Annotated in this window: 41 protein-coding genes and 4 pseudogenes (1 of these 45 running past the window's edge); 19 read left to right on the plus strand and 26 right to left on the minus strand. The window is 68.5% G+C overall.

All coding sequences use genetic code 11. The annotated features are described in order from the left end of the window. Positions 1-954: 954 nt before the first annotated feature. Both C4U44_RS34405 and C4U44_RS34410 read right to left on the minus strand, forming a co-directional pair. Positions 955-1,158 (minus strand): hypothetical protein, encoded by a 204-nt coding sequence (locus C4U44_RS34405; RefSeq protein WP_103888993.1) that lies wholly within the window; start codon positions 1,156-1,158, stop codon positions 955-957. Positions 1,159-1,432: 274 nt separating this feature from the next. Next, the gene (locus C4U44_RS34410; protein ID WP_103888994.1) at positions 1,433-2,083 is read right to left on the minus strand and encodes a DCL family protein; all 651 of its coding nucleotides are present in this window, start codon (positions 2,081-2,083) and stop codon (positions 1,433-1,435) included. A 570-nt stretch (positions 2,084-2,653) separates the two neighbouring features. On the opposite strand from C4U44_RS34410, the gene C4U44_RS42955 reads away from it, so the two are divergent. Further along, the gene (locus C4U44_RS42955; RefSeq protein WP_235032448.1) at positions 2,654-2,944 is read left to right on the plus strand and encodes a GNAT family N-acetyltransferase; all 291 of its coding nucleotides are present in this window, start codon (positions 2,654-2,656) and stop codon (positions 2,942-2,944) included. Here C4U44_RS42955 and C4U44_RS34420 read toward each other — a convergent pair. Both C4U44_RS34420 and C4U44_RS34425 read right to left on the minus strand, forming a co-directional pair. Further along, positions 2,836-3,114, minus strand: a pseudogene (locus C4U44_RS34420) (WhiB family transcriptional regulator); the annotation flags it as partial. The gene C4U44_RS42955 and the pseudogene C4U44_RS34420 sit on opposite strands and share 109 nt — an antisense overlap. A 207-nt stretch (positions 3,115-3,321) precedes the next feature. Then, the gene (locus C4U44_RS34425; RefSeq protein WP_146088364.1) at positions 3,322-4,491 is read right to left on the minus strand and encodes an SEC-C domain-containing protein; all 1,170 of its coding nucleotides are present in this window, start codon (positions 4,489-4,491) and stop codon (positions 3,322-3,324) included. Positions 4,492-4,947: 456 nt separating this feature from the next. On the opposite strand from C4U44_RS34425, the gene C4U44_RS34430 reads away from it, so the two are divergent. After that, complete coding sequence (locus C4U44_RS34430) at positions 4,948-5,586, plus strand: NYN domain-containing protein (RefSeq protein ID WP_103888997.1); 639 nt, start codon at positions 4,948-4,950, stop codon at positions 5,584-5,586. A gap of 861 nt (positions 5,587-6,447) precedes the next feature. On the opposite strand, the pseudogene C4U44_RS34435 reads toward C4U44_RS34430, so the two are convergent. After that, positions 6,448-6,747: pseudogene (locus C4U44_RS34435) on the minus strand (hypothetical protein); the annotation flags it as partial. A gap of 514 nt (positions 6,748-7,261) precedes the next feature. On the opposite strand from C4U44_RS34435, the gene C4U44_RS34440 reads away from it, so the two are divergent. Further along, positions 7,262-11,056, plus strand: coding sequence for an NB-ARC domain-containing protein (locus C4U44_RS34440; protein WP_103888998.1), 3,795 nt, complete (start codon positions 7,262-7,264; stop codon positions 11,054-11,056). A gap of 172 nt (positions 11,057-11,228) precedes the next feature. Here the strand turns inward: C4U44_RS34440 and C4U44_RS34445 are convergent, their stop codons facing one another. From C4U44_RS34445 to C4U44_RS34455, 4 genes and pseudogenes are all read right to left on the minus strand, one after another. Then, positions 11,229-11,849: a hypothetical protein gene (locus tag C4U44_RS34445; protein WP_103888999.1), complete on the minus strand. Its 621-nt coding sequence runs from the start codon at positions 11,847-11,849 to the stop codon at positions 11,229-11,231. Between the two features lies 1 nt (position 11,850). Then, positions 11,851-13,875 (minus strand): DnaB-like helicase C-terminal domain-containing protein, encoded by a 2,025-nt coding sequence (locus C4U44_RS34450; RefSeq protein ID WP_235032449.1) that lies wholly within the window; start codon positions 13,873-13,875, stop codon positions 11,851-11,853. Between the two features lie 327 nt (positions 13,876-14,202). After that, a pseudogene (locus tag C4U44_RS43720) lies at positions 14,203-15,081 on the minus strand (hypothetical protein); the annotation flags it as partial. 445 nt (positions 15,082-15,526) lie between these two features. Beyond that, on the minus strand, positions 15,527-16,507 hold the full coding sequence (locus tag C4U44_RS34455) for a hypothetical protein (RefSeq protein ID WP_146088366.1): 981 nt from the start codon (positions 16,505-16,507) through the stop codon (positions 15,527-15,529). 373 nt (positions 16,508-16,880) lie between these two features. Here C4U44_RS34455 and C4U44_RS34460 point away from each other — a divergent pair, with 373 nt between their 5' ends. The 4 genes from C4U44_RS34460 (at position 16,881) to C4U44_RS43725 (ending at position 24,876) form a co-directional block, all read left to right on the plus strand. Continuing rightward, the gene (locus C4U44_RS34460) at positions 16,881-18,005 is read left to right on the plus strand and encodes a restriction endonuclease-related protein (protein WP_103889002.1); all 1,125 of its coding nucleotides are present in this window, start codon (positions 16,881-16,883) and stop codon (positions 18,003-18,005) included. Next, positions 18,002-21,364 (plus strand): DEAD/DEAH box helicase family protein, encoded by a 3,363-nt coding sequence (locus C4U44_RS34465; protein WP_103889003.1) that lies wholly within the window; start codon positions 18,002-18,004, stop codon positions 21,362-21,364. The genes C4U44_RS34460 and C4U44_RS34465 overlap by 4 nt, the downstream gene beginning before the upstream one ends. Continuing rightward, positions 21,358-24,036 (plus strand): RNaseH domain-containing protein, encoded by a 2,679-nt coding sequence (locus C4U44_RS34470; RefSeq protein ID WP_103889004.1) that lies wholly within the window; start codon positions 21,358-21,360, stop codon positions 24,034-24,036. Before C4U44_RS34465 ends, C4U44_RS34470 begins: the two co-directional genes overlap by 7 nt. Before the next feature lie 342 nt (positions 24,037-24,378). Next, on the plus strand, positions 24,379-24,876 hold the full coding sequence (locus C4U44_RS43725; protein WP_407642907.1) for a TIGR02391 family protein: 498 nt from the start codon (positions 24,379-24,381) through the stop codon (positions 24,874-24,876). 363 nt (positions 24,877-25,239) lie between these two features. On the opposite strand, the pseudogene C4U44_RS42965 reads toward C4U44_RS43725, so the two are convergent. Further along, positions 25,240-25,500, minus strand: a pseudogene (locus tag C4U44_RS42965) (helix-turn-helix domain-containing protein); the annotation flags it as partial. Then, the gene (locus C4U44_RS34485; protein ID WP_103889007.1) at positions 25,497-25,892 is read right to left on the minus strand and encodes a type II toxin-antitoxin system RelE/ParE family toxin; all 396 of its coding nucleotides are present in this window, start codon (positions 25,890-25,892) and stop codon (positions 25,497-25,499) included. The pseudogene C4U44_RS42965 and the gene C4U44_RS34485, both read right to left, overlap by 4 nt. 757 nt (positions 25,893-26,649) lie before the next feature. Between C4U44_RS34485 and C4U44_RS34490 the strand changes: the two genes are divergently transcribed. The 6 genes from C4U44_RS34490 (at position 26,650) to C4U44_RS34515 (ending at position 36,880) form a co-directional block, all read left to right on the plus strand. Further along, positions 26,650-27,825 (plus strand): helix-turn-helix domain-containing protein, encoded by a 1,176-nt coding sequence (locus tag C4U44_RS34490; protein WP_103889008.1) that lies wholly within the window; start codon positions 26,650-26,652, stop codon positions 27,823-27,825. 47 nt (positions 27,826-27,872) lie between these two features. Continuing rightward, a complete protein-coding gene (locus C4U44_RS34495; RefSeq protein ID WP_235032424.1) occupies positions 27,873-28,361 on the plus strand; it encodes a hypothetical protein in 489 nt (162 codons plus the stop codon). A gap of 140 nt (positions 28,362-28,501) precedes the next feature. Continuing rightward, positions 28,502-30,082 (plus strand): DUF2397 domain-containing protein, encoded by a 1,581-nt coding sequence (locus tag C4U44_RS34500; RefSeq protein WP_146088368.1) that lies wholly within the window; start codon positions 28,502-28,504, stop codon positions 30,080-30,082. Next, positions 30,079-31,356, plus strand: coding sequence for a TIGR02678 family protein (locus C4U44_RS34505; RefSeq protein ID WP_200823444.1), 1,278 nt, complete (start codon positions 30,079-30,081; stop codon positions 31,354-31,356). The genes C4U44_RS34500 and C4U44_RS34505 overlap by 4 nt, the downstream gene beginning before the upstream one ends. After that, positions 31,353-35,561 carry a TIGR02680 family protein gene (locus tag C4U44_RS34510; protein WP_146088369.1) on the plus strand — a complete coding sequence of 1,403 codons (4,209 nt, stop codon included), beginning with the start codon at positions 31,353-31,355 and terminating at the stop codon, positions 35,559-35,561. Before C4U44_RS34505 ends, C4U44_RS34510 begins: the two co-directional genes overlap by 4 nt. Further along, positions 35,558-36,880, plus strand: coding sequence for a TIGR02679 family protein (locus C4U44_RS34515; RefSeq protein ID WP_103889012.1), 1,323 nt, complete (start codon positions 35,558-35,560; stop codon positions 36,878-36,880). The genes C4U44_RS34510 and C4U44_RS34515 overlap by 4 nt, the downstream gene beginning before the upstream one ends. On the opposite strand, the gene C4U44_RS34520 is transcribed toward C4U44_RS34515, so the two are convergent. After that, a complete protein-coding gene (locus C4U44_RS34520; RefSeq protein WP_107503996.1) occupies positions 36,827-37,516 on the minus strand; it encodes a helix-turn-helix domain-containing protein in 690 nt (229 codons plus the stop codon). The genes C4U44_RS34515 and C4U44_RS34520 overlap by 54 nt on opposite strands. A gap of 538 nt (positions 37,517-38,054) precedes the next feature. On the opposite strand from C4U44_RS34520, the gene C4U44_RS34530 reads away from it, so the two are divergent. Together C4U44_RS34530 and C4U44_RS34535 are read left to right on the plus strand one after the other, a co-directional pair. Further along, positions 38,055-39,092, plus strand: a complete 1,038-nt coding sequence (locus tag C4U44_RS34530; protein ID WP_235032426.1) for an SGNH/GDSL hydrolase family protein — start codon at positions 38,055-38,057, stop codon at positions 39,090-39,092. Positions 39,093-39,381: 289 nt separating this feature from the next. After that, entirely contained in the window at positions 39,382-39,510 is a 129-nt protein-coding gene (locus C4U44_RS34535) for a hypothetical protein (RefSeq protein ID WP_456053126.1), read from the plus strand. Between the two features lie 96 nt (positions 39,511-39,606). On the opposite strand, the gene C4U44_RS34540 is transcribed toward C4U44_RS34535, so the two are convergent. Next, the gene (locus C4U44_RS34540; RefSeq protein ID WP_103889014.1) at positions 39,607-40,791 is read right to left on the minus strand and encodes an endonuclease domain-containing protein; all 1,185 of its coding nucleotides are present in this window, start codon (positions 40,789-40,791) and stop codon (positions 39,607-39,609) included. A 671-nt stretch (positions 40,792-41,462) separates the two neighbouring features. Then, positions 41,463-42,392, minus strand: a complete 930-nt coding sequence (locus C4U44_RS34545) for a LysR family transcriptional regulator (RefSeq protein ID WP_103889015.1) — start codon at positions 42,390-42,392, stop codon at positions 41,463-41,465. A 197-nt stretch (positions 42,393-42,589) separates the two neighbouring features. Between C4U44_RS34545 and C4U44_RS34550 the strand changes: the two genes are divergently transcribed. After that, complete coding sequence (locus tag C4U44_RS34550) at positions 42,590-43,057, plus strand: ester cyclase (RefSeq protein WP_103889120.1); 468 nt, start codon at positions 42,590-42,592, stop codon at positions 43,055-43,057. Between the two features lie 4 nt (positions 43,058-43,061). Here C4U44_RS34550 and C4U44_RS43530 read toward each other — a convergent pair whose 3' ends face one another. Continuing rightward, positions 43,062-43,304 (minus strand): hypothetical protein, encoded by a 243-nt coding sequence (locus C4U44_RS43530; RefSeq protein ID WP_200823445.1) that lies wholly within the window; start codon positions 43,302-43,304, stop codon positions 43,062-43,064. Positions 43,305-44,343: 1,039 nt separating this feature from the next. Between C4U44_RS43530 and C4U44_RS34560 the strand changes: the two genes are divergently transcribed. Then, positions 44,344-44,709, plus strand: coding sequence for a hypothetical protein (locus tag C4U44_RS34560; protein ID WP_103889016.1), 366 nt, complete (start codon positions 44,344-44,346; stop codon positions 44,707-44,709). Between the two features lie 393 nt (positions 44,710-45,102). On the opposite strand, the gene C4U44_RS34565 is transcribed toward C4U44_RS34560, so the two are convergent. From C4U44_RS34565 to C4U44_RS34580, 4 genes are all read right to left on the minus strand, one after another. Beyond that, complete coding sequence (locus tag C4U44_RS34565) at positions 45,103-45,990, minus strand: replication-relaxation family protein (protein ID WP_103889017.1); 888 nt, start codon at positions 45,988-45,990, stop codon at positions 45,103-45,105. A 614-nt stretch (positions 45,991-46,604) separates the two neighbouring features. After that, positions 46,605-47,234 (minus strand): hypothetical protein, encoded by a 630-nt coding sequence (locus C4U44_RS34570; RefSeq protein ID WP_103889018.1) that lies wholly within the window; start codon positions 47,232-47,234, stop codon positions 46,605-46,607. A gap of 43 nt (positions 47,235-47,277) precedes the next feature. Next, the gene (gene mobF / locus C4U44_RS34575) at positions 47,278-48,141 is read right to left on the minus strand and encodes a MobF family relaxase (protein ID WP_103889019.1); all 864 of its coding nucleotides are present in this window, start codon (positions 48,139-48,141) and stop codon (positions 47,278-47,280) included. A gap of 115 nt (positions 48,142-48,256) precedes the next feature. Continuing rightward, positions 48,257-48,721: a DUF5709 domain-containing protein gene (locus tag C4U44_RS34580; protein ID WP_103890038.1), complete on the minus strand. Its 465-nt coding sequence runs from the start codon at positions 48,719-48,721 to the stop codon at positions 48,257-48,259. Between the two features lie 805 nt (positions 48,722-49,526). Here C4U44_RS34580 and C4U44_RS43350 point away from each other — a divergent pair. After that, positions 49,527-49,649 carry a hypothetical protein gene (locus C4U44_RS43350; protein ID WP_265737358.1) on the plus strand — a complete coding sequence of 41 codons (123 nt, stop codon included), beginning with the start codon at positions 49,527-49,529 and terminating at the stop codon, positions 49,647-49,649. An 82-nt stretch (positions 49,650-49,731) separates the two neighbouring features. Here the strand turns inward: C4U44_RS43350 and C4U44_RS34585 are convergent, their stop codons facing one another. From C4U44_RS34585 to C4U44_RS34600, 4 genes are all read right to left on the minus strand, one after another. After that, complete coding sequence (locus C4U44_RS34585) at positions 49,732-50,868, minus strand: barstar family protein (RefSeq protein WP_235032583.1); 1,137 nt, start codon at positions 50,866-50,868, stop codon at positions 49,732-49,734. 884 nt (positions 50,869-51,752) lie between these two features. Continuing rightward, positions 51,753-52,463 carry a hypothetical protein gene (locus C4U44_RS34590; protein ID WP_235032584.1) on the minus strand — a complete coding sequence of 237 codons (711 nt, stop codon included), beginning with the start codon at positions 52,461-52,463 and terminating at the stop codon, positions 51,753-51,755. A 249-nt stretch (positions 52,464-52,712) separates the two neighbouring features. Further along, positions 52,713-53,216 (minus strand): hypothetical protein, encoded by a 504-nt coding sequence (locus C4U44_RS34595; RefSeq protein ID WP_103890040.1) that lies wholly within the window; start codon positions 53,214-53,216, stop codon positions 52,713-52,715. A gap of 665 nt (positions 53,217-53,881) precedes the next feature. Next, positions 53,882-54,562, minus strand: coding sequence for a class I SAM-dependent methyltransferase (locus C4U44_RS34600; RefSeq protein WP_103890041.1), 681 nt, complete (start codon positions 54,560-54,562; stop codon positions 53,882-53,884). 475 nt (positions 54,563-55,037) lie between these two features. Between C4U44_RS34600 and C4U44_RS34605 the strand changes: the two genes are divergently transcribed. Continuing rightward, a complete protein-coding gene (locus C4U44_RS34605) occupies positions 55,038-55,469 on the plus strand; it encodes a peptidase inhibitor family I36 protein (protein WP_146088413.1) in 432 nt (143 codons plus the stop codon). Positions 55,470-55,973: 504 nt separating this feature from the next. On the opposite strand, the gene C4U44_RS34610 is transcribed toward C4U44_RS34605, so the two are convergent. The 3 genes from C4U44_RS34610 to C4U44_RS34620 form a co-directional block, all read right to left on the minus strand. After that, positions 55,974-56,351 carry a hypothetical protein gene (locus C4U44_RS34610; protein ID WP_146088414.1) on the minus strand — a complete coding sequence of 126 codons (378 nt, stop codon included), beginning with the start codon at positions 56,349-56,351 and terminating at the stop codon, positions 55,974-55,976. Between the two features lie 567 nt (positions 56,352-56,918). Continuing rightward, on the minus strand, positions 56,919-57,302 hold the full coding sequence (locus tag C4U44_RS34615; RefSeq protein WP_103890044.1) for a DoxX family protein: 384 nt from the start codon (positions 57,300-57,302) through the stop codon (positions 56,919-56,921). A 142-nt stretch (positions 57,303-57,444) separates the two neighbouring features. Next, positions 57,445-57,671, minus strand: the 3' portion of a protein-coding gene (locus C4U44_RS34620) for a DoxX family protein (protein WP_103890045.1). Its footprint extends 127 nt past the window's final position; 227 of the gene's 354 nt are visible here — the last part of the coding sequence; its start codon lies beyond the right edge, outside the window; it ends in the stop codon at positions 57,445-57,447.

Consider the following 57,671-nt stretch of genomic DNA (forward strand, 5'->3'; position numbering starts at 1 on the left):
GACATGACGCGCCGTCACTACGTGACGGAGTGTTGTAACGTCGCTCCGCGACATTCACAGCGCTGGCTAGAGGAGGGAGGGGTGCCGGCCGAGTAGGTCGTTACATATTCGGAGAGGTGGGGCGAAGCGGGAGGAGGGTCTGCGCGGGTGGTCTATACGGGTCAACGTGGCGCTCTGATCTGCTATTTGATGCTCTGTCTCTTGAGCTGTGCTGTCCGGGAGGGCCGGGCGGTGGGGCTGGTCTGCTCTGAGCGCCCGTCAGGGACAGTCTCGTCCGGGGCGGGTTGTGTACCTGAGTATGTCACGTAATTGTGTACCGCTCAAGTCTGTAACCGTGACACCTTGTGATGTTGTGTACCCGCCGTAGTGGTCTGAACCAGTTAATGAATTGTAGCGAATTTGAAATGGTGGATAAAGGGGATTGGCAGTCCCGTTCTCTTCGGGTTGATATCCGCCACGGTTTCTGTCCTGCGTTACTGTATGGAGCTGCTCATGAAATGATTTCTGTACAGCTCTCTACCCGACTGGATATTACTCCCCCGGGAATTGGTGGGTCTCATCGGAGGGGCAGTGTTCCGTAAGAAGGCGCGCGCTCCTCGTGGCGGGGTGGGTTTCTTCCCGCTGCGCCTGAGGACGCACTCATCGGCGCGGCAGCGAGCAAGAGCCGTAGACGGCCCCGGCCGCGTCGGCGCAGGGCGGCCGCGTTGAACACCGCCGGGACGTCAGACACAGCCGCCACGAGTCCTCCAACTCGACCGCGTGCGGGCCCGGCACAGCGCGCCCGCACGCCCGCCTCGCCCTGCGCCTTGAGCGCCACCCGCCAGGGCCCCGTCGACCACCAACAACCCAAGCGGAGCCAGTTGGGCGCGGCCCGGACCGGCGGGCGCGGCGCGGCAGCCACAACATCACCGACATCGACCAGCGCCCCCCTCAACCCCCACCACAGGCAACAATTCAACCCCGAGGCACAACGACCGCGGCGGCCAGCAGGGCGCGGGCGTGCCGCAGCACGGCCACGTCCGTCCAGGTCCCGGGCGCGTGAGCGACCAACACCATGGCGAGCAACAGGGCGTCCTGGCTGCCGGGGTGGGTGGAGGCGCGGGCGGCGACGCGCTCGGCGTGCTTCAGATCCGGGGAGTACTCGGCGCTGGAGCGCATCAGCTCCAGCTACACCGGGTCGTCGACGCCCGCCTCGGCGAACGCGTCCGCCCCGGCCCGGCGGCGCGCGGCGAACGGGGCCACGGCGAACGGACGGCGGCCGCGAGGGCGCGGGCCGCGGCGGACGGGGGCGCGGCACCGTCGGACGGGCCGGCGCGCCTTGACGCGGCAGCCGGGGTGGGCGCGGCCGGACTCGCAGCGGCCGCGCGGCACGGCCAGGCGGCAGCGGCGCCCGGCGGACGCGCGGGGCCGCCGCTGGCTGGCGTGCGGCCTGCTACCGGCGGGGCCGCCGCTGGTTCTCCTTCTTGGACAGTAGACCCAGCACCGCCCGCTCCTGGTGGTGGTCCTTCCACCGCTCGGCCAGCTCGCGGTCCGCGATCCGGCCCAGTCCAGGTTCCGTCGAGGGCGTCATCGGGATGGAGTCCCAGCCGTCGACCATGGCAGCGAACTCCTCCGCGATGTCCACAAACGCCGGGCCTCGAAAGTAGGACACCGCCACATCTGAGCTGTCGAGCTGCTGGCCGGATTGGTCGGAAACCAGCCTCCCGGCTTCCTTGCGCGCCTCGAAGTAGCCGTTGGCCTGCGGCTGCACTTCGGATCGCATGATGTTCAGGACCTGCTGTCGCACCGTCGGCGGCTTCATGCAGGTCTTGTACGAGAAGTCGATCCTGGAGCCGTCGACGCGGACGACCTCGAACCCGGGGGACGAGCCGATCTGCGGAGGTGCGATGGCGAACGCTTCGATGCCGGGGCCGATCTTTTCTGCAGCCTCATGGTGCATGTCGAGTAGGTCCACCAGGAGCAGGTGGTCCTCCTCGGCATCGACGGTCTCCCCCAACTGGTAGCGGTAGAGCACTGCCCGCACGGCCTCTTCGGCGGTGCCTTTCGTTCGGTACTTCCGAGGACCGATCCAGAACTCAGCCACGATCATTCCTTCTGTCGGCGGCTCTCCAGCCTCCCTGACTGGCGCTCAGCCGGACGTCTGAACTTATCGCGCTGTGACGGGCGCGCCTTGGTCGTTGCACGGTCCACAACCTGTGCCGCGACAGTCTGTTGTGGGGCCTACCGCGTTGCTCCAGGGCGCTGCGGCATGTACAGGGCTGGCCTTCCAACGGGTCTCCCGGCCAGCACCGCGTGCCCGGGGCCGGCGATGTCCCGTCCCCATGTCTCGGGAAGGGGCAGACGCAAGTGCACCGGGCCGGCGGGGCGGGGCAGTGGGGGCTGTTCCAGAGTATTCCGCTCCCCGCGGGGTCCCGTAGGGTGCTGTGGTGACCGGCAGTTCGGGTGGTTCGTGTGTTGTTGCTCCGGCTGTGCCTGGTGAGCCGGTGCAGTGACGGCGTTGACTGCGCTGGCGCTTGGCGATGGTGTGGGGTGCGCGGGGGTGCCCTCCGGTTCTGCGCTCGCTGATGCCGTCGCCGGCCAGGGCGGGCGGATCCACCTTCCGTACGGCTTCGGGCACTGTCTGGTAGCCCGCGAGGGGGATGCGGTCGTGGGCATGGTCTACGCCACCCCGCCGATCCGCTGGTTGGACGGTCAGACTGCCGCCCAGCGGGCCTCCCTGGTGGAAGCGTTGGTGGAGATCGAGTTGCTTGCCGTCGCGGCAGACCACCGCGGCCGCGGCGTGGGGAACTGCTTGCTCGACGCGGCACAGGTCGCGGCCCGCGAGGCAGGCACGCGCAAGCGCCGCCAGGAAGTGACGGTCGGCCGGCGCCGCAGCAGAGTGCTGCGTTCGCGCTCGGTCATGCCTCTCCACACACCGAATGCAATGCGCTGGTCCAGGGCGTAGGCGAGGCGCTGGGTTCGGGCGCTGCAGCTGCTGTACAGCGCTTTGGCGCGGCTTTGTGCGGCACCTTCGACGAATAGGGCGTCGGGGTCAGCTGTTCTGCACAGCCTTTGCTCACTCGAGTCCGTCTCCGTCGTTCCGTCCTCTTCCCTGGTCTGCCCTGTGTTGTCCACCGCCCGGGGCAAAAGGCATATGACATTGCGTCATTGGGGGGACCGTTGCTGCATCTGTCCCACAGCTCCACACCTTCAAGTGAGCGGTACTTGCTTGCTGCGTGCGGCGGCACTACGAGATGCCCCGAAGGCGGCGCAAGCGGGATGGCATCGCCCGGCGCCTGGCAGGCGTCGTGATCACAAGCCTCCTTGTGCACATTCCACGGATCAGGACCGAGGCTGGCGCTTCGGCCTGGCTTCCCGTGGTTCGGCGGCCGATGAGGGCGGGGTGCTCGGTTGACCCCACCGGTGCACGCATCGCTTGTACTTGCGGCCGCTGCCGCACGGGCATGTGTCGCTGCGCTGGGGTGGCTGGTCGCTGGCGCCGGCGTAGGAGATGCGGTTGAGGCCGTGGATCTCTGCTGTCAGGCCGATGTCGTCCATGGTCCACTTCACGAGCGAAAGACTGCTGTGGACCACATCGGCGGCCAGGACGAGGGCGTCGGCGGCTGCGTGGGCGACGGTCGGCTGCATGACGTAGCCGGAGGCGGCTAGGCCCTCCAGGGGGCGGCGCGCGTAGTGCTCGACGGCGTGCGTTTTGGGACGGTCCGAGGCCCGCAACACGGTGTGGGTGGTGGCGGAGCCGAAGCTGGGGTGGACTGCGTCGCACAGCCATTCGTACAGGTCGAGCACGTCGACGGTCGTGGTGTTCTTGGCGAGTTTATTGATGTAGGTCATCACGTTGGTGCTCTGGAGCACGGGAGGCCGGTCGGCGCTTTGTCCGATGCGTGAGGCGTACTGGAGTTTTGCCAGGCGGTTGTTGAGGTCGGCGCTGAACTGGGTGAGGGAGTCGGTGGTGGGCGGGCCGACTTTCTTGAACGTGTCCCATGCCTCGTGAAGGAGGGTTGTTTCGTGGGTGAGGGCGGCCGCGCCCTCCAGCAGGGAGCGGGAGCATGCGGCTGCGACGAGCAGCCGCCAGCGGCCAAGGGCTTCCACGGTCTGCTCGGCCAGTTCGGCGGCACGCCACAGCTGGGTCAGCCGCCAGGCCGCCATCCTCATGTGCAGTTCGGACAGGGCGAAATGGGCAATCCAGTCCCGTGAGCCGAGCGCGGTGGTGTCCTGCATGAACGGGCTCGCCTTGCCCGACCACGTACCGTCGGGATGAGAGACGGTGACGAACGTCCAGGTCTCCTCCGGTGCGGCGGCGTTGAGCAGGTCGGCGAGCTCGGCTGTCGCGTCATGCGCATTGTGGGCGCGCAGCGGCACATTGATGTGGACCACGGCCTGCGTGCTTTGGGCATTGCCGTCGGCCAGCGTCATCAACTGCCGGGCTGCCGCCTGAACACGGTCGGCCCGGTCCTTGCCCAGAGCCCGAACGACTTGTTCCTCGAAGCTCACGCATCCCCCAGTGCACGCGCCATCGGCGGGGTGTCACGGGCCCAGAATACTGGTGTGCTCCCGAGGCGGTGTCGCTGGTCAATGACCGGGTGCCGAGTGTGGCGAACCATTCGTTTCCTGCGTCATGGTGCTGCGAGCGAGCGTTGTTGATTCGTGGCAGACCGATGGCAGTTGACGGGCCCAAAAACCGTTGGATGGCTGGCCAACCCCAGTGCGCCCGGTCTGCTCTCGCCCGACGGACGCGGCGCGCTATTCGAGCTGCTGCCGTGGCGGGGGCGGCGGCGGACGTGCTCGTTGCTGGCGCGGTCGCCGGGACGCACACCTGGATCTCGGGAGCAGCGCCCCGCACGGGTCGCAGCGGTCGTTCGGGGACGGCTGGTTCGTCGGCGTGCGGGCGGTGTCGGGCTGGCTGTACTCGCAGCGCTGGGACTCCTTAGGCGCGTACGGTAATCGGTCGTGTTAACCAACATCTATATCGATGGCTTCAACCTCTACTACGGGCGGCTGAAGGGGCAGAAGGGTTCCAAGTGGCTCGATCCGGTGGAGCTGTGTCGCAATCTGCTTCCGGCTGGGACTCGGATCCAGCGGGTCCGCTACTTCACGGCTCGGATCACTCCGCGACCTGATGATCCCGACGGCCCGGCTCGCCAGGACGCCTACCTCAGGGCGTTGGAGACGCTGCCGGAGGTGTCGATTCACTATGGCAGGTTCTCGCAGACCAAGACCCGTATGAGGCTGGCCAGCCCGCCCGTTGGTGGCCCCAACACGGTGGAGGTGATCAAGACTGAGGAGAAGGGCACCGACGTCCATATAGGGGCGCACATGCTCCTGGACGCCTTCCGCAAGGATTGCGACATGGCCGTGCTGATCAGCAACGACAGCGATCTGTGCGAGCCTCTGAGGATGGTCAAGAGCGAACTCGGGTTGACTATCGGCATCCTCAACCCGTTTGCCCAGCCTAGCCACTGGCTGAAGAAGCTCCAGCCAGCGTTCATCAAGCCGATCCGGCAGGGCGTCGTCCGGGCTTCCCAGCTCCCGGCCTCGGTGCCGCTGGGAGACGGCAAGGTCGTGACCCAGCCGCAGGAGTGGGTCTGACCAGCCAATGCCGGCCCGACAAAAGCAAAGGCCCGCCGTAGGGCGGGCCTCGCGCCTGCTCGCCGCAACGAGCAGGGGGTTCGTGAAACAATCTAACAGAACCCCACGGACGATCGCTTCATTTCGACCAAAAATTTAGATTCAAAGGATTAATAAACAGATTTCATAATATCATTGGAGCAAAGAGGAAAAATTCCTTTGAATCAAAGGTATCGTCGACTGCTGAAGTCTGCATGAGCCGCTGCTGCAGCCATCCTGCCTTCCCGCCACCGGCCACCGGCCACCTGGCAGGGCCCGGCCAGCGGTCGGCTGGTCCACCCACCTGCTGCCAGATGCCGTGCGATCCCCGGGCCGGCCGCTGACGGAAGGGCGCCACACGGACCTAGGGCTGGAGAGCAGCTCACCACCCGCGGTCACGGGTGGTGAGCGTCCTAGGAACCGGTTCGCCTTCTGTGGGCCTTCTCCGCTCGCGTCGTCTGCGCCGTGCTCCGTCCCTCGCTGCAGCTGCCCCGCAACCGCCTCCAGCCCCGCCGCCGTCACACCCCACAGCTTCTGCGACGGCTCGCCCCGCCGATCCGGCGCCTCGAACTAGCAGCACGTTGCGGATCGCCTTGTCCGACAGGTGCGGACGGACCAGCCCAATGATCTACGGCGTGTTCGCGGTCTTCGCCTCCCCGCGAAGATCTACTGGAGGCCTTCCACCGTCGTCTGCGCCGTCGACAGCCCGACGCAACCAACGGCGGCAAGCGGCCCCGCCAGGGCCGCTGGAGGTCAGACCCACGCCGGCCTTCTCGCCCCTGCCGCCCGTCCACGCCACACCGTCCCTTCCCTCAGGTACGGGGGTTGCGCCGTATTCGTCAGTCAGCTTTCGGCGCTGGCGAGGCGAGAGGCGACGAGCCGGTTCGTCAGCTCCACCGTGGCCAGGTACCACCAGAAGATCCAGTCCAAGAACACTTCGTCGTACTCGCCGCGCTGGCCTGCCTTGCGGTGACGTAGGTCGTAGCGGTTGGCGATCTCGAACAGTGCACCTTCGTCGGGCTTGCTGATCTTGTCTTTGAGCAGGGCGCGGCGCTCCTCGAGGATGCCCGCAAGCGTCACGATGGCCGATCGCTTGCTCTCCACTGTCGTGTCGCGTCCGCGGAACAGGGCGATGGCGTGACTGGGCTTGATCCGCTTCGACGGACATCCTCCCGGGGCAGAGCCCCTGATCTCGAATGTCCGTCGAAGCGGATCAAGCCCAGAAGCATCCCTGGCGCGCATCCCTGAGGTCGATGGACTTGCTCCCGTCGTGCACCCTGGTCCCTGGCCGGGAGGACAGCTTGGGTGTCCAGACCGATGGTTCCTGGGGCCGGTCTCCAAGGCTGACGGGCGCCCCCACCCGAGAAGCCTCGGGTAGGGCTCGCTCCGGCAGTGCTTCCTGAAGTCTTAATGCTGCAGCCAGTGCTGGGTCGCATGAAGAGCAACGCTGACAATGGCGTTGACGGCTCCAGCGGCAGTTGCCGACAGCATTGACGTCATGAGATCGCGCCTGACGCGTGAGCCGGGGTGGCAGTTGGGGTTGCGAGTGCGGCGGGGCCGGTGTGGGTTGGTCATGGCGTGATGGTGAAGTCCGGCTCTACGGTGGGGCAGCATCCGGTCGGGGAAGGCACCCAAAGTTGCAGGTGGGATCGCTACGATGAGCTTTCCGGAGCGGATCGCCACCGGAAGAAACCGGAGGTTTTCGGTGCCGGACAGCGACCGGCCGACAGGGGCACGGGAACAGTTCGCGCAGCGACTGCAGGAGCTGATCACCGCTTCTGGCCTGTCCAAAGCCGCTTTCGCGCGTCAGGCCGCCGCTGTCGAGCAGAAGTTGGCCGATCCGCCTCGCAACCGGCCCAGATTCTCGCCGCAGCGGATCAGCGACTGGGTATTGGGAAAGAACATCCCCCATGAGCGGGCGTTGACCGCGATGGTGATCGCAGTTCAGCATGCCCGCGCCAGGAGCGGCCTGTCGGCGATCACGGTGCAGCCCGGGCTGTTGTCGCTGGACCGGTGGGCACAGTGGCGGCGGCAGGCCCAGGACGAGGCTTCCTCTTCATCGGGTGATCGGTCAGGTGCAGTGCAGCTGGCCGCTCATGACGCGTCCGCCCAGTCGCTGACTCCACGGCCGGGGATGGGCCAGGGGCGTGCCGTGGGACCGCTGGCCATGGCGCCGGTCCTCCCGGATCGCTTCGTTCCACGCCCGAGGCAGGCGGAGTGTGTGCTGGCTGCGCTGGAGCATCGGCAGAGCCCGGTAGTGCTGCATGGGCCTGGCGGATTCGGAAAATCGACGCTGGCGAGTTGGGTCTGTGCCACGCCACAGATTCGTGAGCAGTTCCCGGATGGGGTGCTGTGGGCGCAGATGGGTCCGCAGGTGGAACCGGACCGCGTGGCGCGGTCTTTGTCCGAGATGGCGGCGCAGGTCAGCGGTGCAGCGGCGCCGCAGGTGTATGTCGATGTGGCCGCTGCTGCGCAGGCTCTGCGGTCGGCGCTGACGGGATTGCAGGCCCTGCTGGTCGTTGACGACGTGTGGAGTGCCACTGATCTGCGCCCCTTCCAGGGGCTTGGGCCGGGGGTGCAGTTGCTGGTCACGACGCGTCGTGCCGGGCTGGTGGAGACAGTCGAGGTCGAGGTCGGCGAGATGTCGGTGGACGAGGCTGTGGCCGTCCTGGGCGTCGACGACGCTGACGAGGCTGTGCTGCAGCCGCTGCTGGCGCGTGCGGGGTACTGGCCGCTGGCATTGGTCATGCTCTCGGGAGTGTTGCGGAGTCTGGTGGGCCGGCACGGCAAGGACGTGGTCGAGGCGGTGCGTGAACTGGCATCTGAGCTGGACGGCGCCAGTGTCTTGGCATTGGATGACCTGTCCGATACGGACGTGGCCAGGGGCATTGCCCGCACGCTTGAGGTGAGTCTGGACGATCTTGTCGCGGTCGGTGGACCGCGATGTCTGGAACGGTTCGTGTCCCTGGCGGCGTTCCCGGCTGGTCAGGCGGTGCCGTTCGCGCTGCTGCACCAGCTGTGGGGCATCAGTGATGTGCGGGCGCGTTCCGAGGGCGACCGCTTCGTCGGCCGGTCACTGTGTACGGTCGACGGGCAGGGGCTGCGTCTGCACGGCATCATCCGTCGGGCCCTGCGCGTACTGAATGCCGATCAGTTGGCGGGGTTCAGTCAGCGGCTTTTGGTCGAGTTTCGGCCTGCCGAGGGATGGCACCGGTTGGCCGGCGCTCGCATGCTTCTCGCCGACACGCTGGCCTTCCATCTGCTGCAGGCAGGTCTGCTGCAGGAGTTGGGCTTAACCGTGCGGGATGTCCGCTTCCTCGCGTTGCGGTTGGCCCGGTCCGGACCGACCGCCGTGGATGCCGACCTTGCCCGCTACCGTGCAGCAGTTCCCGACGACGCCGGCGCCCGTGTTCTGGCCAGCCTGATGCGCCGTGAGGCGCTGGCGTTCACCGGCCCGCTGTCCTGCCACGACCTGGCCGTCACCCTGGAGAACCGTGCCCTGGGACTCGACCCGCTGCCGCAATGGCTGCTGGGGCTCGGGCAGGCCCGCTCAGGCGGCGGGGTGCGGTACCTGCACCCGCCGCTCGACCGCGACCATCCGGCGCTCAAAAGCTGTGTTCCGGCCGTAGGTGTCGACGAATTCCACGATGTCGACTGGCACCCGAGCGGTCGGCTCCTGGCCGTCGCGGGCTCCCATCCCACCGTGGAGATCCTCGACACCGAGGGAACGCGGAAATGGACGATGGAAGGCCCTGACACGGTCAACCGCGTGCGGTGGAGCCCGGACGGAACCCGACTGGCACTCGTCGGTGTCAGTGACCGCTTCGACATGCCTCACGACGTTGAGACGACTCCGGAGGAAGCTCTCCGCAACCATCACAACGACGTGACCGTCTATGACCTTCGGACCGGTAGGGAGATCCTGGCCGTGCCTGTCCTGGCCGGCCTCTCCCTCTTGCGGCAATCGCCGCCGGCCCTGTGCTGGTCACCGGACTCCGACATGATCTGCGTCGCCAGTGACACGGGCGTGTCCTTGTACGCGCTGGACGCGGGCAGCGGTCCCCAGCCGCTGACCGGTATCCAGCACCTGGACGAAGAGGGCGAGGTGTCACTCGACTGGCACCCCGTTCACGGCCTGCTCGCGCACACCCCGAAGCGCACCAGCGACAGGCACCACGCCGGGCTGCTGCGCCTATGGGCGGATCCGGCCGACCAGAGCCAGGAACCACGGCAGTGGCACTCCCGGGCACTGTGGGGCCGCGGCGGATCTTTGATGTGGCGACCGAGCGGTCGCACTGCGGTACTGGACCTGGAGCGTGCCGTGGCCATCGTGGACCCGTTCGCTCAGCGCGTCCTGTGGCGCACCGAGCACACGCGAGAAGCCACTGCCTACTGGTCGGCCGACGGCCAACAGCTCGCCGTACGCGAGTCGGCGCCTCGGCTTCATCGGGGTCCGAGTCGGATCACCGTGTGGCGAGTGCCGTCCGATGAGGCTCTGTCATCCGGGGACTTGCCGATGCCCGAGTCCTTTGTCCCGCTGCGGTCCGACCATAACGACCGGGACTGCGTGTCCTGGCATTCCGATTCCGCGGCGCTCGTGGCCACCAGTGACCGGCGCCTGCTGCAGATGTGGGATACCGGGCGTCTCAGCCCTGCCGCCGCGGCACGGCCCGGACAGGCCGCACTCGTGCACGTACGGTGGAGCTCCGATGGCCGAAGCCTGGCCGTGGCGGGAGAGCACGGGCACTGGATGACCGTGCATATGGAAGGCTCCTCCCCCGACGCCTCCCGCGTTGCTGCCCACTCCTCCTTCCCGTTTCCCGGACGCGATCCTGCGACCCGGCATCGATGGCCGCAGGCAGTCGGTGTGCCTGCCGAGCGCTACCCCCCGGAAGGTTCTCCGGTCATCGTGAACTTCGGGCCGGAGGAACGACAGCATCTGATCGGGCACTGGTTTGAGCCGCTGCGTGTCTTCACCTCCCAAGGCCGGCTCGTCACCGAACTTGCCTCGCCTCACGGTGCGCAACGCTGGGGCGATGCCTGCTTCACTCCGCGCGGTGACCGTGTCGTTGCGGCCGCTGCAGGCGCTGACTGGGACGACAGCGTATTCAGTGTGTGGAACCTCAACGGGGCGCGGCCGCGGGAGGCTACCGCCCGACAGACATACCGCGTGTCCCGCCCGGCAGCCCACCACTCCGTAATCGTGCGCGTCGCTGCCAGCGACACCCACGCCGTGATGCTCGCTTTCCCCGACTACATCGGAGTGTTCCGACTGAGCGACATGCACACGCTGTGCTGGAGCAAGACCAACTCCCGGATCTACGACGCCGCGTTCGACCCGAGCGGTAGGGTCCTCACGGTCGTCGGCGACGCAGGCCTGCACTTCTTCGAAGTCCACGACCCTACGGATCCCACGGTCAGAGAATCCGACGCCACCACGACCGGTTCCTGATCCGTGAGAAGTCCGTCCAGTTGGCCGCCTTCGCTCACCTGTCAGGCGTCCGCCGTAATCGTGGTTTGTCCGGTGTTCGGTGCCGGAGTGCCCCGAGCGGATCGAAGCGATCCGGTCCATGAATCGTGTGGTGGCGGGACCGTCCACAGACCGCAGACGGTCCTGGGGGTTGTCAGGCACCGAGACCGATGTGACTGACGTAGGTATAGGCGCCCCAGTCAGAGTCGAGGTCGGCGATGATGTCGTCCCAGATCTGCTCAAGTTCGTCGGTGTCACCGGCGATGAGGGCGTCGACGGCGGCGTCCCAGACGTAGCGGACCTGGATGCGGCGTACGCGCAGGTTGCGTCGGCGGGCGTGTTCGTCGACGACGTCCTGGTTGATGGGGTGGATTTCCACTCGGGTTCCCTGGCCGCCCCGGTTCAGGTGTTGTTTGAGGCCGCCGGGGTTGGCCAGGACGTTGGTGGCGCGCAGGTTCCAGTAGGCGGTGTCGATCGCCTCGATGTTGCCGGGGCGGGGGCGTTGGCGGCCGGTGGTCCAGGCGCGGAGGGTGGCGCGGGACGCGGTGATGCCGGCGTCGGCCATGGCCTGGGCGCCGCCTTGGGTGGTGGTGAGGTACTTCATGCGGGCTTTGAGGCCGCGGCGGGTGGTGGCCGGTGACTTGATGCCACCGTCGATGATCATGCGTTCGAGGACGTCTTCCAGGGCGCGGCCGAGCGCGGCCCGGCCGTGGATGTTTCCGGGGTCGCGGCCGGCGCCGTAGGTGCCGAAGTTCCTCCATCCGTCGGTCGACATCTCAGGCGGTGGTCTTCCTGGGAAGGGTGTAGCGATCCTTGAGTTTCATGTGCTGGGTCAGGCGGCCCTCTGGGAACACGCCGTCTTCCTGGCCGGGGGTTTTGCGCCATGGGCCGCCGGTGAGGTGGAGTTCGTCGGTGCCGCGGACACGGACGATGGTCAGGCCGGCTTCGTGGGCTTTGTTGGCCTTGTACCAGAGGTTCGCGAAGGCCTGGGAGCGGATGATGTGCATCCACTCCGGTCGGCGGATCTCCAGGTTGGCGTTGGATTCGCCCATGGTCGAGGTGAACTTCGCGTACATGGCTTTGACGTACTCGACGGTCACGGCGCCGTCGGCGTATCCGGCGGCCTCGCGGGCGAGGGCGGCTTCTCGCGCTTCGGTCAGGACACGGCGGAACTTCTCCAGCAGCCCCTCGCTGGCACCCGAGGTCCAACTTTCGGCGATTGCGGGTGGGTCGCACAGACCGTAGCGGGCGCAGCGGAGTAGGAGGCGGATGGTGGAGTCGGTGAGGAGGACGGGGCCGGTTTCGTGGCGGTTGCCGATGGGGTCGGGGAGGTGGGGGTGGTGCCAGGTGGGGCGCTGGGTGAGGAGGTAGATACCGGAGCGTTTGGGGTCGAAGCCGCCGTCGGGGTTGTGTTGGAGGGTGCCGATGGGCAGGTAGGTCTTGAACGCTGACAGGTAGGCGGCGTTGGTGTCGAGGGCGTCGACGGTCACGGGGTCGAGGGTGCCGTTGTTGAGGGAGTCGATGAGGGTGGTGTTGGTCCAGTTGTGGCGGCCTTCCCAGACCTGGTCGGCGCCTTCTTTGGTTTTCTTCCGCAGGAATTCGAGGGTCTCCGGGTAGACGGTGTGCTCGTAGTTCGAGCCGACGCGGGTCTCCTCGAACAGTGCCATGGCGTGGGGGACGGCTTTCTTCGCCAGGGCTTCGGTCGCGGTTTCGACGTCGCCGGCATGGTCGGCGAGGGCTTGGTCGACGGCACGGGTGATCTGGCCGGTGAAGTAGGAGTAGTCGCGGCCGGCGTATCCGCCGGTGGTGCTGCCTGGTGGCTGGGGGGTGCGTTGCCGGGCGGGCTCAGGGGCGGCAGCGGCCGCCGGCGGGGTCGGGGTGGGGGGAGGTTGCTGTGCGCTGGCGGCGGGTGGGGTGGGGTTGCCGGGGGTGGCGGTGGGTGGCCACGCCCCTGGGGTGCCCGCGGGTGCGGGTGGTGCCGGATGGGCCGCGGCGGGCTGGGTGGGAGTGGGGCGGGTAGAGGGGGCGTGCGGTGGCGCCTCGGTGAGGCGGGCATGGGTGAGGTCGGCGTGCAGGGTGAGGACCGCTTGGGTACCCAAGTCCCGTTCGGTGATGGTCAGGTGGGTCTGGTGCGGATTGCCGGTGTCAGGAGTGAGGGTGAGGGTGGTGTCCAGGCTCAGGGTGGCAACCGTGTCGGCATGGTCGGTGTCGACGGCGGCCAGGACCGGAATGTGGAGGGTACGGGCGAGGTGGGCCAGCGCTTGGGCGGCGTCGGTGAGGCGAGGCCCGGACAGGGGCAAGCGGGGGTCGTCGGCGGCCTGGAGTCGGTCGACGACAACCAGAGCCAGATCCAGCAGACCCGTGGCGCTCTCGGCGATCGCAGCGGGTGTCAGGTCGCTGCCGTCGTCGATGAACAGCGGGGCCGCAGGCAGTTCGCGGTACAGGGCGCTGACTTCTGTCTGTTCGGTCGTAGTGAGCTGTCCGGTCCGCAAGCGGCGGTAGTCGACTGATAGGTGCGCGGCGACGATCCGGGCGGCGACGTCGGCGCGGCTGAGACCGGAGGCTGCGTACAGAACGGTGCGGCGGTGGTCCAGAGCCGTCGTGCGGGCGGCGCTGCTGGCGATGAGACTGCCGCCGGCGCCGGGAGCAGCAGCGACGAGGTAGAAACGGCCGGGCTGAAGACCGCCGAGGGCTTGGTCGAGGCTGGGGATACCGGTCGGCAGGCCGTGCGGCGGTGCGGCAGTGTCGGTGGTGGTGTTGCCGGCAGGGGAGATGAGGACGGTGTCCAGAGCCTGATCCAAAGGAGCCAAACGGCGCGGCACGCCCGGCTCGCCGGAATCGGGGACGGCTGCGGGAGCAGAGGCGACGGCGGGCTGCGGGGCGAGCTCGGTCGGCAAGTCACCGGAGGGGTGAGCGGACGACCGGGCCGCAGCGTCCGAGGGACTGGGTGCAGGGGCTTTCGCGGGATGTGGGGCGCTGCCGAGGGGCACTGGCAGGTCTGGTTGAGGCTGAAGGCCATTGGGAGGACGGGGGGTCGGGTGGTCGTTGGACGGCTCTTCAGCAGGAGAGGGCCGGGGGCCGGGTGTGGTAGCCGGGTGCGGGGTGCTTTCTGTGACGGCGGGGATCAGCACGGCCACGGGGGTGTTGTGGCGGCGCAGGAGTTGGGGGCGGCCCTGGGAAGCGTGTCGGATGAGGTCGCCGAGTTTCTTGCGGGCATCAGCGATCCCGTGCACCTCTGCGCCGGTCAGGTCCCATCCCAGTGCTGCGGCGTCCGTTGGGGCCATCAGGAGAGCGTGGTCGGTATCGCGCGCCAGGGGGGTGGGCGTGCCGTCGGCGGCCGCCCGGATGAACTGGGGCAAGGCAGCGCGGGCCTCGTGCAGGGTTGCCGGTGGCGGACCGGGGAGCAGCTTGCGGGCGAGGGTGGCAGATGGAGGGGTTGCCGAGGGCGCGCTTGCCACGGCGGTACCCGTTTCGCTTTCTTGAGCCGTGGTGGCGGTCGCGCTGGTCCGGACGGTGTCGCTGGAGTCGGGGGCGGTCTTCGAGGTGTCTCCTGGCCTCGCCGGTGCAGCGGCGGGCTGTGAGAGGAACTGGGCTGGGCCCGTGGAAGGGGCCGGCTTCGCGACCGGGGAAGGGCCGCGTTGCGCCGGGGCGGTCTCGTGTGTCAGGCCGTCGTGCTCCGTGGCGGGTTCGGTGAGGATGGAGGTCGCGTCGGTCACCGGGGCCGGTTCGGGGGCTGGCTTTGATGGCTGGGCCGGGGCCGGGCCTGCGGAGGGGGCCTGGCCGGGGTGCAGGCATTGGGTCACGATCCGTTCCAGCAGTTGGTACGTCTGCTCAGCGCGGGTGCTGCGGGGACCGCCGAACGCGGAGCGGGGCGCGGTGAGCAGGACGTGCCAGTGCGAGCCGCTCGTCCGCTGCTGGGCTGCGGCCTGCAGAGCAAGTCGCAGTCGGCGGCCGGATTTCTCTGCCAGCCCTCCGCGCGGTGGTGTCACCAGTTGGTGTGCCGGCATCGACAGGGCCTGCCGCAGCGAGAGCGGGATACTGGTCCAGACGGGGTCAGTCGGGCTGGGCAGCTCGATCCCCTTGGCCGCGCCCGGTGCGGTCTGACGTGGTGCAGGATCTGTCCTGGTGGGAGCCTCGGCTGCGCTCTGGTTGAACGTGGTTCCGGAGCGGGGGGAACGCGAACGCGATGACACCAGCGGCTCCACAAGATCAACGCAGGGGTGGGTACGGGCCCCCGAGGAGGGGCCCTCCTGGTGAAACAGGCGAAACGGCGCCTTGAGCAGCCGCGCGGGAACCACCGACCACTCAAAGTGTAACGCCTGTTGTGCAGACTAACCCACTCCGGTACACATTTGGAGTGCCTGTTGTAACGCGCCTGGGTGAAGCGGCTGGGCGCCGGAGACGTCTTACGCCCAGCGCACTCCCGGCACGGCAGCAGTCTCTCCGAACGTGTCATGTCGTTGCGCGGGCCAGGTGACGGGACAAGGCCGCACGAAGGGTCGGGAGGGGCGCTTGAGCGCCCATCATCTGGAGCAGTTCCTCGACGTCCCAGGTGACCAGTCGGGCTGTGCGGGTGAGGTAGAGGCCTACACGGTTGAGCCCGTACTGGTCCGAGTAGTCCAGGAGGGCGTAGCCGATGAGTTGTCTGAGGGCGGGTGCGGCCAACCGGGTGGCGTCCTTGGTGGCTTTGATGTCGATCAGAAGGCCGTCGGCGATGAGGTCAGCGTCTGCGCCGTCGATGTCGGTGGAGCCGGCGAACGTCGGGCCGGACCGGCAGGTGTCGGGCGTGGTGGCGGCGCGGAGGGGACCCAGGACGGTGTGTGCGTTGCGGATCTGGGCGGTCAGGTCGCGGACGGCGTAGTCGGGGACGCGTTGCAGGAGGGAGGGGAGGGTGGTGGCGGCGCGCAGCGTTCCCAGGGGGCTGGCCGGTGCGAGGTATCCGCTGCGGTAGATCTCTTCGAACCAGGCCATCGCCATGCACAGGCGGCCCAGGTGTTCTTCGGCCTCGAGCGGCAGGAGGAGTTCCCGATCGCGATCGTCGGGGGCCTGTCGGGCGAGGACCTCGTCCAAGGCGGCGTGGAGGTCGTTTCCGGTGGTGGTGAAGGCGTGTGCCGCGGCCACGTCGCCTTCGGCCCAGGCGCATGCCGCGGCTGCCTGTACGCCGAGGGTGACGGCCGTGTCCCAGGTGCGGGCAGTGGTGAAGGCGTATCGCAGGCGGTGGTCGACGGCTGCTCCGAGGGTTCCCCACAGGGGCCTGACGCCGGCGGGGGCTTGGGGTAACAGCAGCGGCCCGGCTTCCACGTCGGCGAGTGCGTTGCGGAAGGAGTCGGTGGCGGGGCGGATCTGCGGCAGGTGTTCGCGCAGGAACGTGGACAGGGGGCTTCCCTTGGCCTGGAGTTGGGACGTCAGCGACACGGCGGGGCTGTCCTTCACGAGGTCATGGTGATCGGCAAGGTCTGGCTTCAGGGTGGTTGGGCAGCGTGTGCGCCGTGGCGTGTTGTGAGGGTTTTCGGCCCGCGCTCGGGAGCATCCAGGGGGCGCACAGGCGTGGCACTGGCTGTCGGCCGTCCTCCGAGGGGGTGAATCGCTTGGTTCCGGCTGCGTGCCGTGCGTGGTGGGACATCGCAGTTCAGCGGCGGTTTGGGCCCGGCTCCAGCGCGGACACGCGCAGGGTGGTGCGTGCTGTGCGGTCCGCATGGGTCGGCGATCATCGCTCCTGTCACTCAGTGATCTCTGTCAAGGACACTCAGTAAAGTGAGATGGAGTCGTGGTGGTCGTTGATGCTGCCGTGAGCCGGCGCAGGACCATGGTGGTCAGCGCTGCGGTCCGGGCCGGGTACGCGTGGTCGGTGCGCCGTTCGGAGTCCCGGGCCTGGCGGGAAATCATGAGCATGACCGGGGTGGTCAATGCGCTGCGTGGTGCCGCGGTTCCGGCGTTGAGTCCGGTGGAGTTCGTGGACCGTTTGTCGCGGCCCTTGAAGCAGCTGGCGCCGGATGTGTTCGGCGATGACCGGCTGGGCTGGATCACGGTTTTGGAGTGGGACGAGCTCCGCGACGACGTGCACTCCGACGGGTGCTCGGTGATCGTGGACCTGCTGGCGGAGGGCGACCGCGGCCGCGGATGGCTGCCGTCGTGGACGTGGCTGCAGCAGGAGGTCGTGCAGAACGAGGCGTTCACGCAGATCAAGACCGGTGCCACGGAGGAGACGTACGTGGCCCGGCGCCGGTTCGTGATCGACAACCCCGTCGGCGGTGCGGGCTCGTTGGCGGACCTGTGCAGCCAGGCGGGGATCGCTCCACCGGTTCCCTATGTGCCGATCCCGCCGGACCGCCTGTACGACGGGCACTACTGGTGGCCTTGCCCGACGTGCCGGTGGCCGATGCGTGTCACCGGAGCTTCGGTGCGCTGCAGCTACCTACCCCACAATGCCGCCTACTTCGTCCGTGACAGCAGCGGCCCGACGCCGCGGCTGCGGCGCCGCGACGAGACCGTGCCCCGCCAGCCGGGCGCCCGCCGGTGGGTGGCGGCCGGTGAGGAGCGCACCCTGTGCGTGGAGCTCCCTGTGTGGCGCTACATGGTCGTTCCGGGTGTCGAAGAACTGGCGTTGTTCACACGGTGGTTTGGCGTCTCGGATCTGCTGGATGTCGCCTTGTGGCCCGGTCAGGACGCCTACGACCTGCGGTTCGAGATCGCGTCGACCAACTGGACCATGGCACTGGACCTGAAGGACGTCGCCAGTGCCGGTGCGCTGGCTGACAAAGTCAGGTCCAAGCCCCTGGCGGCCCGCACGATCGTGCTGCCCGACCACCGCGGCACCGCGCACCAGGCGGAGTTGTCGGATCTGCTGCCGGGCTATGAGGTACTGCTGGTCTCGGACGTGCACAAAGCCGTGGGCAAGGCACTGGCCCGGGCGAGGAGGTCGTCGCGGTGAACTCCGATGACAACGGCCTGTCCCGGCGTGAGGCATTGGTCATTCCCCGCCTCGTCGCCGCGGCGTGTGCCGCGGCGCAAGCCCATTTTCCTCAGGCGCAGGGCGCCACCGCGTTGTTGACCGCCGCGCAGTTCCTTGTGACGGGCACGTTCGACGTGTGGGAGGGATATGAGCGCCTGCCGGTTGCTGACCAGTTGCAGTTGAGCCGCCTGCTGCGGCATCGTCCCAACCCCCTGGCCAACGATGCCGGTTTCCGACAGTACGCGCTGGAGCAGTTCTACCTGGGCGAAATTCCCGGTTTCCGGTTGCGTGCGGACGAGGAGACCATCGACAGCCATCACGGGATGAACCCGCGGGCCTGCTTGACCAAGCTCCTGGACGAGTTGGACACGATCGTGTCTGAGTTTCGGACTGCGGCGGCAGTGGCCAAGTCCGGGCAGTACACGCACACGCTGCGGCTGCCGATGGCGGGCCGGCAGCCGCAACCCGTGCTGGCGTTGTATGCCTTCGGGGACGAGCATGCACCGGAGCGGCGGCTGCCCGTCGAGCGGTTGGTCACCGCAGGGGAACTGGCTGCAGCGGACGTGAAGATCCCCGAATTCCTGGCGTTGAGCCGCAGCCTTGACATCGCAGGGGAAGGTAGGGCGTTCCGCGTCGCCGCGCTGGAGCCGTTCTTCGCCAAGATGACGACCGGGCAGGGCGCGGCAGTCGGCAAGGTGATGCGGCTGAAGGCCGGGATGACGCAAGTCCTCAGCGCTCCCACGGGGTCGGGGAAAAGTGTGTGGATGCGCGCGGCGGCGTCCTGGGCGGTCCTGGAGGGCCATACGATCGCCTTGGTGGTGGACACAAACGCCGCAGCGCTCAAACTCGCCCGCGCCATCGAGGAGGATCTGGGCTCCCTCAGGGACGACGGTCTGCTCGGCGCCAGTGCCGGGACCGCCGAGCAGGTGGTGGTCCCGCTGATGTCGCCGCACAACCTGATGCGGGAGGTGGAGCGCGCCGCGCACAGTTCCGGGGACCCGGACTTCGTCGACTGGGTCTTCGGCCGTATCGGGTACTCCTGCCAGTTGCCGGCCCTGGCTTCGGTGGACGAAGCAGTGGACACCTGGATCCCCGGGAGTGAGCCGTGCACCAACCTCACCGCGGTGCGGGACAAGCCGCTGGAGGAGTACCGCAGCATGCCGGCGGCGAAGGTCTGCCCATTCAAGGCAGGCTGCGGCAAGTACCGGCTGGCGCGGGAGGCATGCGCCGCACAGGTCATCATCACCACCCACGCCAACCTGTACGGCGGGCGGATGCACATCCCGTTGGAGATGGACGACGGCTCGGTCGAGGAGAAGGTCAGTGTCGAGGAACTCGTCCTGCGCCGCTGCCAGATCGTACTGATCGATGAGCTTGACGCGTTCCAGTCCACCGCCATGGACCGCTCGGGTCGGGGACTGACTCTGGCATGGGGAGACCGCGGCCATGACCGGCCGTTGCTCGACCTGGATCGGCAGATCATCTCCGCGTTCGTCCAGTTGCCGGGAGCTTTGGAGGAGCGCAGCCGCTCCAACCTGCTGGAGTGCCGGCGGTTGGCCGAGACCTACACCATGCATTTGGCCCGCGGTGACCTGGCGTTGAGTGAGCGCCTGCCGGAGGATCCCGGCCGGGGACGCGGTGGTAAGGACCGGCAGGCCAGTCGGCGCTGGGTTCTGCCCGAGCGGTGGGACGGGATGATCGCCCGTGAGCTGGCGGCGTTTCTCGCCGATGATCCCGCCCAGGTGGGATCCAGTCCGCAGCGCGGTAGCGGGCCGGCGGAGGCGGTTCTTCTGGAGGCGGTCTACGACCCGGCGGTGGCCTCGTACTGCCTGCCGGAGCACCTGCGCGAGTTTGCCCGTGTCGTGCGCTCGATCACCGCCGCCAGCGCTTCGGGCGGAGTGCTGGACCACACCCGCAACGTGCTGTTCGAGATGCTCACCCCCTGGATTCCGGCGCCCCGGATGCGTACAGCCGTCATCGAACGCCTGGTGCGCAGAATGTTCCTGGTACCGCTGCGCAGGATGCTCTACAGCTTCGTCCATGATGCTCCACAGCTGAAGCTGGCCGGCGCCACCGCAGCTGAGGAGATCGCTCAGGCACTGCGCGGATTCGAGACGTGGCGGGCCATCCCGCACGGGCCCATGGGACGGCTGGTCTTCGCCTTCACCGAGGACTACACCCCCCAGGCCGTCCGCGACACCCGGTTGTGCGCCGCGGCGTTCGGCGGTGACCCCCACCGCTACGTCACCTCGCTGGGCCAGATCACCGCCCTGGCACAAGCCGGACACCGGCGCATCGTGGTCGGGCTGTCGGCAACGGCCTACATCCCAGGGGCTCACCGCCACCACGTCCACGCCAGGCCGGCCTACATCGTTGCCGACGAGGACTCCTGTGTGGAGATCGACGCTCGGCCCATCCCCGGCCTGGACCAGGAGTGGATGCGAATCTCCGGCCTGACGGGCAAAAAACGCCGGGAGGCCACCGTGGAGTTGGGCACCCGCCTGTGGAGCGAGCTGTCACGGGACCTGGAGACGTTGTCCGAAGGGGACACAGCGGGTGTCCAGGACTCGATCCTGCTGGCCACCACCTCCTACGACAGCGTCCACGACCTGGCTGAAGGGCTGCGCCAGGCCGGAGCCCCACCAGGGCTGGTCACTGTGGCGGTACGCCCCGATCCCGACGGCGTGCGCTCCGGCACACAGCAGGAGGATCTGCCCTGGATCGAGTTGGCCGGTGACCGGCTCGAGGACTTCGGGTCGCTGGTCCGCGCGCGGATCCTGATCGCTCCGATCAAGCGGGCCGAGCGGAGCTTGAACATCCTCGCCCCCGGATCCCGCCGCTCCCGCATCGGCGCAATCTGGCTGGCTGTTCGCCCGATGTCCATCGTCGACGACCCGGACGAGTTGCTCGCCCATGTCGGCGCACGGGTGCTGGACGACTGCCTGCCCCATGCACTGCCCTGGACGGTCCTTGCGCAGGCCAGGAAGGTCGCCGGCCGCTACTTCGACGAGCTGGTGGGCAGCCGCCGCTACTTCAGCGCGCTTCCCCGCCGCGCGAAGAAGGCCATCGCCGCGGAGCTGATCGCGTCGATCATCCAACTCGTCGGACGCGCCCGGCGCGGGGGAACCCCCGGCCGTATCCGGCTGGTCGACTACGCCTTCCTCGACCCGCGGGGCAACTCCGACCTGCCCTCGCTCATCCACGACCTGCGCAAGGACTGGGCACGGACGGGAGAACTGGACTTGCTGCAGGCCACCAACGGCGCCTCACTGCGCGCATTCCTCACCTTCGCCGAGACCCGATCCCCCGCCCGCGACACCTTGGACCACGCATGCTGACCACGCTGGCTTTTCTCCTGGACCCCCAGCACCTGGGCACCGTCGTGCGCTACCCGCTCAGCCCAGACTTCGCCGCAGCATGGGAGTGCCTTCCGCGCTACCGCGACAGCGACACCTCCAAGCCGGTGCGCCCCGCCTACGCCAGCCTGGCCACGGCGCTGTCCGCGGTGACCAACCAGCCGGTGGTACTGATGCCCGACATCCTCGACCGGCCCGACGACGAACAGCCGCTGCCGACGGTTCTGGTCACCACCGACCCGATTCCCGGCCGGCTTTTGACCCGCGCCGTGCGCAGTTGGGAGCGCCATGTCCGCGGCGGAGAAGACGCCAACACCCTCGCCCCGCTTCTGGCCGACTCCGAAACCCACCAGGAGGAGCTGGCCCGCTTCATCTGCGGCGCCGACCTGGGCCGGCCCCGAGCGCCGCAGTGGTTCTACCGGGTCGCGGCCTGGAACTTCGCCGCCCACGTCGGAAGGAAGGACCTGCATCTACCCGCGCTGCGTCTGCCAGAAGCTCTTCACGGCGAAGGCGAGCAGCAGCGCGGGGGAACCCGCCTGAAGTGGCTGATGGACACCAGCGGCAGCCTCCTGGCCTGGGACCATGTCCTGACACACCACGCGGGACAGCCCCGCGCCACCGGCCACGCCATGCACAAGATCGACTTCCGGGTCATCACGCTGCCCGGCGAGTCCCGCATCGCTGTCCACGCCCTGCCGACGTTCAGCCGCCTGGCGACCCACTGGGCCAGCACCCGCACCGCCTTCGTCGCCCGCGGCAAGGACACCGTGCTGCGGCTGCCGGTCGGACACCGCCGCACCGAGGACGGCTGGGAACCGTACGCACGCGGCTTCACCACCCAGGTCGTCGACGCCTGCAACCTGGAAACCATCACCCTGGGCACCAACGACACCCTCGCCGCAGGCACCGGAACGGTCCGCGCCCTCATTCCCGCACCGGTCGAGCACCCGCTGGGCAAAGGCACCGGCACCCGCTTCAACCTGTACCTGGCCAACTACATCAAACGCGCCGCACACAAACTCAAGCCCACCCAGGTCACCTACGAACGCACCGACTTCGAAGTCACCCGCCCGGCCAAAGGCCCCATCACACGCGACGACCTGCCGCAGGCCCTGGCCGGCACCCGAGCCGCAACGGTACGGCTCCTGGCCCTGTATGACAGCGAGTACACCCGCGAGCGGATGATCACAGCCCTGACCGACTACCTCGACGACCCCGAGCAGGCACCCCCCTGGCACGACGGACGGGACTTCCCCCTCGTCGGCCCGGTCAGCGTCCACTTCCGCCGGATGCCCGAACTGGTCTCCACCGTCCCCGTTCACTGGGACCAGCACCTGGCCTTCCTCACCTCTCTCCCCCACGCCGACCTGACCGGTGTGTGGATCGAGACACGCTGGAACCCCAAAAAACGCGCACGCCGGGACCGCGCAGAGGACTACGACCCCAAGCGTGACCTGCGCCGCCACTTCCACCACCGCGGCGTGGTCTCCCAGTTCATCGCCCACCGCAACCGCCCCAAACCGCGCCCCGCCACCGCCCCCGCGCCCGACGGCACCGCAACAGCCGTACCGGTCTGCGCCCACGACGCCGAACCCCCAATCGCAGAAGCGGGAGCACGCGCGCCGGGCAGGCCGAAGGTCGACTATCCGGCCATCAACGGCCTGCGCGACCTGCTGCTCCGCCTGGGCGCCATCGACCGGCGCCTGGCCGACGCCGTGCCCTTCACCGACACCGCCCTGCTGATCGGCCTCCACCTGCGCCAGCAGCGCGTCAGCAACCGCACCATCGGCTCCGCCGATCGGACCCAGATGGTGGAGGTCCTCACCGGTCTGCGTACCAGTGCCGACCCCGACGAACCCTGGCGGCTGGGCATCTACAACCGCCAGAACCATTCCTGGGTATCCCTGCCGAACGGAGAAGCGGCCTTCGGATCAGGACCGATCGGTGTCGACGGCCATGCCCGCCACGCCGACGGCGCACAACTCGTCCGCGAACACATCAAAGCCGCCCTGCGGATCCTGCCCACAGGCCTACCCGTCATCGTCTTCGCCGACGCCGAAGCCTGCCGAACCATCTGGCCCGCACTGCAGCATGCCCAACTCGGCGAAGGCCCCTACCCCGGCGACGATCTCGCCGCACAAGGACGCCCGGTCGCCGTGGTCACCATCAACGCCTCCTACGGTGAGGTCCCCACCCCGGTAGACCGCGCCGACGGCCGCCGCAAGGACCAGGAACGGCCCGCCGCCCCCGACACCTACCTCCACCGCCGCACCACCGCCACGGGAGTGACCAGCTGGTACCTCGCCCAAGCCTCCCGCACCTACAACGGATTCGGCCAGACCAGCATCAACGGCAGCAACCACACCCGCTTCACCCTCCCCAACGACCTCAAGGACACAGTCCTGGGCAAGGACTGGCACAGCTTCACCGCCACCCAGATCACTGTCCCGGTGCCCGGCCCCTACGACCCGGAACAACTCGCAGCCCTGACCGCGGCCTTGTGCCACCAAAGCCTCGGCTGGGACGCACGCACCCGCCACCCAGTCCCCCTGCACATCGCCGGCTGCGTCGACAAAAACCACAGCGAGCACCGCGGCCCCAGCACCGGACTCACCGACACCGACACGCCCTCCGACGATTCCGACAGCCCCTGACCGACAGTGCCCCCACCGCGCAACCGGCCACTGGTCTACCCACGGTCTCAGGACCGCAGGACCGCAGGACCGCTGACTCATGCTCTGACCGTCGCTGGTCCGCTGCAACTCCCAGATCGGCCGGTCCAGTTCCCTGCCCTGCGCGGTTCGTGTGGGAGGCAGTTGCTACGGTTTCTGCCAGGCCGAGGCCGGCAGCGACGTCGGCGGCTGCAGGTGCGTTCAAACCGTTGGCTGGCGGGTGCCGGTCTGTGGTGAGGTTGAGGGTGTGAGTTCCCGGTCGAAGCGTCGCAACGCGCGCAATGTCAGGCAGCGTCGTCCTGGAGTTGGACGAGCTGAAGGGGGCTGGCGAACCCGGTCAAGGGGCTGTTCAGCATGTTCCGCAACCCGGCCGCGCACGTGCCGCGACTTCACCGCACGGTCACCGACGAGGAGTTGCTGGAACTGCTGACCACGTTGTCTATGGTGCACCGGCGGCTCGACAGCGCGCAGATCAATCCCGTGACGTCCTGGCGCCTCGCGCAGGGCGTGGGTCGTGCTCACGCGGCGTTTCCGCGGCCGCGGGCGCCTGTCACCGGCACGGCGCCTTGGCGGACAGGCACCCATTGTGGTTGCCGGCGCAGGGGCCCGGGGCGGGGTCTGTCGCGTGGGTCGGAGGGCGGGGTGAGGCGGTGCTGCTGGTGCTGTCAGCGGGCGCGCCACCAGCGCCCGGCTCGAACCATGCTTCCTCCACGAAGGTTCGGCAGCCAGGACGCACCGGACACCCGCCAAGGCCCTACTGCGCAGCCAGGTCAACTGGCGTACCTCAACGATCGCGTCGGATCAGCGGGCCTGTTCCAATGACCGCACGTCCTGCTCCGTCTCCCTGACAGCAGCATCCATGCGGCTGTGGACCAGTTGAAGGAAGGCCGTGAGATCCAGAGGCTGCCTGCGCGCCCGGTCGAGGAAAGCCATCGCGGCTGCCCCGCCTGGCTCAGACACCAGTTGGGCAAGCATGTGCCGCAGTCTGGCTTGGATGAGCGCCACGCTGAACTCCGCCTCTGCTTGGGCATTGCGGAGATCCGCTACTCCCGCGACAGCCGACAGCCAGGCGTCTGCTGGGATGTCATCGGGGTGGGTGAACAGCAGCTCGGTGAGACGCTGTTCGATGGCGGAGATTCGCTGCTCGGGCTTGTCGGCAGGTGGGGGCAGGGGTCTGACGAATCCCACCGACAGATCCATCTCCAGGGCTTTGGCCAGCCGGCGCAGCAAGGGAAGGGTTGGCACAGTTGCGCCTCCCTCGATGCGCGAGATCTGGGGCTGCTTCATGTCGGCGCGCTCTGCCAGCTGAGTCTGGCTCAGGCCGAGTTCGGTGCGCCGGTCGTAGACCTGCTGTGCGAGTTCGTCGGCGAGGCGGGCGTCCTCGTACAGGTCCTCGTACTCGGCATCGGCCGGGCGGGACCGGGGGTCCCAGCGGGCGTGGGTCATGATGGGCCTCCTTCTTTCCTGACCGGGCCTTGGTAGATGTTGTGGTCCTCAGCTGGCGGGTGCCGGTCTTTGCAGTTCTGCCGCGCCCGGCGTGCGCGGGCGATCTCGTCTGCCTCGTTCATCCTGGTTTTGCGGAACTGCGTCAAGAGCACCACTCGGTGGCCCGGAGCGAACCAGTAGGTGATCCTCTGGTCGTCGTCACCGAGCTGGAAGCGCAGTTCGTACAACCCATCACCGAGTGGTCTGCTTCGTGGCATGCGCATGCTCGGACCATCCTCGGCGAGGCGACAGACGTACAGGTCGACGCGGCTATGAGCGTCGAGGGCCAGGCCGGAAAGCCAGTCCTGCACTTCCGGCTCGATCTCGACGGTCCACAGCCCAGCCTCGTCCATAACATCCAGTGTATATGCACTCAACGTTATAGTCCTTCGGCCCGGCAGAGGAGGCCGGCCGCCGCGTTCCGCCTGCATGGCCGGCGCCTGGGAGATCGAGCCTCGGGCTTCGATGATTCCGCCGCCAGCCGGCCCCAGGAACCGAGCAGCGCTCGTCGCGCCGGAGACACTGCGAGTGTCGCGTAGGGGGCAGCACCGAACACCGTGAACCCATGGCGTCGACCTCGGCCTTCTCTTCCGACGCCATGGGCCTGGTGGCGCCGCTTGGCCAGATAGAGAAGCTCCTCAGCCTTGGCCGTCACCTCGCAGGACTCTCATGCAAGGCGCCCCGCCGCGCTCGCGCGGGTACCAGCGCGGCCGACTCCCCCGCCAGAGAGGATCAGCCTTCTGCAGGAGTCCCCCGCCACCGAGGGATCGCACACGCAGGCGCGGCCGGAGTTGCTTCTGCAAACTCCGTCGGGCGCTCCGGCCTGCGCAAGCACCTCACCTCCGCGCAGGCTCGACCACGCACTCCCTGACACATTCCGCCCCGGCCCAACCGCCCCACCACCGAGCCAGCGGGTCTTACTCATGATCATCGAGAGCGTCTCCGCGGCGGCCCGTCGCGTCCACCGCAGGATTTCAGCAAAGGGAAGAAATCAACTGATTCCTGGCGAGCAACAACAGACAGAGGGAAAATTTGACCTGTTTTAGCAGCTTTCGCTCAACAAAGATTCATAGGATTGCGATTTTCGCAACCCATGGGTAAGGTGGAGCAGTGACTGAATCGTTGATTGCACGAGTTCGCCAGGTACTCGAGGGCGTCGGCGAACCTCAGGCAGAGTTCGCCGCCCGAGTGGGCCTGACTCCCGACAAGCTGTCCAAGTCCCTGTCGGGCCGCAGGCGCTTCACGTCCCTGGAACTCGCCCTCATCGCGGAGCAGGGCCGCACCACCGTGGACTGGCTGCTGCAGGGCGTCGAGCCGCGAAGCACTACGCGTCTGGCTGCACGCACGCAGGGACCGGACGATGCGGCAGCTGCCGCAGGGCGGCCGGTTGCGCTCGCCTACGCCGACATCGTCGACGCCCTGACTGCAGCCGGATGCGCGCTGCCCTCCCCCGTCCTGCCGGCTTCTGCGGCCGCCGACGACGGAGATCTCATCGCTCAGGCCACCGATCTCGCTCGGCAGGCCACGGCCGCCGTCGGGACCAGCCCTCAAGGTGTGTCCACGCGCCAGCTGGGCGAGCAATGGGAGGAGATCTTCGGGCTCGTCGTGACAGCCGAGGACCTCCCGCCAGGGTTGGACGGTTTGGCGTGGGCCCCCAACGGGATGCGTCTGGTGCTGCTCGGGCGCTCCCCTATCTGGAGCCGCCAGCGCTTCACTCTCGCCCATGAGCTCGGGCACATCCTGGCAGGCGACGCGGAGGACGACCCTGTCGCCGAGCATGTCGCGCCCAGCCTCGCTCAGAGTAGGGCCGAGATCCGGGCCAATGCCTTCGCTGCCGAAATGCTCATGCCTGCCAGTGAACTGCGAGCGCGCGTGGCGCAGTCCGGAGCCCCAGGGCCAGATGACGTACTGCAGTTGTCGTGGGACTTCCTCGTCTCTCCCAGCGCTATGGCCACCCGCCTGAAGACTCTTCGAGTGATCAGCGAGGAGCAGCGCCGCGCATGGGCCACTGCCACGACTCAGGCGGCGGCAAGGCATGTCGGCGAGCTCGACATGCACTTCGCCTACGCTGAGCAGTCCGAGACCGGCTGGTACTCCACGCTCCTGGCCAAGCAGGCGATCACCGCGTATGTGCGGGGCGATGTGAGCATCCGTGCCGTGTCGGCTGTCACGGGCAAGGATCCCGATCAGCTACTCGATCTGTTCCAGGCCAGCGCGCCGTTGGAGGAGGCGCCGGCGTCATCTTCATCCCCTGCGAGCACTCCAGAATTGGCCTTCACTCCGTGAGTTCGTGGTGCTTTCCCGACAACACCGTCTTATGCAATTTTGCCTCTGTGAACCGGCTGGACCTCTTGGAGGCGATCCTCGACGGCCGCGGGCGCTGGGCTGAGGCGGTGGCGCACGAGGCGCGGGCCTCGGCTGCCGTGGCGCTGCCCGGTCTGGCGTCGGTCTTCGAGAAGGGGTGGCTTGGGGAGCCCCTGGAGATCGGCCAGGAGGAGGCGGCCGCAGTGGAGCGCGTGCGTCGCTCGGGCTTCTTCGGGCAGGCTCAGCGCCCCACGCAGCACCTGGGCGAGGCGCAGACTCTGCACATCGTCCGTACCTGGCTTGGTTACGGAGACTCGGTGTGGATCAGCGACGACCGGGCGGCATGCGATTTCGCCCGTCACCACGGCATCACGACCTGGCGCACGATGGATGTCATGGCGCAGGGCTGTGCGCGCGGGGACGTTGTTCACGTCGAGGCCTTCGCTCTGCTGCAGGCCATGCAGTCCTGTGGAAGAAGTCTGGAGATGCCGTCGAGTGCGCAGGCGCTGCTCTCCTGACACCGCGTGCGGCCGCCCGTGATCGGCGCCTGAACCGGTCGGATCCGAATACTTTCGGACGTAAACGATCCAACGGCCCGCGCAGCCCCCACACTTGCATAAAGTGCCTCCCAGCTGCTGTGAAGCAGCCGGGGGTGAGGATGCGGATCGACAGCTCAAGTGCGGGGGGCGACGGCTCCGCGGCCCGACGCGACCTCTACCGCTATGCGACGGCCGAGCATGCGCTGGAGTACCTGCTGGTCATGGACCTGTTCACGCAGTCGCTGTTGACCGACCTGTCGGCTGCCGAGGTTTCGGAGAGGGCCACGGACGCCGGCCGTGCCCTGTCGGTGGAGACCGCCGAGGAGCGGTGCCTGAAGCTGGTCAGGTGGGGCAATCTGGTGTCGACCACACGCGACCCCCGGGTTCCGACGGTGGCCGCACTGCAGCGCGCCCGCAACCGTTTCCAGGCGTCCCGGCTCGGCGTGAAGGTCCATCACCAGGTGCAGGATCTGCTGACTGCTGCCGACGGCGCCAGGGAAGTGGCCCGTGAACTGCTGGGAAGCATGGTCCAGTTGCTGGACCGCATCATCGGCCACGCATCCGGGAGCGGCGAGACCGAACCCGATGCGCTGGCCGCCGATGTCACGACGGTCTTCTCCCACCACCAGATTTTCACCGAGAGCGTCCGCGACTTCTACGCCTACCTCTCCTCGGTGCTCAGCCGCTACGACCTGGCCGGTGAGGAGTACTCGACCTTCAAGACGCTGCTGCTGGAATACGTCGATCTGATCAGCAGCGACGTGTCACGGCACGCCCCGGCAGTGGCCGATCGTCTGGTGCGTCTGAGGCCGCTGCTGCCTGCCGTCCTGAAGGTACTGGCCGCGTTGCCCGGTCTGGTCTCCGCCGACGGCAGTCCGGTGCAGCAGTCCCCGGGCCGGCAATTGCGGGACTGGCAGGAGCTGACCGACTGGTACAGCGGGCAGGACGGGGCTTCCGGTCCCGCGCACCTGCGTGCGGCCGCTGAGCAGGCGCTGAGCCAGCTGATCAGCAATGCCAAGCGCATGCTGGCGACCGAAGGCACGGGCGTGCCGCGGCGGGACGACTTGCTGCACCTGGCCGCGCTGTTTCAGGCCGCCCAGGCAGAGGAGGCGGATCGCGCGTTCTGCGCCGCTTTCGGCGCCTACCCGGCCCGCCATCTGTCCGGCGGTCCGGAAGAGCCCGATCCGCGAGTTGCCACATCGGCGTCGTGGTGGGAGACGGATCCGGTGGACGTTCCGGTCTCGTTGCGGGAACGCGGAGACCGGGCTGCCCGCGGACGTACGTCCCGTGTGCCGGCCGCGGGCATGGCCGAGGCCCAGCTGCGTGCACAGGCAGCCGCCGAGCTGGCAGCACGCCAGGCATGTGCTGCTGAACTGGCCGCCGTCGGCGAAGTGAACGGGTCCCGGCTGTCTCCAGGGGCCCGGGAGATGCTGCTCGACCTGATCAGTCAGGCCCACTCACAACATCCCACCGCGCAAGGTCCTCTGGAGGCCGTGGATGCCCACCTGGGCGTTGCCGTTCATATCGAGCACACGCCGAGCCGCCTCACCCTTGTCCTGTCCGATGACGGCCGCACCCTGATCCATGACCTGACGCTGCGCACACGCGCCATCGGCGGCGGATTGGCGTCGAGCGATCCCGCCGCCGACGGAACCGGCAGCAGCCGCTCCTCAGCTCCACCGCCCGGAGGTGACCGGTGAACGCTGCAAGACTGGCTGCTGCATCCGCTGCCACCGCCGAGCAGGAAGCCAGTGAGCGCAGAACCGCCGCTCGCACACTGCTGGGCCACCCGCTGCTGACCTCCCGCCGGCATCCGGAGGAACTGGCCCTGGTACGGCGGCACGCGATGGCACTCAAGACCACCTTCAGTCGCGTCCTGGGCTACCACCTGATCGTGGAGAGCTCGTTCGCGCGATTGGTGAAAGCCCCCCTCAGCCCGGACGGCCCGCAGCGTGTGGCCCGCCGGGGTGACGGGCCCGCATTCACTCCGCAGACCTATGCGCTGTTCGCCCTGGCCTGCGCAGCGCTCCTGGCCCCTGGTATCGGCGAATTCGTTCTGATCTCGTCGCTGGTGGACCAGCTCCGCGCCGACGCTGCAGCTGCCGAGGTCACCTTGCAGGACTCGCCTGCTGAGAACCGGCGCTTGGCCCATGCGCTCGGGCTGCTGATCGAGTGGGGTGTGCTCAGTGAGACCGACGGCTCGGTACAGGCCTGGGCTGAACGCAAGGAGGAAGGGGTGCTCGCTGTGCACCGGTCCCTGCTGCCTCATCTGTTGGCCCGCCCGCTGAGGGACGCAGCGTCCCTTCAGGCTCTGTGGGCAGTACCCGAGGAACCTGCGGAGCCACGGCGCAGCCTGCGCCGCAGGCTCGTGGAAAACCCCCTGGTCAGACGAGAGGATCTCAGCGACGGCGAACGGGACGTGCTGTCGCGGGAGCGTTCGGAGCTCACCCGCCTGCTCGACGAGCACTTCGGTCTGACACTGGAGGTGCGGGCCGAAGGTGTCCTGGCCTACGACACCGACGGCGCTTTGAGCGATGTGGAATTCCCCGGGCCGGGAACCGTTCGGCAGGCTGCCCTGCTGCTGTGCGACGCTCTGATCGACCTCGGCCGGCCCGCTGCCGGTGTCTCGGCACAACTCGCGGACGGGGACACATCGGGGATGCTGGTCGCATGGTCGACCGTTGCCGACGAGGTCACGCATCTGACCGAGCGCCACCACCGCGCCTGGTCCGGTGCGCTGGTCGCCGACCCCGGACAGTTGCAGGCCGAGGTGATTGCTCTGCTGGAATCCCTCTCGCTTGCTCGCGGCACGCCCGAAGGCCTGCTGGTGCATGCCGCGGTCGCCCGCTACCGGCCCGCCCCCCATACCGCGGAGCCCAGCCGCGCCACACGCCGCCTGCACGACCTGTCCGCTCCGGCAGCCGACGCGCAGACCGGCCTGTTCGACGCCGGCCCTGCCCGGGAGGTCAGGTGACCTTCGCCCTTCCCGGCCCGCGAAGCGGCAGCCCGGCGACCGTGCCGACACCGCGGGCGCACCCGCAGCGGTGGCGGATGCATCGTGCAGGGATCGTCAACGTGTGGTTCTACCTCGACCAGCGCTTCGACCTGTCCGGCGGGCGGCTGATCCTGCGCGGCACCAACGGGTCGGGCAAGTCACGGGCGCTGGAGATGATGCTCCCCTTCGTCCTGGACGCTGACCGGCGCCGGATGGACGCCACCGGCTCCGGGAAGGTCCGGTTGGAAGATCTGATGCGTGCCGGCGGAGAAGAACAGCCCAACCGCCTGGGCTACGTGTGGCTGGAGCTGATCCGCCCGGGCGAGGGCCACACTCCGGCGGCAGCCCCGCAGTACCTGACGGTCGGCGCGCTGATCAGGTTCTCCCGCAGTACCTCGGAAGCCAAGGCGTGGTACTTCGCCACACCGTTGAGAGTCGATCACGAACTGGTGCTGGTCGACTCAGCCCGCACCCCGCTCTCACGCGAGGGGCTCGTCGAAGCAGTCGGAGCCGACCGAGTGACGGACAAGCCCGAGACGCATAGAGAGCGGATTCGCTCCGAGGTCTTCGGGCTGCAGGGCCGGCAGGGCCGGGAACGCTACATCGGGCTTCTGCAGCTGCTGCACACCCTGCGAGCGCCCGACGTCGGCAACCGGATCGACGAAGGCCGCCTTCCTCAGATCCTCTCCGACGCGCTTCCCCCGCTGCCGGAAGCTTCGCTGGCCACCGCTGGCGAGGAGCTCGACGGGCTGGAGGAGACCCGTCAGGCGCTGGAGCGTCTGGAGTCGGCCTACGGGCACATCGCAGACTTCCTGCGGGTCTACACCCGCTACGCCACCGGAGTGCTGGCCTCCCGGGCCAAGCAGACCCTGCGCGCAGCCGAGAACGCCCGCACGTTGGAAGGCGCGGCCACCCGGGAGAGGGACGCCCACGAGCACCTCGCCCAGGAGCGCGCCGAGACTGCGGCGCGGGTGGAGGAACTGGACGACCTCAAAAGGGAGTTGGAGGCGACCGCAACCGGCATCCGTCAGTCGCGCGAGTACCGGGCAGTGCGCGAACTGTCCGAACGCACCACCACGGTGCAGGCTCTGGCATCCGCAGCCGACAACGCCCTGGACGCCGCGTACTCCGCACGCCGCCAAGAGCAGGCGACGGTCGACTCCTGCGACCAGGCGACCGAAGACGTCCAGGAACAGGGCAACGCCATCACCACCCTTCTCACCCGGGTCAGCGCACATCTGAACCGGGCCGCCCTAAGTGCAGCGCTACCCACGCACCTGACGATCACCACGCATCGTCCCGCTGCTCTGGCCGAACCGGTCCGCACCATCAGGACGAGTGACCCCGAGCCCGTGCAGCGCCCCGTTCCGCTGGTGCTTTCCCCCGCAGCCGAGGAGGCAGCCGCAGCTGCGCAGCAGCTGTCCTCCACCGCCGACACTGTGCGGGCTGCGGCCGCAGCCCGCCAGCAGCAGGCCGATGCCCGCCACACCGATGCCCGGCGGCTGGCGGCCGCCCTGCAGAACGTGCAGCGAGCCGAAGACCGGGCCGAGGAAGCAGCCGCCACCGCCAGATCCACCGAGGAGCGCGCCCAGGACAAAGCCGGCGAGCGAGACGAAGCTGCCGAGGATCTGGCCCTGCAGTGGCGGTCCTGGACGACGTCGGCGGTCACCATCAGTCTTCTGGGCACCGTGGACTGGTCCGCCACGGCCGCAGCTCCGGCCTTTCACGGCGGCGAGAGGCTGTCCGAGGCCAGCAGTGAGGACCTGGCAGCGATGGATGCCGCCGCAAGTGCCGCTGCCACCCCTCCCCGCCAGGAACATGCCCGCGCCATGGCCGAACTCGACGCCCGGCAACGGCAGGCCGCCGAGACGGCCGACGCTCTGACCGAGGAAGCCCGAGCCCTGCACAACGCCGAGGATGTCCCGCCGCCGGCGCCGCACTGGGTGAGCTCACCGCCTCCGGGTTCAGTGGAGTTGTGGCGCGTGCTGGAGTTCCGCCCTGGCCTCAGCGGCGCCGACCGGGCCGGTCTGGAAGCAGCACTGCTGGCGGCCGGGATCCTGACGGCCCGCATCACCCCTGAGGGTGACCTCGAGGCCGCCGACGGCAATTTGCTGCTCCGCCCGTCAGGGCCAGCGGTGTTGCACTCGGTACGGGCGGTGCTGCACCCCAGTCAGCCGTGCCCGGTGCCCGCAGCTCGGGTCGAAGCTGTTCTGGAGCGTATCGCCCTGGACTCCTCGGCACACGCGACCTGGATCAGCCGGGACGGCTCTTGGGGCAACGGACCACTGCACGGCCGCCACCGCCTGTCCACAGCCCGCTACATCGGCGCAGTTGCACGGGCGGCAGCACGCGCGGCACGGCTGGAGCAGATCCAGGCTCAACTGCAGGAGCTGGCTCAGGCAGCTGAAGAACGGGCGCAGGCCCGCGATCGGCTGGCTACCGTCCTCACGGACCTGGAGGCGCATGTCCTGACCGCGCCGCGCTCTACGGCCCTGGCCAGCCTGCGTCACCAGGCGGCCCAGGCCGCCGTGGACGCCGCAGATGCCCGCCGCCAGGCACGCGAACTGCACGAGCAGGCGGCGACGCTGCGCCGGGAGTGGGCAGTCGACGACCGCCAGCACAGCCAGACCTGTGCGGCCTTGGGCCTGCCCGCTGACTCCGCGGCCCTGGCGACAGTCAGCGAAGCCGCCGCGACTGCCGAGTCAGGCTGCCGCGAACTGCAACAGGCAGCCGCGACCGTCACCGGCCGGATCCAGCGCTACCAAGCGCGGCTGGACCAGGCCGTGCAGGAGACTGCCCGCCGCCACGCCGCGGAGGACAAGGCTGCAGTGGCCTGTGCCACCTGGTCCGCACAAGCAGCAGAATTGGCAGCGCTGCGCGAGACGCTGGGCTCCACGCCGCAGCAGATCACCGATGCCCTGGAGCAGGCCGACCGCGCGCTGAGCCATGCCACCTCCGACCACAAGACAGCCAGCCGTGTTCTCACCGACCTGACCGCGAAGGAAGCAGCGGCAGGCATCACCTCCCGACACGCTGCCGAGCAGGCCGCGCAAGCCCGCCAGGACCTCGCCTCCAGCGCCGCACAACTGCGCCACCGCACCACCCACCCAGCCTTGGCCCACGCATTCAGCAGCCCCGCTCCCGCCCTGACCGACCTTCCCGCTGATCCCTCCCCCGAACAAGCGGTGGTCCTGGCCCGCACCGTGACCGCGGCCCTTAACGACTCCGCTCACACCGCGGATGTCACCGCGCTGCTACGGGCCCAGTCGCTGCTGGAACGCCATACGTCCGGCAGCTACGACGTGCAGGACACCGTCGAGGACGACCTGCACATCGTGGAACTCATCGACGCCACCGGCAGGCGGCACATCGCCCAAGCGGCCGCCGAGCTGAAAGACCGCAGAGACCGAGGCCGCCTGGCTCTGACTCAGCGCGAACGCGACGCCTTCCATCGCTTCGTTCTCGGCGGCATGGCCGGTGAACTGCGCGACCGCATCCACGAAGCAGACCGACTGATCAAAGCGATGAATCAGTCCCTGGAGACAATCTCCACCAGCCATGGCATCGGTGTCCGGGTGCGCTGGGTGCTGGCGGAGTCCGCGCAGAGCGCCACCGCTCGCCTCAAGGAACTCCTGGCACGCGACCCTCGGGTCCTGCGCGAGGAGGAGACCGACGAACTGATTGTGCTGCTGCGATCCCGCGTCGACCAGGCACACGCCAATGAGCCGGACGCCGGCTACGCCACTCACCTGCGCACAGCGCTGGACTACCGGACCTGGCACACCGTGAAGGTCATCATCATCGGCCCCGCGCCAGGGCAGGAACGCAGCATCAGCCGCCGAGCCAAACTGTCCCAGGGCGAGACCCGTTTCGTGTCCTATGTGACCCTGTTCGCCGCCGCCGACGCCTATCTCAGCGGCCTGCCCGACACCGACCGGGCTCTGCGCCTCATCCTGCTCGACGATGCCTTCGCCAAGGTCGACCAGCCCACCATCGGCGAGTTCATGAACCTGCTGGTCCGCCTGGACCTGGACTTCGTGATGACCGGCCACGCCCTGTGGGGCTTCTTCCCCGGCGTGCCGGCCCTGGACACCTACGAAGTCCGACGCGCAGAAGGAACTCCTGCGATCACCACGCACGTGCACTGGGACGGCCACACCCGCCACCTGCGGACCGCCTCATGACCAGCAGCACCGCCGTCCGGATACCGGAGCCGCTGCGCAGTTACCTCGCCGACGCCTGCCTTGCCCCCCTGTGGGCGGCGATGCGCTCCAAACTGGAGCGCAACCGCCTGTCCCCTACCGGAATCGTCCGCGTTGAACTCGACGAGGAAGGCACCAGCAGGCTCGGAGGACTTCTGGGCACCCGTCCCGCCGCCGGCACCGTGTCCGTCAGGCTGCCGCTACTGGACCATGCCCTGCGCGTCTCGGCAGCCCAGTGCGGTCTGCTGACTGCCGTAACCGACCTCACCGGCAGCCCTCTGACCGACCGCGTCCTGACACGGCAAAGGCAAAGCGCTGCGCGAGCCGACCTGTGGGCGCGGATCGATGCACGCCTGGCTGACGCCGGGCTGGCCGCCGCATCATGGGTCCCCACCTGGCTCGAGGGGCTACGCACCACCGGCATGCTCACCCGCGCCGGATCCGATACAGCATGGGAGGCTGCCGACGGCGCACTGCGCGCCCTGGCCCTGCTGCGCACCCTGCCCCTTCACCCGGCAGAACAACCAGACGTCCCGCCACGTGAATGGCAACTGGCTGAACTTGCCGCACACGCCACCGCCGACGGGCACGGCCTGGACGAGGGCCGCTTGGCCGGAATTCTCGTGCTGCGCGCCATCGCAGCAGCCTGCGACATACCGCTGCCTGAATCCTCCGCAGCCCGGCGCCGCCTGTGGGAGCGCGTGTCGGTCACGACAGACGTGGTATCGGGAACCGTCATGGTCTGGCACCTCAACCCGCCAGGAGACGATCCATGGTCGACGATGATGCGCAGCCGCTCTCAGATGCATCTGGTCACCCACCTGACCATGCACGAACTGGGCGCTGCATCGGCAGCGACCCTCGTGCCCCCCGACGCATCCGTGCACGGCTGCGAGAACCCTCAAGTCCTGCAGGCAACTGCCCGACAACGCATCCCCACTACCCTGATCTGCCCCTCCGGCAATCCAGCGGGAGCCGGCTGGGAACTACTGGGCCGCCTCAGACGCGACGGCGCCCGACTGAGCTACCACGGCGACTTCGACTGGCCCGGCCTGGCGATCGCCGCCCGCATCTTCGCTCTTGGAGCAGCGCCGTGGCGCATGGGCTCGAGTGACTACCGCGATGCGCTCACCAGCATCCGGGGCGACCATGCCCTTGGTCTGTCCGGACCACCAACGCCCAGCCACTGGGACCCTGCCCTGGCCACGTCAATGACCCGTGCCGGCGTGGCCATTCACGAAGAAGCCCTACTTCCACTGCTGCTCAACGATCTCTACACCGCGGCGCACAACGGCAGTTGACCCGTCTCCTCCTACCCTCTTCCGGTGTGCGGAGTTGGATCGGGTGGGGGCTTCGGTGGGGACGTAGGCGACGGGTCCGCCGGAGTGCGACACGAGCAGGGTGCCCAGCAGTCGGTCGGCGGCCTGACGGTCGCGTGCGGCCGGGGCGGTGAGGTGCTTGGTGGGGGTGGCCAGGTCGGTGACGTATCCGGCGAGGACAGCGTCCGGGAAGCCGTGGCGGCCCTGGGAGTCTTTCGTCCATTGCTGGAGGCCGCTGAGGACAGCGACGACGTAGCCGGACAGGGTCACCGGCAGGATCCCTCCGGCTGCCACGCTCGCCGGATTGCACCGCCACCGCCCCTGCAAGGCAGCCAGCAGCTCATCGGGAGGCAGGGATGCGGAGAAGCCTTGTACGTACTCCCCCGGCCGGACCGCGGCCGGCGCGACGTCGGCACGAAGCACAGCGATCTCCGGCACCTGCAGATACCTCAGGTCCGTCACGGGGCGGTCCTTCAGGGCCATGACGACCTCCAGCGGCACCATGACCCGCACTCCGTGCCTGGACAGGCCCGGGAGCAGCCCCGCGTGGATCAGGCGACGGAAAGTGGTCACCGCGCAGCCGAGCTCCGCAGCCGCCTGACCCGTGGTCAGCAACACGCTCCGCGTCCCCTCGCCCGACAGTACTGGCTCGCGGGACCACCGTAGGGGGACCAAAGGTCAAGCACACTCCGATATTTGATGAAGGACTTACAACAGCCGTTGCGTGGAGTTGTGCCTCGGTTCGGGCGGCCGGCATCGAGGTGATGTCCGCCTTCGCCATTCGCGGGTGGTGGACGAGGTCGCGCCGCCGATCGACGCGATGCTCAGGTCGGAGGTCCTGCTCAAGGGCAAAGGTGACCCACTGATGAGGCTTCCTGAATCTCCCCACCGGGTGCTCGGGGTGGGACGGACCTGCTTGCTGAGATTCCCCACCTGCGGACGTCCGAGTTGGCGACAGCGTCTGCCATGGAGGTCATATGGCCGCTCCTGTGTGCCCAATGGAGGGCGGGTGCGCGTCAAGGGCTTGCCGCAGGGTTGCTGGAGAGCTACCGGCGTGCCTCGCGGTCATCGCTTTAAGCGCATGAATGAATACTCTGCGTAGCGATCTGTCTCTTCCCGTAGTCCTCGACGAAAGGGCATCGGCATGCCTTCGGCCATGCGCAAGACGACGAAAACTCCGGTGGTGCGGCGGCTGGCCGCCGCGGCCATCGCGCTGGGCAGTTGCCTCACGCTCGCCGGCCCGGCGGCACACGCCGGCGCGGCTCCCGCCGACCCCGTACCGACGGTCTTCTTCGGCGACTCCTACACCGCCAACTACGGCATCGCCCCTGTGAACCACGAAGGCGAGGCAAGGTTCTTCTGCTTCCAGGCGAAGGAGAACTATCCCGCCGTTGCCACCCAGCGCCTCGCGGACAAGGGCGTCACGCTCGACGTCCAGTCCGACGTCTCCTGCGGAGGCGCGCTCGTCCATCACTTCTGGGAGAAGCAGGAGCTGCCCTTCGGCCTCGGCGAGCTCCCGCCGCAGCAGGATGCGCTCAAGCCCGACACTCAGCTGGCCGTGGGCAGCATGGGCGGCAACACGGTGGGCTTCAACCGCATCCTGAAGCAGTGTTCCGCCAAGCTCCGCGGCGTGGAGGGGACTCTGCTGCCGGGAACACCGGTGGACGAGGACGTGCCCGCCGCCAAGTGCAGCGAGTTCTTCGCGTCCGGGGACGGAAAGCAGTGGCTGGACGATCAGTTCGAGCGGGTCGGATACGACCTGGAGGAGATGCTCGAACGCATCGCGTACTTCTCTCCCGACGCCAAGCGCGTCCTGGTCGGCTACCCCAGGCTCGTGCCCGCGGACACCGCCAAGTGCCAGACCCCGGCGCCCGGCCAGACGGAGCTGCCATTCGCGGACATCCCGCAGGACGCCCTGCCGGTCCTCGACCAGGTCCAGAAGCGGTTGGACGACGTCATGAAGAAGGCCGTCGCGGACACCGACGGTGGCGCCGACTTCGTGGACCTCTACGCCCGCACCGGCAGCAACACAGCCTGCGACGGCACCAACCGAGGCATCGGCGGCCTGCTGGAGCCCTCCCAGCTCAAGATCGGAGAGCAGGCGCTCCCGTGGTACCTGCACCCCAATGACAAGGGCCGCGACATCCAGGCCACACAGGTGGCCGACACGGTCCAACAGGTCCTCAACCGGTAAGGACTCCCCCACCTGAGAACCGGACCCGCACCCCACCGCACCGGATCCGGATCCCTTCATCTCCCCTCAACGAAGCCCCAGGTCATCAGCCTGGGGCCTCGTCATACGACTGGCTCCTGAACCGGCCACGGCGGAGCTTCCTGACGATCGGCCTGGCGATGCGGCGAGGGTACCCCGTTGCCGACGGCAACTGAGTAGGGAACGGAGAGCAGCCCTGGCCGTTTTCACGAAGCCTCATCACCACGGGCGCCTGGTCCAGGAGTACGGGGTCGGCATCAACTACCAGCGGGTGAAGCTCTATCTCCCGCAGGCCCGGCCCCGGATCGCGCAGGAGTTGGGCATCAGCCCGGGTGAGCGGGTGGGCCTGCACCGGGGGTTCGAGGTCGTTCCGGGTGCTCAGGACCAGGTCGACTGGTGACGAGGTCCTGGCCACCGCGATCCTCGACCGCCTCCTGCACCACTGGGGACTACCGTCGGCAAAGCCGTCCATAGGCAGCCCACCTCGTCACAGCTCTCACGTCAGCTCGCTCTCCACTGTCAGGAGCACGACGCGCTCGGCTTCATCAGCCGTCAGGCGCACGGTAGTAGAACGGGAAGGACGCTGTTCGGGGCAGCGGACCGTGCACTCGATTCCGCTCTCGTCGGTCTCATCGAGTGTCACGCACGCCTGCATAGGCCAGTCACAGTCCGCTGCACCCCACTCCCGGTGAGCGTGGCGACGCAATGCCGCGAGCCGGTGGTGCGGCGGCAGTTTCCGCTCAGCCCGGCAGCCGTCACAGCGCAGCAGGTGCGCAATGCTGCCTTCCATGGCCAAGAACTCTTTGCCGTGTCCTTCCTTGGTATTGCAACTGCCGCACAGGGGGCCGCGGATCATGCCGTGGTCGTGGCAGTGATCCCAGTCGGTGGCCGGCCGAGGCGTGCGGCATACTCCGCAGAGGTAGTCCCGCGCCCGCGGCCCTTGTTCCTGGATCCGGGCGTAGGAGGCGCCGTTGAGTTCGTTGCGGTAGCGGCGCAGACCAGCGGCCGCACACTGAGGACAAAGGATCCGCCAACCGCTGGCGGTCGCGGTGCGCCAGGCAGAGCCTGTATCGAGCGCGCCGCAGCCGCCGCAGGTGTGGATAGTCGCAGTCAGCGCGCCCTGGGCCTCTTCCCACCGGTCGAGAATGTTGGCAAGGGTCCGGGGAATCAGCCAGGTCTCCTGGGTCCAGACCAACGCGGGCACTGGAAGCGTGCAGGCGATGGCGAAGTGGCCATAGCGCCGCAGCAGGTCTTGTTGAGTAAGCCCGCAGGGCAGAGCCCAGTTGGTATCGCCACGCTGGCAGCCGAGCGGTCCGCACGGGCAGCCGTTGTTCCTGCGAGCATCCCGCGCTGCGCTGCGGAACAGGCGAAGGAGCTGGCTCCGCCAGGACGTGCCCAGCGGGACATCCACCTGCAGTTCGCTGCGGACGGCATGCCGGGGGTCGACGAGATCCTCCGGGTCCCAGGCCAGGCTTGCGATGGTCCGGGCTGCCTGCCGAACATCCGCTTCGTGAAATCGCCATTGATTCGCATGCTTATACGCGCGGACCGGGACATAACCAAAGAAAACGTCATCATGTTCGGTAAAGCGTCTGCGCTGGAAGTGCTCCGGCGCCACCGGAATCGAACAATCCCTCATCTCATCGGCCAGGTACTGCACGGCCAGTTTCTGCCTGATCACCCGGTCAGGATGGCACCACCCACCGACACCACCCTCCCCACTCCGGTGCTCGCGGCCGGGATCCGCCGTGTGCAGCGCAGCAACCTACAACAAGGGCTCCCGGAAAGAAGCGCGACACAGCGAGCACCCCACGGCGCGCCGTCGCGTCCACCAGCCCAGCCGCATACCTCGCCCCTCACATGATCCGCGCACCCTTGGTTGTTCAACCTACTGCGACCCTCTTCCGCACTCCGGACGACCAGAACCCGCCGGAATCGACGCGGGAGACGCTGACGTCCCTCAGCGGAAGCGGGCCTGCGGCCTCGGCCCTGACGGGGCCGTGCACCACCGGGCAGCGATCGCGTTCTTCAACACCACCATCGCCTGAGCGGGAACGCCTCCGCCGAAAGACGGCGCCGACAACCCACCACGCCCGAGACCCCGTGATGACGCCCCCTTCGGGGCCAGCCATAGGAACAGCCACCCCCACGACAGCCGACCCGCCACCCGCTCGCCGCAAAACGGCAGCCGCTTGGTCACTCCGTGACAGCAGACCAACCCGCGTCCACCGCGCATGACCAGGCAAGCACCAGCCGAACACAGCTGACGCACAACCGCTGCCACCAAGGCGCCCACTCACAATGTCCTGGCACGCGGCGGTCTCCCGGCAGGCGCATGGGGCGGTGCTTCCTTCACGCAGATGACTTGTGCTCCGTAGCGAGTTCGGCGGTCTCGTCGCGCACGGCTTGGAGCATGGCGCTCGCGGACGCCGACGGTTCGGTGGCGGTGACCATCACGGTCTCCCTGCTGAAGACGAGTGCGGGGTCATCGACGCGCAACCACTTCACGCCCCGCGGGACGGTGTCCGCGGCCAACCCGGGCATGACCGACACCCCCAGCCCCGCGGCAACGAGCCCCACGCGTGTCTGCCAGCTGTCCGTCCGGTAGGCCACGCGCGGAGCCTCCAGTGTGGGCCAGGCGCCGAACTGGGGCCCGCCGCTCTCCTCACCGGCTCCCACGATCCACGCCTCCCGCGCCAGGTCGTCGATGTGCACCTCGTCCCGGGAAGCCAGCGGATGGGCCACGGGGACGGCCACGCCGATGCCGCGGCCGGTGCGCACGACCTCGACGCGCAGCCCGCTGACGTCGTAGTCGGGGAGCCCTTCCCCGATCGCCAGCACGGCCACCTCCAAGCGTCCGGCGCGAACACGGCGCAGCTGGGCGGGGCTGCCGGCCTCCCACAGGCTCACGGTGAGGGCCGGGTGCGCCTTGTGCAGGCGCGCGATGGCCCGAGGCACCAGCACGGCGGCCGCAGTGGGGTACGCGCCGACGGTCAGCCGGCCCGCGAGGCGGTCGCGGAGCCCGGCGATCTCCAGTTCCGCCGCCTCCGCGTGCGCGATCATGCGGCGGGCGTGGCGCAGCAGCGCCTCCCCGGACAGGGTCGGCCGCACCCCTCGGGCATGGCGCTCGAACAGCGGGGTTCCCACCGCGGCTTCCATCGCGATGATCTGGCGGGAGACCGCGGACTGGGTGTATCCGAGCGCCTCGGCCGCCGCGGTGAAGGACCCGCGCTGAGCGACTTCCAGCATGACCCGCAGGCCCGTCAGTGTCAGTTCCGGCATGGGCCGACGCTATGCGTGAACCGCGGTGTCGACAACGAGTGACCCGCCATTTCGTGCATGGCGAGGCCAGCACGCAGCCATGCGGTTCTCGCATGGAAGCGATGAAAAGGCATCGCTGGTCGTGTTGCCTCGACGGTGCAACGCTGGCTGTGTCAAGGAAAAACGCAATGTGGCAGCACCGATCCAGAGGAATGACCATGGCTCGTTTCATCTCCCCCGACGACACCCGGTACGACGAGCGCTCCCGCGCGCTCGTCCGCATCGGACGGGACGCCATCTCCAAGGAGAACCCGAGCGCCCTGCGCGCTTACTTCAGCGCGGACTTCAGGTTCCACGGCCCCGACGGCGACCTCGGATTCGACGAACTGGCGGGCTTCTTCGGCCAGATGCGTGACGCGTTCACGGACTACTACTGCGAGCGGTATGAGATCGTCTCCGCCGGAAATCTGGTCGGCTGCCGCACGGAGATGGGCGGCGTCTTCGACAAGCCGTTCGATCCGACGCCGGTCGGAACGGTGCAGCCGCACGGCAAGCAGGTGACGCTGACGCTGATCAACATGTTCCGCTACGACGAGGACGGCAGGCTGGCGGAAGAGTGGGTCCAGTACGACAACGTGGAGTGGCTGCGCCAGCTCGGCATCGAACTCGTCCCGGCCTCCCGCTGAACCGTCACGGCGGTCGGAACAGCCCCGCGACGAGGACACCGACCAAGCACCGCGCGTCGCTCCCGGCGCCGATGCACAGGTTTCCGACGCCGCCCTGGAGGTGGAAGGCGTCGAGGTCACGGCAGATCCCGCCCGAGGCGCGGGCCGCGAGCAAGCCGACCCGGAGTTGGCGTTCCTCATGCTGCAGCTGACTGGGCTTGTCGTTCAACTGGCGGCTTCGAACGGCGGAGCGTACTTGGTCGCTCACCTGGGGATTCACCGGACGTGAGGGCGGCCTCCGCCTGATTCTGTGCATCCGTCCAAGGGTGCACAGGACGCAGCCGGAGGCCAGTTCCGCGCCCCTTTCCCGACGTTCTCCGCTCACGCACCCAGCCCCCACAACAACAGGGGGCTGGGCATGTGAACGGAGACGGAGGGGAAGTCGGCGCCGCGGCGGGCTCCGGTTCGGTGCGCGGGCCGCCGCCGGCGACCCCACTACCGCAGGCCAGCGCGACGCACGAGGTGCGCATCGCACGTGCGCTCACCTCCGGTTCTCCAAGAGGGTGCGCATTGTGCTGCGCCTCCTGGTGCGCACCCTGGTGCGCATCCTGTCGGACACGTCCGCGACTCCGGTCGGCTCGCGGGGTTCGCTCTAGTTGCGCGCCTGGATGCGCCTGGATGCGCCATAGTTGCGCGTGCTGGAGCACGCCCCGGAATTCGCGGTGGCAGGAATCCCGTAACCGGCCCGGCTGAGCCCGGATTTGCGCCTTGGTTCAGGATTCTTCGGGGTCTTCTCGCGGTACTCCCGCAGCCGCGCCCACCCTGGCCGGCGAGCCCGGCAGGCGAGCCGCACACCCACGCGCGCTGCTCCCCGCGCTGCCCGGTCCGCGCTCCTTCCGCACTCCATCTTCACCAGCGTCAGGGCAAGGCCAACCGACGGAATTCGCTGACCTGCTGCTTCGCATGATGCGGCGTGTGGATTTCCCGCGTTGAGCGGTAGGGATTCCCCGACCATCTCTGCCGTTCAGGTGAGGCTTCCCGCGGCTGCTGGCGTGGCTCTGGTTGGTGCAAGCGGAAGAGTGTTCGCTTTGTCGTGTTCGCTCCCATCTCAGAAGTGGAATGAGGTCCTTCACGTGCGCAGTCCTCTCATGCAGGCGACGGTCGCAGCAGCCGCGGTTATCGCTCTGTCCCCCCTCGGCACAGCGTCGGCCGCGGACCCTTCCGACATTGGCGACATCACCTGCCACGGCGGCTCCCTCACGGTGCAGTTCAACCCCGGCGCCACCTTTTTCAGGAGCACAGTCCGGATGTCCGCCAGCGGCGAGATGGGAACATGTTCTTCCAGCCAGCACCCGGAGATCACCGGCGGAGCGGTGAAGCTCGAAGCCTCCCTCACCGCGAACTGCCCCGGACCGTTCGGGCCCGGCTACGTCAAGGCCACCATCAACTGGAACGACGGAACCAAGACGGTCATCGACCAGACGATCTTCCGCGGCGACGAACGGTCCTTCTCCCTGGAAGGCGGGAGCACCACCGGCCGCTTCGCCGGCGGCTACGCCCGCGCCAACGGCCGGACCACCAGCAACCTCATCGAGATCAGTGCAGCCTGCGCTTCGGCCGGTCTCACCAGCTACGCCTCGACGATCAACGAGTTCGCCGTCGGCGACATCTAGCCTGCCGCGAGCCGCACCACCCGGCCAGGCGGGCACCGGTCGAAGCCGCATTCCGTCACCCCAGACAGCGCATTTCGTCGGTTCCCCGGCAAGGGCAGGGGCACCGAGGGGATGTCAGCGCTCCGAAGCGGCCCGGCAGACATCACTACCGCAGGTCGGACACGGTATTCGATGCGGCCTTGACGAAACGGTGTGCGCAGGCGGTTGCCGAGTCGGTTGCGCACTCCGTTGCGCACCCGGTTGCCCAGTCCGTTGCCGCACGGCACGAGACCACGATCCGGCGATCTGGCAACCTTTCGCCGATCCGGCCTGGGGGCGTGCCGAATGAAGAAGGCGACTGGCGGCCGCCGTTGGAGGCGGCCGCGATCCGGCCTCACCGACCCGTTCAACAGGTCACTGCGGGGTCGGGAGCCGATCCAGGCTCCAGCCGCCCGCCGGGGAGCCTGCGACCCGCCACACCGCCCGTGCCGGGCCGTGCGCAGCCAGCCGGGCCGTGGTGACGGTGGCGACGACCAGGCGGCGGTGCCTCACCGGCAGCAGACCAGCCGCACGAGCCAGGAACTCCGCCTCCCGCGTGGCCGGCTCCGCGCGGCGCGGTGCGGGGGCGAACACCACCAGCAGCGGCGGGAAGGTCCGCTCCAGGGCGTGGCCGGCGTAGTGCTCCTGCCAGTGCGAGCGCGGCGCCCGGGCGGCGTTGCCGCGCCCCGACGGCGGCGCGCTGCGGTAGGCGGCATAGCGGTCCAGCTTCGCCAGCAACCGGGCGTAGGACATGGTGCCGCGGTCCAGTTCCACGAACGCGAACCCTCCGGTGGCGAGCAGCACCACCGCGTCCGGGATCAGCGGCCCGGCCGGCGTCGGGTGGGCGGCCTCGACTTGCCAGTCGCCCGCGTCTGCGGCGCCGGAGCGGTGGAAGGCCAGGACGGTGTCGACCAGGGCCAGGCCGTGCTCGCGCAGTCCCGTCTTCGCGGCCGCCTTGCGTCCCGTCGTGCGGCCGCCGGCAGATCCGTTGAACGCGAGCAGCAGCCCGGACGCGGTCGCTTCCGCCAGACCGGCGGTCGTGCAGAACCAGATGGACTGCTGCGCGCGCTGCACCCGGCCCACCAGCGGTGGCCGCTCGGCTGCGAGGTTGCGCAGAGCGCGGCGCACATAATCCGTGCCCTCATGCTGCGGCAGCAACAGCGCCCGCAGCTGAGCAGGGGTCGCCAACCGCAACCGGGCCAGCGTCACCAGCACCTCGCCGCGGATCTCCGCACCCGCCCGCGCCGGCCCCCGACCGCTCATCGCCGCACCCCCCGGGCGGACCCCCGAAAGGAGAACACCCCATTCCCCGCCTGTTCCAGGACGGGAGAAGAGGTGTCGCAGTCCCGGGACCCCTCTGGACAAGGGGCGTGACCAGGCGCGACGCCGAATGCCCGGGAATCGGGTCCGTGACTTGCCGCAGAGCCCAGCGCGGGGCCGGCTGCGGGGCCCGCCGCGGCCGGAAGCCCGGCGGTTGCACTTCCTGGACGGGTGGGATCGGTCAGCTCCATCGAGGACGCCTTTCAGGTACGGGCGGACTCCAGATCCGCCATCACCTGCTACAAGCGCCAAACGATCTTCCCATGTGACACCTGACCCCGAGGAATTTCCCGGCAGACCGGATCAGGCCCGATTCCACGAAGCCCGTCGCCCCCTGGTCCACCCCCTGAACGCACGGATTGCCCAATTCCACGCCGTTCCACACCCTTACGTCCCGATCCGGATGCAAGCAGGTGAGCAACCGGGGTGGTTGCTCACCCGCTTGCACTCCCCCGCTGCTATGGGTGGACCGACAGTGGCGTGCGTACGGAGCGCCTCTTCGTATCGGGGAAGGGTGGGGCTGGTTGCCGACGTCCCGTCCCCGAGGACGGGTGCTGTCAGTCTTCTGGAAGATCCCAGGTGGGACGGGTGAAGAGGTGCGCCTGTCGTACTCCGGCCTTGCGCAGTTCGTCCGCCACGACGCGCAGCATTGTGCGGGCCATGTGCGGGTACACCCCGCCCTTGCAGTCCATCCAGATGCGTGGAACCTCGGGGTCCACAGCGGCGAAGTTGGGGCTGTAGGGAAACATAGCCTCGTCCCAGAGCTCCTCGGCGTCCTCCAGGGACAGTTCCCGACCGTCCTCGAACACGCACAACAGGCGCGGTTCCGCTGCGGTGAGTGCGACGATCGCACGGACCGGGTCGTCCGACCTGACGGCGATCTCCCAGTTCTGGACCTGCACGTCCAGGTCGTGGCCCCCGGTGATCTCCAGAGCGGTCGGGTCGACCGTGATGCCGCCGGGTTCGCTCTCCGAGGCCACGGCCCGCCGCATCCATGACGAGGCCTGGCCGCGGCTCGACCAGGCCTCGGTCACCCGCCAGAGCATCGGCGGACCCGCAACGCGAACCGCATCCTCGAACAGTTCCTCGGCGAGGTCCCACTCCCATGCCTCCACGGCCTGGCACCCGCGCCTGAACGCGGCCTCGCCAGGACGGTCAACGGACGATGACGCGGCTTCGGTGTCCATGACTGCAGCAGTACCACCGGGTACTGACAACGAGTCGCCCGAGTCACCCACAGCGTCGACACGGTTGGGAGCGGTCAAGATCTCTTGGCAATCGGTCAAGATCGATTGTCGGAGGACAGCGGGCGCAGGACCGGGAGGCGCTCCACCGTGGAATCAAACGGACAATCGAACCAGCCTGAGGTCGTGAGCACCGACGACGACCAGGAGCAGCCCACTCCCCTGCCACAGGCCGACGGCCCGCTGCTCGACGTCGCCCTCCCCGACGGACGGTGTCGCGCTGACGGGTGGCCGACCAGTCGATCAGCTCCGGCGGCATCCCGGCGAGCTCCATCACCGGCCGCAGCCCCGGCGTAGGTATACGCGGCTGTGTCGCCAACCCGAGCCGGTCGCAGACCTCTTCCAGCACCCGCTGGTTGTACGGGGCGCCGGCCGCGACCACGTGCGCGTACTGGCGCCGCGAGTCCAGGTGCCCCCATTTCCCGTCAGCCCGCAGCCCCTTCACCGACACCACCAGGTGGCCGTGCAACAGCGGCATCCGATGCCGGCAGTCCCAGTGCCGGAACCGCGCCACGGCCAGGCCGCCCACCGGCCGCTCCCACTTCGTGCCGGCCGGCCCGGAGTACACCACGACCGCTTCGTCCTCCACCCACGCCAACACGTCGGCTACCGCGGCATCATGACCGGCCTCGATCACCTCAAGGGTCGCGTCGCCCCCCAACGCCGCCAGCAGCGACACCGGGGCCGGCGGCCGCGCCACCAAATCAAACGCCGCCACCGGGCCCCGCAGCATCCGGCGCCGCCGCGCCGGAGGCACCTTGCCGTCGTCGTCGGGGATGACGGCCTCCGGCTCCCCCGGCTCCTGGTCATCCGCATAGGTCGGGCAGATGAACCTCCGCCCCAGCCGCACCGCCGGAACCTCCCCGACCGGGCCACCAGATAGCGCTGACCAGTCATGATCCAGAAATGATCAAGAAAATCGCTCTCGCCCTCATCATGGCGCCGGCCACCGCCGTACCGGCGGGTCAGAGGCTCTCGGACTGGGGGATCACGTGCATCGCGGCCTCCTCCGCCGACGCGCCGGCGCCGTCCAAGCCCCGGTCCGAGGCGAACAGGTCGGAGTCAGTCACCACGTGCGCGCCCTCGTCCAGGGCGACGAGACGCCCCGCTCGGGCGTCCCCGACCTCGTCATCGAGGAGTTCGCCGTCGGTGTCCCAGGTATCGCCTATGCCGTCGCCGACCGGGACGCCGAGGTCCGGTACCTCCTCGGCAAGACGCTCGGCCAGCGTCTCGCCGCGCCGCGCCTCCTGCGCGGTGACGCCCGCGTGCTCCACGGCCCAGGGCCGCTCCGGCGGCGAGTAGCCCTCGTCGAGGGCCTGCGCGCCCGCCCGGTAATCCAGGGTGTCCGAAGCATCCAGCAGGCCCGCGTCGTCCTGCACCTCCGAACCGTCGGGCTGGTAGACCTCGTCACCCATTGCCTCGTCGGTCATGTGCGCTCCCTCGTCACTCGGGCCGTCCGTTCGACTGGCCGTCGACCGAAAGCGTAGAAGGTCACCATCACGAACGCGCCCCCGCGCCCGAACCGACACCAGGAGAGCAACCCGGCAGGCCGCCCACCACTCGACGCACTCGACATACGCTGGTGAGAGCACACGGCAAAGGGCCGGGCCCGCATCCGCCAAGGAAACCACCCGACATCACCCCGGGACGGCTGCCCGAGTCGTTCGAACCGGTGACGCGCCCCGAATTCGCGGAAGAGCCCTGGGACGTCGCTTCGGCCGACCCGCCGACCGCCCCCGAGCTCGTTGCCGGCGGCAGCCGCGCGCTGACACTGAGCCAAGTCCAGGTGGCCGCGCCTGCGTAGCCCGACACGTCATTTCCATCTGGTTGGTTGGGGACTGACTTGCCAGTCGGTCGGCATCGTGGCCGATCGGCATCCGCACCGGTGCCCTGCTCTACCTCTTCGGACTGGAACTCACCCGGATCGCCGCGCTACCAGCCAAGGCCGTGACCGTTCGCGGCGACGAAGCCCTACTGGTCCTGGATCGTGTCCCCATCCACCTACCCGCACCCTTGGCCGGGCTTCTGACCGAACGCGCCAACCAACCACCGCCCCCGGGGCTGGGTCGCCAACCATCCAGGCCGCTGGCTCTTCCCCTCGGCCGAGCCCGGATGTCACCTCACCGGAGGAGGACTCGGCCGCCGCCTCGCCGCCCATGGCATCCCCAACCGCCCAGCCCGGGCCACCGCCCTCGTCGAGCTCGCCCAGGACATGCCCCCAGCCGTCCTCGCCCCATGCTCGGCCTCCACACCAACACCCTGGTGAAGTGGCGCCGCCACGCCGCCACCGACTGGACCGCATACCTCGAAGCCCGCAGCGCCGGCCGGGTATCAGGAGGCGAGACAACCGCGCCCTGACGGGCCAGGCCGTTGCCCCACTCCGTTCCTTCTCCAGGTCAGGCGCCGTCTTCAAGGGGTCCGGGACTGTCCGTCGCCTCCCTCACTGGAGCACGACGGTGACACCTTTCTTGCGCAGGATGTTTACGGTCACCTCGAAGTAGGACAAGCCGCCGCAGTGGTGCAGGACGTGCCCGGCGAGGGCGCGGCGGGCGATGTCGGCATGGTGCCAGACGAGGGTGAACGGGGGGACAACGGAGGGCCCGCCGCACAGGCAGTCCTCCACGTCGTCCAGGTCTCTGCCGTAGTGGGCGCCAGGGCCGAGCAGGGCTTCGCCGAGTGCCAGGAGCAAGCCGGTCCTGTCGGTGACGTGCTGTCCGTCCAGGTGGTACGTCCCGCCGGAGAAGCCCTCCGGCACGTACGGGCCGACGCCGGTGAGGCCCAGCCACTCGGACCGGCCCGCGGCATCGAACTGTGCCCACTGGTTGGGCCGTGTGGGAACACCCTCGGACCAGATCTCCCAGACCGGGCGGGCGGCCAGGGCAGGGCGGTCATCGCCAGGGTCGGTGACGGTGACGTCGATCAGGGCTCCACCGAGGACGGACGGGCGCGCCTCGACGGTGTCCAGGTCGAGGCGGTACCCGGTCATCGTCCGGCCCTGGCGATCGAGGCGCCAGAGCGTGATCGGGTCGCCCTCCTGCGGAAGGGGACGACACAGCAGGGCCAGCAGCGGTTCGGCAGGTTCGCAGCCGATCAGGTGCACGGGCTGGGTGGGCCACTGCGGGCGCGGGGTGAGCAACCCGTCAATGGAACGGCAACTGCCCGATGGGCTGCCCCCTCGGATCGAGGGGAACCACAGGTCGAACCGCGGACTCGAAGGCAGCCGCTTGCTGCCCCAGTAGCCGTCCTCCCTGACGCTGGTGCCCACGACGATGTCCACGCACCCGGGATCGCCCGGCGTGGGCCACTGGGCCAGGACAGCCATGTCCTCCAGGTCCCAGTAGCGGGCCGGCCCGCCGGTCGAGGGATCCACAGGCTCGATCGAGAGCATTCCGTCCCCCAGCAACCGCATCGGTTGGGCGCTGTACGCCACGGCCTGCACCAGCAGGCTCTCGCGCGGGCAGCCGCGCAGTGTCAGGACCTCTCGCGGCAGCGGAGGCGGGTCCATGAACAGGCCCTCGACCTCCGCGCACCTCCCCCACAGCACGCCCTCCTCCCCACCACCGAGGTCCTCCCGCACCAGGAGATACCGGACTGGGAAGTCCCGCTCCCACCCCACATGTCCCTCAGACCGCACGCTTCTCCCCTACTACCAGGCAGTCTTGGCGCCCTCACCCTACGATTCGATGACGTCGACGCCCTCCGAATATCGCGTACTCGCAATGACGCTCCCCGCCAGTCCGGACCCAAGGAACTTCCCGCCGCCGATATCCCGCACCTGTTCAAGGCCCGAATAGACCCGTTCCACGCCCTTCCATTCAGTTCCTCGCCTCTATGAGGTGGTCCAGGTGCAAGCAGGTGAGCAACCGGAGCGGTTGCTCACCTGCTTGCAATCCCCCGCCGCTTTCCACCATTCCAAGCCCGTGACCTGCGGTAGTGATGTCGATGGAACGCGCTGTCCTGTGCCAGCGAACTTTGACCGATTGCCACCCAAGTCGGACCACTGCACGGTTCGCTGTCATAGGACACGCGCGGCGGGCGGAGGGCGGGGACGCGTTCCACCCGTGGAATCGAACGAAGACTCGAACTAGATTTCAGCCGCGCTGATCACCACTCCTCCCGGCCTGACTCAACGAGCCAGACCCCTGAAGGGGGTCAACTTTCAAGTGCCACCACTGGTCCACTTTTCAGCCGTCGCCGACACCCGCCACCCAGAAAACAGCCACTGATCAGCAACAACAGACCGCAAACAACTGTCTCTCACAGTCGCTGTCGCAAAGCGCAGAACCCGGTGCATCGCCTTGAGCTCGCCCGTTTTCCGGACTCAAGATGTCGCGTGAGATGCCGTCCGGCCGGCTCCGCCGCCGCGAGGCGTACGGCCTTCGTCCAGGCGCGGAAGTCTTCAGACGACACAAAGCGCGGTAGCACTTCTCGCCCACCGCCCCCGCGAAGGGCGTTTCCCTGTCATGGGCCGGCCTGGATCTCGACGCGATGGCGGAGGTAGTCATCGGGGTGGTTCCGGGCGATCGCCACGGCTTGATCCACGAGTTCGTGCAGCTCCGGGGGGTACGACGAGTGCCGCAGGCGGAGCAGCGGGAGGATGCACCGGCGGACGTCCAGGTGCTCGTTGCGCACGAACTCACGCAAGGCCAGCTCGTTCCACTCGCGTGCCAGCACGGAGGGATCGTCGGGCTCGGGAGCCACGGCGGGCCCTTCTGCCACCACCCTCGGCATACGCAACGGCAGGGCCGACCAGTACCAGGCGCGGGCGGCACCGGCTCGTTCCAGGTCCGGACCGCTCGTCAGGACATCGAGCAGCGCTGCCCGCAGACGCCGCCGCCCGAAGGCGTTCAGCGCGGGTTCGACAAAACCCCGGTTGAAGCTCGGGTTCGGGTCCCGCACGGCCGCCGCGACGAGGACGTCGAAGGCCCCCGCGGGAAGGACCACGCCCCCACGGCACAGCTCGCGCAGCGCTCTCCGAACCCCCTGCACCTGCGGGCAGCCACCCGGCGCGGGCGCAGAGTCAACATCGAGCCCGATCACCCGGACGACATCCGCCACGGAGCGAATGAACCCCGATGTCCCGTCCTCATCCGGCCCTGGCAGCGCCATGAACATCCGCGGACCACCGTCGTCCTGCGGGCCACCCGCATCCTTACCATCCACGTCCGCCACGGCCCACCCCTGTCTCTCAGCCTGCGTACCAGCATGGGAGCAGCCGCCCCCACGACAGCCAACCCACCACATTCTCGCCGCAGAACGACAACCGATTGGTCACCCCGTGACAGCAGACCAACCCGCGCCCACAGCACATGCCCAGGCAACCGACAGCCGAACACGGCTGACGTACAACCGCTGCCACCAAGGCGCCCACTCACAGTTTGTCGCTGGTGGTGGTCCACTCGCTTGGGATGCGCTGGTAGCTCAGTCGTCGTGGAGGCAGCGGGGAGTGGTCCTGCTGCACAGGGCGGGGTGCAGCGGGAGGCTGGGACCGCCGGTGTAGCCCCATTCGAGGAACGTGACGGTGCCGCCGGGTTCCATGGTGGCCTGCGCCTGGTAGAGGAAGCCGCGCTCTTCGTCCCCGGTGAAGTAGAAGGGACCGGCGTCGTCGACGACAACGGCGAGAGTGCCGTAGTTCTGGGGGGCTTCGTCAGGGTCGGGCACATGGTCGAGGACTCCGGTCATTCGACCGGTGCTGGGCACCGAAGGGTCCTGGGCGACGCTGTAAGGGCCGCACAGCGTCCCCCCGCCGCCCCCGACGAAGGTGTGGCCCAGGCAGTAGCCGTCACCGGAGATCCAGCCCACCTCACCGGTACCCCCGCGCCCGCGGTGGATGACCACCACGGTGTCCAGGTCCGGCGTGGAGAAGCCCTTCGGGAGCGATGTCGTGGTGATCCACTTCTTCAGGGCGACGTCCTTCGGCCCCAACCGTGCAGCGCCTGTGGGGTGTACCGACCCGGCGGCCAGGGCGGGCGCCACGGTGGCCGCGGTGGAGGCAGACCTGGAAACCGTAGGGCCGTGCGCTCTCGCCGCGCCGCCGTCCCCACCGGTACACCCCGCCACGGCCCCAGCCGCGATCAGCACGCCGCATACAGTGGACCATCTGCCGCGTCCAGTCGCCATCAAACTCAACCCCCCGTGATCAGCACTCCCCTGAAACGCATTGTGGGGCCCTTCCCCGACCGGCGCACCCAAGACCGGCGACTGTGCCAGGAACTCAACATTCCTCATATGCAGGAACGTTCGAGCAGCTGGACGGCACGGGAGGAACGGCCGCCGAGGCAAACATGCCGGTCTCCCCACCGGAGGCCGGTCGGCCCCTGTGTGCCGCTGCATCTGCCTCGCTGACGCGAGATCGGCAACCGGGCCCGCCTGCTGCCACCAAGCCGCCACGCGGGCCAACAGCGGCCCTGCCGGGCGGTTCCGGCCGTTATTCGGGTCGCCCTCGTGCCGCATGTCCCGTCACGTTTGTAGGTGCTCCGGGGCCGGGCCATGAACTGGGCGATGCAGGAATCCTGTTGGGCTGTTGAGCCGGTAGTGGTCAGTTTGGCCTTGCATTGTCGGGGGTGCCGCGTACCGCGGGTAGGGACCCCTCAAGTGGCTCGCGGGGGTGCGGCCAGGCTGTCTCCGGCGGGAGCGTCGTAGACGAGGCTGTACCGCCAGAACAGGCGACGCCGGATCCGGGCGCCGGGCAACTCTCGCGCAGCCGCAGCCCGGATATCGCCCAGGGTCTCCGTCGGATCGGCGGTAGGCGCAGTCATGTGCAAGGGCAGCCCAGCAGCGCGGGCCGGATGCTTGACCAGCCCCATGACCGGATTCAAGAACACGGACAGCAGGGAGACCAGCAGATCGACACGCCCGGTCTCCCGGAAGCAGCCCACGACCACCAGGCGCCCGCCCGGAGCCAGGCAACCGCGCAGTTCGCGCAACGTGGGCACCAGCGGCAGGTGGTGCAGGACAGCGACCAGGGTGATCGCGTCGAACCTCCGCCCGAGGTCGCGGCCGGCGAAGCCAGCTTCCACGATGGTGACCGCAGGGTCGTCGGCGAAGCGCTCCGCCGCGGCACGCGCCATCTCGCGGTCGGGTTCGAGGCCGGTGACGGTGACGGCCCGGCGGCGAAGAAGCGCAACAAGGTTCCCCGCACCGCACCCGACATCGAGGACGTCGCGAGCTCCGATCCCGACGACCCGTCTGGCAATCCAGGGGCCGTAGTGGTCGTTGTGACTCCACGGATGCCGCCGATTGACACGATCAAGGAAAGCACGCAGCACCATGGGGCCACAGTAGACAGGAGCGGCATCTCACCGACGCACGGGCACCGCCACCTCTTCTCCCGGGTAGCAGCCAAGTGCAAGGTCCAACCGGACCACGCAGCCTCAGAAGCAAGGTCAAGCCGGGAAGCGCCAGGGTCACCGATACAGGACACCTGCCGCAGGCCTGGACGGGCATCGACAGCCTGGCCACGCTCCAGGCCCTCCCCCGAGCGAACGCGAGGCTGGAGCGCGGTCCCCTCGATCGCGGTCGCGGTCAGGGGCGCGTCCCAGCCGCGCCTCAAACGCGGCACTGTCGCAGCAGGTCATCGGGTGGGTCGTCCCACGCATCCCTCAATGCGGCGCCGTCCCTTACGACTGCCACCGGTGCCCCGGCACCCTCGGTGGTGCACGCCGGGCGGCGCGATCACCCCGCACGGCGAGGACTGAATCCCCACCTGGTAGAGCTTCCGAACCCTCAAGAATGGCAGGCCGCTTCATGATCTCGTCCCCTCTGCGCACCCCGCTCGCGCGCGCGCTCCTGACGGTCGCCCTGCTCTCGGCGGTCACGACCGCCGCGGGCACCGCCGACGCGGGCGCTGCGCCCGGCCCCGGCGCCACCACGGCGGCGCGCTCCGCATCCCGCACGGTCTCACCCGACGCCGCCCCCTCGTCGTGCCCGCAAGGGGACTTCTGCGCCTACCAGGGGGTGAACTACACCGGCAAGGAGCAGAAGATGGGCCCCTGCAGGGTGTACGAACTCGAAGGCACCGGTTGGAGCGGCGCGGGCTCCTGGTACAACAACCAGTCCGACGGCATCAAGGCGCTCATGGGCAACAAGTACGGGGTCACCATCTTCGTCACCCCTCCGGCGCCCAGCCACGACACGAACGGGGACTGGACCCCCGTCTGGTACATCCAGAACTGCTAGAGGTCCCGTCGGCCCCGGAGGCTGATGGACTGCCGCCGGGGTCTCGTCCACTGCCGTCGCCGATCTCGCCGCCCGGGCCTCGGACGAGGACGAGGCCCGGACACGGGAAGGTGACCGATCGTGTAGGTCGGCGCGCCCGGGTGTCATGCTCGTCTTGAAAGGAAGAGGAGGAACGGTCGAACCAACCGCCGGCGCCCTCATCGTCAAGGACAGTCCGCAGTCCCGGCGTGGTCGTGCGCTGCTCGGTTGAGACCTCTCAAACCTGAGACAGCATCACCCACCATCAGAGAACACCACCACGACAGCGATCCCCACCCAGCGCCAAGAGCTGACCGAGCTGGGGATGCACTGGTAAAGCCACACCGCGAAGGGCCCGGGCTCCAAACACGGAACCGGCTACGTCCGCGTCGGCTCCCTGCTGACCTGCTCGCTGTTCGACCGTACGGCGCCCGCCCCATGGCGGCGGGCACCGTACGGGGCCCGCGCTCCGTCAGAACCTGCGGGCTACCGGCCGGTGTCCTCGTACGCGGGATTGCAGATGTCGACGCTATTGATGACCACGCACGCCTTGAACAGCGTGATCGGATTGCTCTGGATATCGGTGGTCTCGATGCAGTTGGGACTGCCCTTGGAGTTCTTCAGCGTCTGAAGATTTCCCGTCTTACGGTAATAGTGCACCGAGACCGCATAGCCGTCCGGGTACATGTCACAGATCTGGACGGCGCCGTTCGCGCCGTAGGACCGGGCCTGCGACACGAGGTCACCGTTGTCGGTGACGATGGAGACGCGGTCGGCGGCGTGCGCCGGTCCCGAAAGCGCCAGTGCGCCCAGCAGGGCGGCACCAGCGGTCAACGCGATCTTCCCCTTGAGATGTCTTGCCATTGTTCTTTCCCCTCCCAGATTCCCGGACCAGGCGATCCGGGAAGACCAGAAACTCGGCGCCAGGGCTAACGGCGCTCAGCCGATTCATATCCCACGTCGGCCCAACATGCATAGTTGGTTACCCCCGGGTCCGTGGCGAAGCAAAGCATTGAAAGCAATCGCCAGCTGCGTGTTCACACCTTGCGTGCGGCGCATGCCCAAAAAGTGACACTTACCAATCTGGACATGCCCACAGCTGCGATGTGCTGCCTTCGTGACAGCGCGCCACTGCGGATGCACCGCTCCATGACAGCCGCCAAGGCGCAAAGCACCACCTCGTGTCAGCATCCAGCCACCGCCGCAAGCCGAAGACCTGCGAGAACAAGGTTCTCCTGATCAGCCGTCACTGCCATACGTCCACTGACACAAAGCCGACACATCGCAGCAGGGACGCTCGAGGCGATCGACCCAAGCCGGCGCCCGACCTGGCCCGTCACCTGGCAACGCTCCTGCAAACTGTGCCGCAACCTCATCGAAGCCACGGCCACAAACACGAGAGATCGCAACCCGCGTCGGAGGCGGCTGGTGTCAGCCACCGAAGGCGTAGGGACCGAAGCGGCCCCAGGCCACCAAAACCGCCAGCGCGAAGTAGACGATGTTCACTGCTATCACCCTCGCTTCGTGACGGCGCAGGTGGACGACGGCCGCTGCCACCATCATGAGCGCCAGGCAGGCGGCCGCCAGCGGTACGAGAATCGGTGCGGTGCCGGTCACGGCGGGCAGTACGAGCCCCGCGGCGCCCAGGACTTCCAGGGCTCCGATGGCCTTGACAGTACTGCCGCTTACGTCGCCGGCCCATCCGCCGCCGGGCGCGGCGGCCAGTTTCCGCTGCGGCTGGGTCGCCTTGATCAGGCCGCCGGCCAGGAACACGGCGGCGAGCAGGCCGGCGATGACCCACAGGGCCAGGTTCATGACGTTCTCCTTGCGGTCGCTGCGGCCGGTTCCCCGGGCCGGTGCGCCGCCGCCCCGGGCTGGTACCAGGACCTGGGTCCTCCACAGTGCCGGCGCGCGAGCGGGGCTCATCGGATGGCCCCGCAGAGGGATTGACGGTCGGTCAGGCGAGATGGTGGACGAGGGCCACGACCAGCGAGGCGGTCTCCAGACAGAAGAACACCGCCCAGCCGACGAGGTCGCGGGAGCCCACACGCAGGTGGGCGAGCAGGGCGCCGGTGAAATACAGGACGAGGCCGCAGGCGGCGAGGATGCCGACAACCGGCCGGGCGAGACCGGCCAGCAACCCGGCCGAGCCCGCCGCGAGCACAGCGCCCAGGACCGGACCCC

The sequence above is a fragment of the Actinacidiphila yanglinensis genome (assembly GCF_900107965.1).
GTDB lineage: Bacteria > Actinomycetota > Actinomycetes > Streptomycetales > Streptomycetaceae > Actinacidiphila > Actinacidiphila yanglinensis.

Excerpts from the sequence above, each read along its gene's own strand:
- C4U44_RS34605 (WP_146088413.1), top strand. The coding sequence starts at position 55,038 with ATGATCTCGTCCCCTCTGCGCACCCCGCTCGCGCGCGCGCTCCTGACG.
- C4U44_RS34550 (WP_103889120.1), top strand. The coding sequence starts at position 42,590 with ATGGCTCGTTTCATCTCCCCCGACGACACCCGGTACGACGAGCGCTCC.
- C4U44_RS34515 (WP_103889012.1), top strand. The coding sequence starts at position 35,558 with ATGACCAGCAGCACCGCCGTCCGGATACCGGAGCCGCTGCGCAGTTAC.
- C4U44_RS34560 (WP_103889016.1), top strand. The coding sequence starts at position 44,344 with ATGTCCGCCAGCGGCGAGATGGGAACATGTTCTTCCAGCCAGCACCCG.
- C4U44_RS34565 (WP_103889017.1), bottom strand. The coding sequence starts at position 45,990 with ATGAGCGGTCGGGGGCCGGCGCGGGCGGGTGCGGAGATCCGCGGCGAG.
- C4U44_RS34545 (WP_103889015.1), bottom strand. The coding sequence starts at position 42,392 with ATGCCGGAACTGACACTGACGGGCCTGCGGGTCATGCTGGAAGTCGCT.
- C4U44_RS34610 (WP_146088414.1), bottom strand. The coding sequence starts at position 56,351 with ATGGCAAGACATCTCAAGGGGAAGATCGCGTTGACCGCTGGTGCCGCC.
- C4U44_RS42955 (WP_235032448.1), top strand. The coding sequence starts at position 2,654 with ATGGTCTACGCCACCCCGCCGATCCGCTGGTTGGACGGTCAGACTGCC.
- C4U44_RS34600 (WP_103890041.1), bottom strand. The coding sequence starts at position 54,562 with ATGGTGCTGCGTGCTTTCCTTGATCGTGTCAATCGGCGGCATCCGTGG.
- C4U44_RS34530 (WP_235032426.1), top strand. The coding sequence starts at position 38,055 with ATGCGCAAGACGACGAAAACTCCGGTGGTGCGGCGGCTGGCCGCCGCG.
- C4U44_RS34615 (WP_103890044.1), bottom strand. The coding sequence starts at position 57,302 with ATGAACCTGGCCCTGTGGGTCATCGCCGGCCTGCTCGCCGCCGTGTTC.
- C4U44_RS34580 (WP_103890038.1), bottom strand. The coding sequence starts at position 48,721 with ATGACCGACGAGGCAATGGGTGACGAGGTCTACCAGCCCGACGGTTCG.
- C4U44_RS34445 (WP_103888999.1), bottom strand. The coding sequence starts at position 11,849 with ATGTCGACCGACGGATGGAGGAACTTCGGCACCTACGGCGCCGGCCGC.
- C4U44_RS34570 (WP_103889018.1), bottom strand. The coding sequence starts at position 47,234 with ATGGACACCGAAGCCGCGTCATCGTCCGTTGACCGTCCTGGCGAGGCC.
- C4U44_RS34470 (WP_103889004.1), top strand. The coding sequence starts at position 21,358 with ATGCTGACCACGCTGGCTTTTCTCCTGGACCCCCAGCACCTGGGCACC.
- C4U44_RS34485 (WP_103889007.1), bottom strand. The coding sequence starts at position 25,892 with ATGGACGAGGCTGGGCTGTGGACCGTCGAGATCGAGCCGGAAGTGCAG.
- C4U44_RS34460 (WP_103889002.1), top strand. The coding sequence starts at position 16,881 with ATGGTGGTCAGCGCTGCGGTCCGGGCCGGGTACGCGTGGTCGGTGCGC.
- C4U44_RS34440 (WP_103888998.1), top strand. The coding sequence starts at position 7,262 with ATGAGCTTTCCGGAGCGGATCGCCACCGGAAGAAACCGGAGGTTTTCG.
- C4U44_RS34405 (WP_103888993.1), bottom strand. The coding sequence starts at position 1,158 with ATGCGCTCCAGCGCCGAGTACTCCCCGGATCTGAAGCACGCCGAGCGC.
- C4U44_RS43350 (WP_265737358.1), top strand. The coding sequence starts at position 49,527 with ATGCTCGGCCTCCACACCAACACCCTGGTGAAGTGGCGCCGCCACGCC.
- C4U44_RS34500 (WP_146088368.1), top strand. The coding sequence starts at position 28,502 with ATGCGGATCGACAGCTCAAGTGCGGGGGGCGACGGCTCCGCGGCCCGA.